The sequence below is a fragment of the Streptomyces sp. NPDC052910 genome, from assembly GCF_055585605.1.
Genome location: NZ_JBVJJR010000008.1, coordinates 57304 through 113901, shown reverse-complemented (window position 1 = coordinate 113901; position 56598 = coordinate 57304). Strand labels below are relative to the sequence as shown.

Sequence of the window (56598 nt, the reverse complement as noted above, 5' to 3'; positions counted from 1 at the left end):
TCGGCGGTTAGCTGGACCGTCCTCAACGCCTCCGACGAGGAGTCGGACCAGGACGGGGACGACGACTACGGCCCGGCCGGCCGGGCGCGGCGGCGGGTGCGGAACCTGTTCGGCGGGCGGTGACCGGGGTGTCCGCGGCGACTCCGGTGCTCGGTGGCAAATCCGCCGTCCGCCGTCCGCCGTCCGCCGTCCGCCGTCCGCCGTCCGGCTTCCGGAGGGAGGGTGGGGGTGTTGTGGGCCACCACGCCCGCCGGCCGGTGCCCGATGCCCGCCCGGCCCGCTCCTGAAAACCGTTCGACGCACCACGCGTTCCGTCAGCACACTGCCCCCATGCGCATCCGCCCTCCCCTCCCCACCGAACTGCCGCTGCTCCAGGACCTCGAACGGGCGGCGGGCCGCCGGTTCCGCGAGGTCGGCATGGCGGAGATCGCCGCCGACGAGCCGCCGCCGCTGGACGAGCTGGAGGGGTACCGCAGGACCGGACGGGCCTGGGTGGCGGCGAAGGCAGGGGAGGGGGACGGCGGAGGGGGCCCGGGCCGTCCCGTCGCGTACCTGCTCGCCGACCGGATCGACGGCAACCTCCACGTCGAGCAGGTCTCCGTCCACCCCGACGCCGCCCGCCGCGGCATCGGACGGGCCCTCCTGGACCACCTGGCGTCCACCGCACGCACGGCGGGGATCCCCGCTCTGACCCTCACCACCTTCGCCGACGTCCCCTGGAACGCGCCCTACTACGAACGCTGCGGCTTCCGCCGGCTGCCCGCGCACGAGATCACCCCGGAGCTCCGCGCGGTCAGGGCAAGGGAGGCCGCGCACGGGCTGGACCGGTGGCCGCGGGTGTGCATGCGCCGGGAGGTGTGAGGCGCGGTCCGGTGTACGGTCCCGGGCGGGTGCCCGGCCCCGGGCGGGTGAGCCGCCAGGCCGTAGCGAGCACCTGCGGTGTGGACGGGCCTGGGTCCGGTTCGCCCGGTGTGCGGTTCATCGCGGGTCCGCACGGCCGTCGCACCGGTCTTCACGGCCGTCGCTCGTGTTCTCACGGTCGTCGCTCCGGTCGTCGCTCGTGTTCTCCACAGTCGTCGCTCCGGTCGTCGTTCCGGCCGTCGCGCTGGTCGTCGCGTTTGCCGTCGGGCCTGCCGGAGCATGGGCCGTCCGAGGCTCGGGGAGCACGATGAACGCCGTGCCCCCGGCCAGGTCGACGCTGGAGCGGGGCGGGGCGCCGTCACTCTCGTCGTCCCGCTTCAGCAACTCCACCCGCCGCTGACGCAGTTCCACCGTCTTGTTGCCGTTCACGACCGCCGTGAATTCGTCGAAGGCTATGTTCGACAGCGATCGCCCCGCACGTCTGCGCAACCACGGGAACAGGCCCAGCCCCGTGATCCACCGCCATCCGCTCTCCAGCAAGGCGAACAGGACCAGCAGACACACAAACGCCTGGAACGACATCGCCCACATCGCCACTGTCGGCCCCCCATCGGCCCCCATTGGCTCCGTCACCCTTGACGCAGTCGTTGCGGGAAACGAGGGAAAGTCCGGCGACGTTCCCGGTCCCGGTCTCTCAAGCCGGGCCGGCCAAGGAGTGGCGCCACGCCGCTGGAGCGGGGACCGTTGCCCGGCGGACGCGACAACGGCGCCGTGTCGGGCGCGACGGGCTGGCCGGAGGGGCGGAGGGCCCGTCGCGATCGGGCCTCTTCGGACCGGCGCTCGCGAGGGTGGATCACATCTCGTCGGAGCCGAGTGCGGCGGTCAGCGCGCGCAGGGCGTCGTCGTACTGGCGGCGGTCGAAGCGGAACGGACCGAATGCCGTGTAGTCGCGTGTCGTGCGATGGGGTTGCCCGAAGGAATCCCAGATCACGACGTCGGGTGTCGTGGTGATGCGGGTCATGAGCGGCCAGCAGCCCCACTCGCCGCAGGCGCAGCCGAGAACGGGCGTGCCCGGCCCCATCGCATCGGTGGACCGTCCGAGGAAATGATCCCGCATCGGGCCGAAGCGAAAGAACTGCGGAATCAGACCGCCGTAGGCGTCACCCGCAGGCTGCATTCCCGCGGCGATCTCGAAACTGTCGACCAGCTCGGTGAGGGGTGTTCCGTCGACGCGGGGGACGACGACGAGCACGCTGCCATCGCCGTCACACGGCCGGCAGTCGAAGGCGATCTCATTTCTGGTCATTCGGTGATTATCTCAATAATTCACTTGATCTTGAGCGGTGTACCAGGGGTGGCCGGAGTCGGTCCCTGAGGCGGAAGAGGCCGCCGCGGGCCGCATCCGCGCGGGGGCACCCGTGCCACCCCGGTGGTGGCTCGTGCCTCCATCGGGTGAACGGGCGGGCGCACCGGGCCGGACGGGCCCGCAAGCCAGTAGGAAAGGCACATGCCGCCCAGAACGACACCCACCGAACGCCAGAAGAGGCTGGGGAGCGAGCTGCGCAAGATGCGCACCGCGGCCGGGGTTTCCACCGACTACGCCGCTCGCCTGCTCGGCGTCGACCGAACGAAGATCTCCCACATGGAGTCGGGGACGCGCGTCGTCTCGCCCGAGCGACTGCGCATCCTCGCCTGCAACTACGCGTGTTCCGACGAGCGGTACATCGAAGCCCTCACCGATATGGCCACCGACCGCAAACAAGGCTGGTGGGAGCGGTACCGTGCCGATCTGCCGCCGGGCATGCTCGACATCGCGGAGTTGGAGTGGCACGCGGAACGGGTGCTGACCTCCCAGGTCATGCACCTCCCCGGACTCCTCCAGACCGAGGACTACGCCCGCTCGATCTTCGCGGCGGTGCTGCCGCCGCCGAGCCGGCTCGAGGTGGAGATCCGGGTCGCCTTCCGGATGGAACGCGCCCGGGTACTGCGCGGGGACCGGCCGCTGGACTACGTCGGTTACATCCACGAGACCGCGCTGCGCACCCGTTTCGGCGGCCGGGACGTGGCCCGGCGGCAACTGGAGTACCTGGCCGAGGTGTCCGAGCGGGACCACGTCGTCGTACGGGTCGTGCCGGTCTCCAGCGGCGCCTTCCCCGGCGCCGGCCACTCGCTGCTGTACGCGGAGGGTCCGGTCCGTCAACTGGACACCGCCCAGCTCGACTCCGAGCTCGGCCCCCTCTTCTGGCACGCCGAGCTGCAACTCACCAAGTGCCGCGCCCAACTGGCCTGGATGGAGAACGCCTCCCTGGACCGCGTCCGTTCCCGCGACCTGATCCGGGCGGTGGCCCGCGAGGTGTGAGCCGGGCGGTGGCCCGCGAGGGGTGAAGGGGGGCCGCCCGCACCGCTCGGCATCCCACATCGCCCCCGCGCCCCACCTCGCCCCGTACCGCCCGGCGGCGTCCAACACCCCCGGTGGAGCCCATCGCCCCCTACCGCCCGGTGGTGCCCGTCGTCACGTGCCCAGCCTGAACGCGGGGTGCCGCAGCCAGGCCGCCAGGAACACCGTGTCGCCGACGTGCCCGTGCCGACATCCGCCGTCATCCGTCCTTTCGACGACCCGGTGCAGGGCCCCCGGGGGTGGCGGCGGACCGGCCGGGCGGCGACCGCCCCCGTCCAGGGGGCCGTCGAACTCCACCAGCGCGCCCAGGTGTCGCGCCAGCGACAACGCGAGGTGGCCGAGCAGCAGATGGTCCACGGCCGCCGAACAGTGTGCGCCGACCAGCAGGCCCCAGGCCGGGGCCGGCAACCCGGCGGGGAGGTCCAGGCCGGCGGCCGGGGCCTCGTCCTCCGCGAAGAAGAAGGGGCCCGCGCCGTCCGGAGGGGGCGTGGGGAGGGCGAGCGTGGGGGAGTTCCCGACCACCCGGAATCGGTCGGCCGATCCGGTGGCCGGTCCCGCGGCGGAACCGGTGGCCGGTCCGGCATCCGTTCCGGTGCGCGGGCCGTCGTCCGGCGTGACGGCCGTCACCGCCGGGCCCCACCACGCCAGAGCGTCCGCCACGGCCCGGTCGTACGGCAACCGCGTCCCGAGCCACAGACTCACCACCGGTCCCATGGCTTTTGTTCTCCCCTGGGCCGTGCCGGATAGTCGCGAGTCGTTGCCCGGCGTGGCGAGTCGTTCCCCGGCGTCGCTTGCCGTCCCCCGGCGTCGCGCGTCGTCCTCCCGACGTGGCGCGTCGTTCCGGTGGCGGGCGTCATTCGCCGATGTCGCGGCTCCGCAGGTCCTCCGGCGTCTCCCGCCGGACGAGGAGCCGTGCGCGGCCTTCCGAGACCGCCGCCACGGGCGGGCGGCCGACGTGGTTGTAGGCGGACGCCATGGAGAGGTGGTACGCGCCCGCGGCGGGCACCGCCAGGAGGTCGCCCGGGCGCAGGTCGGCGGGGAGGGGAACGTCCTCGGCGAGGACGTCGCCGGCCTCGCAGTGCCGGCCGACCACCGTCACGGCGCGGGGCGCCACCGAGGAGGAACGATTCGCCAAGTGGACGGTGTAGCGGGCGCCGTAGAGTGCGGGACGGGGGTTGTCGCTCATGCCGCCGTCGACGGCGGCGAAAGTGCGGCCACCCGCGGTCTTCACGGCGAGCACCCGGTACAGCGCCACCCCGGCGGGGCCCGCGACCCAGCGGCCCGGCTCGACCGTCAGCCGGGGGACGGGCAGGTCGGCGTGGGCGCAGCGCAGGGCGAGTTCCGTGGTGACGCGGTCGGCGTAGGCCACGGGGTCCACGGCCGGGTCGCCGGGACGGTACGCGATGCCGAAGCCGCCGCCCAGGTCCAGTTCGGGGAGGGTGACGCCGTGCCGGTCGCGTACGCGGGCGAGCAGGTCGACGAGCTTGCGGACCGCGGCCGCGTACGGGTCGGTGGTGACGATCTGCGAGCCGAGGTGGCAGTGCAGGCCCACCAGTTCGAGCCGGGGTTGTCCGAGTACGCGCGCCACCGCGTCCTCGGCCTCCCCGCCCGTGATCGGCAGCCCGAACTTCTGGCCCTCGACGCCCGTCCGCACGGCCGTGTGCGCGCCCGCCGCCACCCCCGGGACCACCCGGATCAGCACCCGCTGGCGGGTTCCGGCGGGCACGAGGGCGGCGAGCCGGGCGATCTCGCCGGTGCTGTCCAGGACGATCCGGCCGACCCCGAGGCGGAGCGCGGCCCGCAGTTCGGCGGGGCTCTTGGCGTTGCCGTGCAGTACGAGACGCTCGGCGGGGAAGCCGGCGTGGACCGCGAGGTCCAGCTCCCCGGCGGAGCAGACGTCGAGATCCAGCCCCTCCTCGTCCGCCCAGCGGACCATGGCACGGCAGAGGAACGCCTTGCCCGCGTAGGCGACCCGGGCGCCGGGGAGCGCGGCGCGCCAAGCGCGCGCCCGCGCGCGGACCTCGTCCTCGTCGAGGACGTACGCGGGGGTGCCGAAGCGGTCGGCGACTTCGGCCAGGGGCACGCCGCCGACGGCCACACCGCCGGAGGGCAGCGTACGGGCGGAGGCGGGCCACAGAGGCGCCGGGCCGACGGCCTCGGGGGCCTCCGGGGCGACGGCGGCGGACGAGGCGACGGGGAGGGGCGGGAGCGCGGTGGCGGGGAGAGGGAGGGGTATGGACACGGTGTTTCCTTCGAAGTCGAGGGACCTGGTGGGGCGGCGGGCGAGTGGGTGAGCGGGCGGGTGGGTGGGGTGCGCTCGGGGCGCGGCCACCGAGCGCTCGTGGATGCGGAGTGACGCGCGGAGGCGTCAACGTCACGGGTCGGGTGAGGCATCGCGCGTGGTGACGGAGATGGGCTTACGGGTGCCTGGGGGGCGTGAACGCGGCGCGCGGCGGACGTGGCGCAAGGGGCGAGGCTCGTGCCAAGTGCCAAGTGCCAAGCCGCAAGCGGAGTGTGGGGTTGGGGCGGCGACGACCGTGCCGCCCCGGCCGGGCTTCGGCGGCATGGCGCCGGAGGGCGCTGGGTCTGCGCCGGCCGGGCACTGACTCGCGCCGGACGGCCGGCGGACCCTTGCCGAACGGCGAGCACATGCGCATCGGGCGGAGACCGGATCCGAGCCGGGCGGGCACTGGACGCGCACCGACCCGCGTCGTAGGGGCACCGGACGTGGACCGCGGCCGGCACCGGCCCACGTCCGACGAACGCAGGACCCGCGCCGTATCGGCACCGGAGCCCTGCCAGGCGGGCGGCCGCCCCGCGCCGGACGCGTCCCCGCGTGCTCAGCCCGGAAGCGTGGGCTGCAAGGCTGCCGGAGACGGGCCGTCGGGGGAGCGGCGGACCGGTGGGGCCGTGAGTTGTGGGTCCACGGAGATCAGGGTGACGCCGAGGGGCGCGGCGAGCGCTCGTACGGCCGGCAGGGCGAGCCGGACGGCCGGCTGGTGGGCGCCGAGGCACGCGGCGAGTCGCGCGGGGGTGGTGAAGGCGACGGCCGTCCGGCCTCCGAGCGGGGTGCGGAAGACGCGGAGGGCGAAGCCGACGGGACAGGGGCGCACGGGCACGTACAGCGCCGCGTCCACGGAAGGGGACGGCGGGCTGACGGAGACGACCGGGCCGGTGGGCGTCGGGGCGGCGGCGGCCGTGGCAGCGGAAGCCGGGGCGGCGCCGGACACCGGGAAGCCGGAGGGGGTGGAGGCGGATGCCTCCGCGACCACAGGTGACGGAGGGGCGGCGGGGGACGACGGGTGGCGCTGGTCCGACGCGACCGACGCGACCGACGCGACCGACGTGGCCGACGCGGCCGACGTGACGAACGGGTCCGACGGAGCCGTCAGGGCACGCACAACAGCCGAGCCGTCAGGGGCGGACGGGGTGGCCGAGCCAGTCGAGGTGGATGGGGTGGTCGAGTCGTCAGGGGCGGACGGGGTGGCAGAGCCAGCCGGGGTGGGCGGGGTGGCGGAGCCGACCGGGGCGGCCGAGCCGGCCAGGGTGGATGAGGTGGCCGGGGTGGGTGGCGCGGCTGCGGGGGACGGGTTCGGTGCGTCCGCCGATGGTAGTGGGGCGTCGGACGCCGCCCCCCGTTCCGACCAGGGCCGCGCCGCCGCCCCGCCGGGATGGGAAGGCTCTTCGGAGGACTCCCCGCCGTCGGCCACCGGGCTGTGGGCGGCCGTCACGGCCGCTACGGCGGCGGCTTCGGCGGGAGTTCGGTTTACACGCATGACGGTCCTCGGGAAGGCTGAAGGATGAAGGATGAGGGACGGGGGAAAAGTGAGGTGAAGGGGACAGCGGGTACAGCAGCGTGCCCGAGCCGGCGGCCGGGGCGCCGCGCTGCCCACGGTATGCCCGGCCGGAGACCGGACGACCGTTTCCTTGACAGCCTGTTGACCCGCCACACGGGAGCCTTGACGGCCCATTGACGCAATCCCGGCGCGCTTCACCGGCCGGGGCGGCCGGAGACAGGGGAAGGCCCGGCGCGCGACCGACCGTCGTGACCCCGTGCGCCGGGTGTGCGCCCCTGCCGTGCGCCGGGTCCCACTACCACGCTGCCATGGGCGGGCAAAGAATCTGGAAGAACCTGAGCGGGGACGGCCGTCCCCCGGGAACCCCGGTGGGAATCCCCTGTTCGCGCGGCGCGGACAGCCCTGTCCGGGGCTGGCGGGTCTTCGATCACCGACGCACGATGCTCACCTGCGGATCGGGATCGACGGCTCGCGCGGCGACTGGAGGACACGTGACGGCACAGGACGCGGCAGAAGAGAGGGCCGGGGCACCGGCAGCGGCGCAAGCACCGGCACCGGCTGAAGCACCGGCACCGGCCGATGCCCAGGCACCGGCCCGAGCACACGGATCCGTGGGTTCCGCCGGTTCCGTCGGTTCGGCCGGTTCCGCCGGTTCCGGCGGAGCCGACGCCTTCCGCGCCGCGCGTGACTTCCTGCTCGCCCACCGGGAGGACTACCGGACCGCGTACGAGGGTTTCGTCTGGCCCCGGCCCGTCGAGTTCAACTGGGCGCTGGACTGGTTCGATCCCTTCGCCCGGGGCAACGACGCCACCGCCCTGTGGATCGTGGAGGAGGACGGTACCGAGACGAAGCTGTCCTTCGACGCCTTGCGCCGCCGCTCCGACCGCGTCGCCCGCCGACTGCGCGGGCGCGGCGTCCGCGCCGGTGACCGGATCGTCGTCATGCTCGGCAACCAGGCCGAGCTGTGGGAGACCATGCTCGCGGCGATGAAGCTGCGCGCGGTCGTCATCCCCGCCACCCCGCTGCTCGGCCCCGCCGACCTCGCCGACCGGATCGGACGCGGCCGGGCCCGGCACGTCGTCGTCCGGACCGCCGACGCCGGGAAGTTCGCCGAGGTGCCGGGCGACTACACCCGGATCGCCGTCGGCGGCCCGCCGCCACCTGGCTGGTTCCCCTACGAGGACGACCCGACGGCGGGGGACGCCCCGACGGCGGAGGAAGCTCCGACGGCGGAGCAGGCCCCGGCGGCGGAGCAGGCCCCGACAGCGGGAGGCCACGACGAGAGCTTCGTCCCCGACGGCCCGACCCGCGCCGACGACCCCCTGCTCCTGTATTTCACCTCCGGCACCACCGCCCGCCCCAAGCTCGTCGAGCACACCCACGTCTCGTATCCCATCGGTCACTTGACCACGATGTACTGGATCGGGTTGCGCCCGGGTGACGTGCACCTCAACATCTCCTCGCCCGGCTGGGCCAAACACGCCTGGTCCAACTTCTTCGCGCCCTGGAACGCCGGCGCGACGGTCTTCGTCGTCAACTACACCCGCTTCGACCCGGCCCGCCTGATGGCCGAGATGGACCGCTGCGGCGTGACGAGCTTCTGTGCGCCGCCCACCGTTTGGCGCATGCTCATCCAGGCCGACCTCCGGGCCCTGCGCACCCCGCCGCGCGAGGTGGTGGCGGCGGGCGAGCCGCTCAACCCGGAGGTCATCGAGGCCGTCCGGCGCGCCTGGGGCGTCACGATCCGGGACGGCTTCGGGCAGACGGAGACGTCCGTACAGGTCGCCAACACCCCCGGGCAGCCGCTGAAGACCGGCTCCATGGGCCGTCCCTGCCCGGGCTTCACCGTCGTCCTGCTCGACCCGGTCACCGGCGAGCCGGCCGACGAGGGGGAGATCTGCCTCGATCTCACGGGCGGCCCCGACACCCGGCCCGTCGGGCTGATGACCGGCTACGCCGGCGACCCCGAGCGCACCGCCGAGGCCATGGCCGGCGGTTACTACCGCACCGGTGACATCGGCGCCCGCGACGCGGACGGCTACCTCACCTACATCGGGCGCGCGGACGACGTGTTCAAGTCCAGCGACTACAAGATCTCCCCCTTCGAGCTCGAAAGCGCTCTCCTGGAGCACGAGGCCGTGGCCGAGGCCGCCGTCGTGCCCGCGCCCGACCCGCTGCGGCTCTCCGTGCCCAAGGCGTATGTCGTTCTCGCCGCGGGCTGGGAGCCGGGGCCGGACACCGCGAAGGCGCTGTTCGCCCACTCGCGCGCCGTCCTCGCGCCGTACAAACGCATCCGCCGGCTGGAGTTCGCCGAGCTGCCCAAGACCGTGTCCGGCAAGATCCGCCGCATCGACCTGCGCGAACGCACCGCGCGGGGCGGCGGTACCGAATTCAGAGAGGAAGACCACCGGTGAGCACACCCTCGTACGCGGGCGGCCCCGTCGACACCCCCCTGCTTCGAGAGACCATCGGCGCCAGTCTCACCCGTTCCGTCGCCCTCTTCGGTGAACGCGAGGCGCTCGTCGACGTCCAGGCCGGACGGCGCTGGACGTACGCGGAGTTCGGGCGCGCCGTCGAGGAGGTCGCGCTGGGGCTGCTCGCCAAGGGGGTGGCGCAGGGCGACCGGGTGGGCATCTGGTCCGTCAACTGCCCGGAGTGGATGATCGTCCAGTACGCCACCGCGCGCATCGGCGCGATCATGGTCAACGTCAATCCGGCCTACCGGCTGCACGAACTCTCCTACGTCCTGCGGCAGTCCGGCGTCTCCGTGCTGGTGTCGGCCGTCGCCTACAAGACAAGCGACTACCGGCGCATGGTCGAGCAGGTCCGCGGGGACTGCCCCGCCCTGCGCGACGTCGTCTACCTGGACGACCCGACGTGGACGGGCCTGGTCAGGCTCGGCGCCGGCACGCCCCGCGAGCGGCTGGCCGAACGCGAGGCCGGGCTGAGCCCCGAGGACCCCGTCAACATCCAGTACACCTCGGGCACCACCGGCTTCGCCAAGGGCGCCACCCTCTCCCACCGCAACATCCTCAACAACGGCTATTTCGTGGGGGAGACCCTCGGCTACACCGAGGAGGACCGGATCGCCCTGCCGGTCCCCTTCTACCACTGCTTCGGCATGGTCATGGGCAACCTCGCGGCCACCACCCACGGCGCCTGCGTCGTCATCCCCGCGCCCACCTTCGACCCCACCGCCACCCTGCACGCCGTCGAACGCGAGCGGTGCACCTCGCTCTACGGCGTCCCCACGATGTTCATCGCCGAACTCGACCTGCCGGACTTCGCCACCTACGACCTCTCCTCCCTGCGCACCGGCATCATGTCGGGTTCGCCCTGCCCCGCCGAGGTGATGAAGCGCGTCGTCGCCGAGATGCACATGGAGGAGGTCACCATCTGCTACGGCATGACCGAGACCTCGCCGGTCTCCACCCAGACCCGGCGCGACGACGACCTGGACCGCCGGACGGGCACGGTCGGCCGGGTGCTCCCGCACATCGAGGTGAAGATCGTCGACCCGGAGACCGGCGCGACCGTGCCGCGCGGCGAGCCGGGCGAGCTCTGCACCCGGGGCTACTCGGTGATGCTCGGCTACTGGGACGACCCCGAGCGGACGGCCGAGGCGATCGACGCCGACCGCTGGATGCACACGGGCGACCTCGCGGCGATGGACGAGGAGGGGTACGTCCGGATCGTCGGCCGCAGCAAGGACATGATCATCAGGGGCGGGGAGAACGTGTACCCGCGCGAGATCGAGGAGTTCCTGCACACGCACCCGAAGATCGCCGACGTCCAGGTCATCGGGGTCCCCGACGAGCGGATGGGCGAGGAGATCATGGCCTGTGTCATCCTCCGCGACGACGCGGGCGGCCTCAGCCGTGACGAGCTGGCCCGCTACTGCCGCGGCCGACTGGCCCACTACAAGGTCCCCCGCTACCTGCGGGTCATGGAGAGCTTCCCGATGACGGTGAGCGGCAAGGTGCGCAAGGTGGAGCTGCGCGAGGAGGCCGTCGCCCTGCTGACGGGCGCCGGGGCGCGGTAGGAGCACCGGCAGTCGGCACGGGCAGTCGGCACGAGCACTCGGCACGGGCACTCGGTACCGGCGTCGGCACCGGCCGTCGGTACCGCCGCCGGTACCGGCGGCGGAAACGCGCTCGACGGCCGCCCCGGCGTGGCCTTGGATGCGGTGCATGACGGAACTGCGCACCGAACGCCTCCTGCTCCGCCCCTGGCGGGACTCCGACCTCGCCCCCTGGGCCGCCCTCAACGCCGACCCCGAGGTGCGGGAGCACCTCGGGCCCGTCCTGACGGGGGAGCGAAGCGACGCCTCGGTGGCCGCGTTCCGGGCGGAGTTCGCCGCGCGCGGCTACGGCTGGTGGGCGGTGGAGGTGGTGGAGACCGGCGAGTTCATCGGGTTCGCCGGGCTGGACGACACGGACGACGGGATGCCGTTCACGGGCGTCGAGGCCGGCTGGCGGCTCGCGCGGACGGCCTGGGGGCACGGTTACGCCACCGAAGCCGCCCGGGCCGCCCTCGCGTTCGGCTTCGGCACGCTCGGCCTCCGCGAGATTCTCGCCGTGACGACCGCCGGCAACCTGCGTTCGCAGGCGGTGATGCGCCGCGTCGGCATGGTCCGCGATCCCGCCGACGACTTCGACGACCCGTGGGCCCCCGAAGGACCGTTGCGACGCAACGTGCTCTACCGCATCGGCGAGGGTGTACGGGCGTGAGCGGTGTACGGGCGTGAGCGGTGACCGGGAGTGAACGGGGAGAGGAGGGCGATCCGTCCCTGATCGGGCCGCGGTGTCCGGGAATTCGCTCCGTTGGGTGAAGTGCCGGGTGGATCGTTTCGGCCCGCCCGGCGGCCGGGGATGCTCGGTGCGAGGACGAGAGCCCGGGCGGGAGGGGGTGCCGGGCGGGCCGAAAGGGGCTCGGGGGTGGTGAGCTCCGGATCGTCCGGCTCCAGGCCCCGAACTCCTGCTCGGGGGAACGTTTCCGTGTCCTCCCGGCCGCCTCGTGGGGGTGATGTGCGGCATGGTGCCGCGGAGCCCAGGGCAGTCGTGAGGTGTCTCAGCCGATGAGCGGATTAGAGGTACTTCATGCGCAGCTTCGCCGTAATGACCCTCCGCGCCGCCGCGTTCCTGGGTGTGCTCTCCGCCCCCGCGCGGGGCGCCGCGCCGGCCGTCGCCGGCGGTTCCCCCGCCGCGGGGGCGGGGTTCTTCGACGACGTCGTGAGCTCGGGCAAGGACGCCTTGGAGGCGTGGAAGCAGGAGGCCGCCGAGACGGTCACCAACGTCATGGCGCTCCGGCAGCCGGCCGGGCAGCGGGGCTGAGCCCCCGGCCGGAGGAGGGGTCACCGCCGGCGGACCAGCTCCTCGGCACAGGCGTTGAGCGCGCGTGGCGCGCCCGTGAGGTCCATGACGAACAGCGGGAGCCGGCAGTCGTCCGCCCGTGACCGGGCCTCGGTCGTGTAGCCGGCGAGGGAGAAGCAGACCCCGGTCGCGTCCTCGGTCAGGGCGTGCAGCCACAGGCATTCGACGTCCCGGGTGGTCGTCGGGAGCGTCGTGGGGTCCACCCGGACGACGAGCCCGTCGGCCAGCAGGTCGACCACACCCGTCCCCGCCGGCCGGTCCGGCCGCCGGACCTGGGTGAAGCCGAGCCAGCGGAGGTAGCGCCGGGCGGCGGTGACCGCGTCGCGCTCGGTCCGGATGGCGACGGGCCGGAAGGCGGGACGGGCCGTGCGCCGGGCCGCGGTGCGCCCGTCCGCGGTGACCGCCCCACCGGCCGCGCCGGGCCCGCCGGTTCCGCCTGTCGCGCCGGTTCCGTCCGTCCCGGCGGCCGGCGCGGCGGGGTCCACGGGCGGTTGCACCACGGCACCGCAGGAGCAGTCGAACTCCGGTCTGGGCCACTGGCCCTGTCGCCCGCAGCCTCCGCAGCGGACGGCTACCCAGCCGTTGCGCCAGGTGCGGTGGGCGACCGGGCGGGGAACGGCCCCGGGGGAGACGGGCAGGGTGAGGGGGGCGCCGCAGGCGCAGGGATAGGTGGGCGGAGTGAACGGGTGCTCCCGGCCGCACGTCGGGCAGTGCACCGGAACGCTCTTGGCCATGGTCGGCTCCAGCGAACGGGTCCGTAGGACTGAGGCACTCCATAGTCCACGAAGCGGACGCCGGGAGGGGCGCGAATGGCCGAAGCGGGGACCCGGACGGCGGCGCCGCGGCGCGACCCGACGGATGGGGCGCCACCGTCCGGGGGTTTAGGGGGCGGGCAGCGGCTCGTACTCGCGGACGGCGTCGATGTCGGTGCCGTGCGGGGTGTTCGCCTCCCGCTCGATCATGATCTCGACCAGCACGGGACGCGAGGTGGCCACGGCTTTCTCGCGGGCCCACTCGATGGCCGGGCGGATGTCGCCGGGCCGGGTGACCCGCCGTCCTGAACAGCCGTACGCCTCCATGATCTTGACGTTGTCCGTACCGGCCTCGTCGTAATGGATGTCGACCTGGTAGTTCATGGCGTAGGGGAGGGACGCCTGACGAATGAGGCCCAGGTACTCGTTGTTGAGCATGATCAGTACGAAGGGGACGTCGTACTGAGCGGCCACCGCCAGTTCCTCGACCGTGTACTGGAACCCGTAGTCCCCCACGACCCCCACCACTTCCGTGCCGCCCCGGCCCATGCCCTCCAGCGCCTTCTTGACGCCGATCGCGGCCGGGATCTCCCAGCCGAGCGGTCCGGCCTGGCCGCACACCTGGTAGTGGCGGGGCCGGTGGGCTTTCTGGTGCTGGCCGCCCCAGATCTGGTAGAGGCCGATGGCGGTGACGAAGTACGTGTCCGCGCCGAAGACCTCGTTGATCTCCTTGTAGACCCGGGGCGCCTTGACGGGGACGGTGTCGAAGTCCTCCCGGCGGACCAGGGTCCGTTTCAGCTCGGCGCACCGGGCCCGCCAGGGGCCGATGGCCGGCCGGGCCGAACGGGCCCGGGCGGCGGCCACCAGGGCGGCGAGGAACTCCCGGGCGTCGGAGACGATCCCCAGCTCCGGCGCGACCACCCGGCCCAGTTGCGTGGGCTCGACGTCCACCTGCACGAACGTCCGGGACCCCCGGTAGACGGAGAGGTCCGCGCCGGTGTGGCGGTCGCCGAAGCGGGCGCCGACGGCGAGCACGAAGTCGGCCTCCAGGAACGAGGCATTGGCATACCGCTGGGACGTCTGGATGCCGGTGGTACCCATGTTGAGCTCGTGGTCGTCCTCGATGGCGCCCTTGCCCATCAACGTCACCTGGAACGGCAGCCGCAGCTCCTCGACCAAGGCCCGGAGTTCCGCCGCCGCCCCCGCGGTGACGACCCCGCCGCCGGCCAGCACCAGCGGCCGTTCCGCGGCGAGCAGCAGATCGAGGGCGGCCTCGACGGACGGCCCGTGCGGCGGGCAGGGGCGGACGGGCAGCGGGGCGTCGGTCCCGGGCGCGTACGCGATCTCGTGCCGGGCCACGTCCAGCGGGATGTCGATCAGCACCGGCCCCGGCCGGCCCTCGCGGGCCGTGCGGAACGCCTCCCGGAACACCCACGGCAACTGGGCGGCCTCCTTCACCTGCACCGCCCACTTGGTGACCGGCCGGGCCACCGCCACGATGTCCACCGCCTGGAACGCCTCCTGGTGCAGCTTGCCGGAGACCGCCTGGCCGGTGACGCAGACCATCGGCACCGAGTCCGCCTGCGCCGTGTAGAGGCCGGTGACCAGGTTGGTGGCGCCCGGCCCCGAGGTGGCCAGGGCCACGCCGACCCGCCCGTTGGTCCGGGCCCAGCCGTCCGCCATGTGCGCGGCCGCCTCCTCGTGGCGGACGATGAGGTGCTCGATGCGGCCGTCCGCCTCCAGGGCCTGGTAGAGGGGGAGGATGGCGGCGCCGGGGCAGCCGAAGACGGTGTCCACCCCCTCGTCCGCGAGGATGTGCGCCACCGCCCGCATGGCGGGGATCCTGGGGATGCCGACGCCGTCGCGGCCGGTGCCGCTCAGGCGGTCGGTGTGGCCGACGGGACCGGTGCCGCTCATGCGGCCGGCGTCCTCTCCGCCGCTCATGCGGCCGACATCCTCTCGACGCCGCGCAGCAGGGCCGAGTGGTCGAGCCCGCCGTCGCCCTGCGCCCGGACCGCCGCCACGAGTTGGGCGACCAGTCCGCACAGGGGGAGGGCCACGCCGGCCTCCCGGGCGGCGGCGGTGACGATGCCCATGTCCTTGTGGTGCAGGTCGATCCGGAAGCCCGGGGTGAAGTCCCGGGTGAGGAAGGCGTGCTTCTTCCGGTCGAGGACGGCCGACCCGGCCAGCCCACCGTTCAGCACGTCCAGCGCGACGGCCGGCTCCACCCCCGAGCGTTCCAGGAAGACGACCGCCTCGGCGCAGGCCTGGATCGTCGCCGCGACGATCAGTTGGTTCGCCGCCTTGACGGTCTGGCCGGCGCCGTGCGGGCCGCAGAGCGCGGCCGTCGAACCGAGGACGTCGAACAGCGGCCGGGCCGCCTCGAAGTCCGCCCGCTCCCCGCCCACCATGATCGACAGGGTGCCCTCGACGGCTCCCGCCTCGCCCCCCGACACCGGGGCGTCCAGGACGCGCAGGCCGCGGTCCGCGCCCGCGCGGGCGAGGGTGACGGCCGTGCGGGGCGTCACCGTCGACATGTCGATGAGCAGCGCGCCCCGGGGAGCGTGCTCGATGATCCCGTCCTTGCCGAGGGCGACCTCCGTGACCTCGGCGTCCGCCGGGAGCATCGTGATGATCACGTCCGCCTTGCGGACGGCTTCCGCCACGGAGGGGGCGGGGGTGCCGCCGTGGGCGGCGAGGGCGTCGAGTTTGTGTTGTTCGAGGGTGTGAGCGGTGAGGGGGTGGTGGGCCTTGAGCAGGTTGTGGGCCATGGGGGAGCCCATGATGCCGAGGCCTATCCAGGCGATGTGCATGGGTGTCCTTTCGGTCGGGTGGGGTGTGCCCCGGTCCCGCCCCTTCGCCGATTCCCGGGGCTGCGCCCCGGACCCCCTTTTCGCGGTTCCGCCGCTCGTCCTCAAACTCCCCCGGAGGGGGCGCCCCCAACGGGCTGATACAGCCGGTCCGGCGTTTGAGGACTGGGGGCACCCCCTCCGGGGGAGCGCGAAGCGTGCTTCGGGGGCGCGGGGGGCCCGCCCCGCAAGAAACGGGAAGGGGCGGGACTGGGGCAAACCCCCGCTACGGCCGATGCTCCAACGCGACCCAGCCGCCGTACCCGGCCTTGCGAAGCCGCGCGACCAGTGCCCCGAAATCCAGCCGCCCCGTCCCGGGCGCCCCCCGCCCCGGCCAGTCCGCGAACTGCACGTGCCCGGCAGCCCCCGCGTACCGATCGATGACGGCCTCCGGATCCGCACCGCCCATCGCCAGGTGGTACAGGTCCATCAGGAACTTCGCGTTCCCCAGCCCGGTCACCGCGTTCACCCGCTCCACGACGGCGACGGCCGCCTCCGCCGTGACGAGCGGATAGTCCGGCGACTCGGCCGAGTTGAGCGCCTCGACGAGCAGATCGGCGCCGACCCGGTGCGCCGCACGGGCGGCGAGGACGAGGTTGTCGAGGGCGAGCGCGTCTTGCAGCGCCGGGTCGACGTCCGGCAGCCGGTTGCCGTAGAGGGCGTTGAGGCCCGTACAGCCCAGCGAGCCGGCGAAGTCGACGGCGACGTCCACGTTGGCGCGGAACCGTTCCGACTCCCGTCCCGGCAGGGACAGCGCCCCCCGGTCGGGACCGGGCAGTCGGCCCGCGTAGAAGTTGAGCCCGACGAGCCGGGTGCCGGCGGACGTCAACGCGTCGCGGAGAGCGTCGAGCTGTGAGGGCGGCGGGCACGGCTCGTCCGGCCACGGCCACCACAGTTCGACGGCGGTGAAGCCGGCGGCGGCCGCCGCCGCGGGACGGTCGAGGAGGGGCAGGTCGGCGTGGAGGAGGGAGAGGTTCGCGGCGAGGCGTTCCTCGTCGGGGATCGGCACGGCATACCCACTTTCATATTTCGTATCGCGGAAAGAATAATCCGTTCAACGGAAACGAAGGTGCCGGGCTTGTGCCGACCTGTCAAGGGGAGCCGCGCCAAAGGACCCTGACGAACACTCCGGGGGCCGCCCTTGGCAGGACCCCCCCGGATACGCCGGCCGGCCCGTGCGCGACGGTGGTCGCACACGGGCCGGTGGTGGGCGTCCGGGTCCGTCCGGTGGGCGGGCCGCGGACGGGGGGCTACGCCGCGGCCTCCGCCGCCGTCCCTTCCGTGTTCTCGTCCCCGGTGACCAACTGCCCGGTGATGTAGGCCGCGAGGCCGCCCGCCGTCGGGTGGTTCCACAGCACCGTCACCGGCAGCCGGATGCCGAGCAGTTTCTCCAGTCGGCCGCAGACGACCATCGACATCACCGAGTCCAGGCCCAGGTCGGTCAGTGGCCGGTCGCGGTCCAGCTCCGCCGGCGGGATCTTCATCTCACGGGCCAGCCGCCCGCAGACCTCCTCGTCGATCCGGGCGGCCAGGATGTCCGCCGGCAGGGAGCGCCAGTCGACGGGGGCCGCTTCGGGCGAGCCGGCGCCGGCCTCCGGATCCGCCTCCGCCGCGCGCCCGGCCGGTGCCTCCGAGCGCAGGGCGCCGAACCGGGTGCCCGGCAGCCAGGCGCACAGCCGTCCGCTCTCGTCGCTGATGACGATGTCGACGGTGTCCGTCTCCGGGTCCACGAGCCGGATGTCCACCACACCGGTCTCGGGCGCCTCGCCGACCACGCGCACCTCGCGTATGTGGGCGGGCATGCGGACGGTGGGCGGGCCGCCGTAGATGACGGGGACGACGCCGAGGGCCGCGTCCAGCAGCGGTGCCCAGGTGACCTGGTCGCCGGGGACGGCGGGGGCGTGGATGACGGCCCGCAGCACGTTCTCGCCTTTGAGGAGCTCGCGCACCTCCCACGGCCAGGCGATGCCCTCGACGCCGATCGCGTCCAGCCGGCCGATCACCACCGACGGGTCGGCGGTCACCAGGTCCTCCGGGGCCCGTACGGTCAGGAACCCGTCCGGGAACGGTACGGCGCTGTCGGCCATGGTCGAACCGGACGTGTGCGTCAGCCAGTTGCCGGGCCCGCCCTTCGCGCCCACGGCCCGCGTGCTGAGCCGCAGGTTCAGCCCCTCCCGTACCACCTGCACCTCACGTGCCGAGGCGAGGGCGATGGGGAAGCGCAGCGACAGGTCGAACAGCGCCTTGCTGCCGCCGACGCCCGGCGCGGCCTCCAGGAAGGTGTGGATGATCGAGGACGCGGGGACGATCGAGGCGCCGTGCAGGGAGTGCCCGCCCGGGAAGGGGCGGCTGGCCTCGTCCAGAACGGTGTTCCAGACGCGCAGCGCGGTGCCGTCGGCCGTGGCGAGGTCCACGGGGGCGCCGAGCAGCGTGTGACCGCTGATGTCGTGCTGGTGGGAGACGACCGCGGCGGCCGGCAGCACGGCGTCGAGCCAGTGCCTGCGGTGCTGCCAGACGACCGGGGGCAGCTCCGCCGGGGGCGCGGCCGGGTGGTGGAGCGACCAGTCGACCTCGGCGCCATGGGCGTGCAGGTCGCCCAACCCCGCCAGCAGCGTGCGCAGTTCGGGCTTGTCGCGGCGGAGGCTGTGGCCGACGTGGGCGCCGGTCACGTCCAGGTGCGCCAACGTCTCGCCGATCGAGTGGGAGACCACCGGGTGTGGCGAGACCTCCAGGAAGCGGCGGTACCCGTCCTCGACGGCGGCGGTCACCGCCTGCGCGAGCCGGACGGGTTCGCGCAGGTTGGACACCCAGTACGCGGCGTCGTGCGGGGCGTCGGAGCGGGGGTCGGCGAGGGCCGTGGTGTAGAGCGGGACCTCGGGCGTGCGCGGGGCCAGCTCCCGAAGGGCGTTGCGCAGCCCGTCCGTGAGCTCCAGCATGTGCCGGCTGTGGAAGGCGACGTCGGAGTTGACGTTCCGGACCGGGAGCCCCTCCGCCTGCCAGTCGCGGACCAGCGCCGACACCGCCCCGGCGTCGCCGGAGACCACCGAGGACAGCGGCGAGGACGCGATGGCGGCGGAGATCCGCTCGTCGTCCGCCAGCCGCGCGGCCACCTCGTCGAACGGCAGCCCGACCATGGCCATCGCGCCCTTGCCCGCCACCCGGCGCAGCAGTGCGGACCGCCGGCCGCTCAGCCGGGCGCCGTCCTCCAAGGACAGTGCCCCGGCGGCCACGGCCGCGGCGATCTCGCCCACCGAGTGCCCGATGACGGCGGACGGCCGGTGGCCGAGCGCCCGCCAGACCTCGGCGAGGCCGGCCTGCACCGCGAAGATCATGGACTGGGCGCGGTCGACGGTGCCGAAGTCGCCGTCCAGGAGCGCCTGCCGGGGCGAGAAGCCCAGCTCCTCACGGAACACCGGCTCCAGCGCGTCGATCACGCCCGCGAACTCGGGGCGGAAGTCGAGCAGTTCCGCGCCCATCCCCGGCCAGTGCGAACCGTGTCCCGAGAACACCCACACCGTCCCGGCGTCCGCCCCGCTCCGGGGCGGTACGGCGCCGGTGATGACGCCGTCGGACTGCCGCTCCCCGGTCTCGTCGGCAGCCAACTCGCGCAACCGGGCGACCAGTTCGGCGCGACCGTCGGCGACCAAGGTCGCCCGGTGCTCAAGATGGCTGCGGCGGGTGGCCAGGGTGTGGCCGACGGCGGACAGGGGCGTGCCCGGGTGCTGCTCCAGCCAGTCGGCGAGGCGGTCCGCGTAGGCGGTGATCCCGGCGCGGGAGCGGTACGAGAGGGGGTACGCGCGCACGGCACCGTCCGGCTCCGCCGGCTCCTCCGGTTTCCCGGTGGCGGCGGGCGCCTCCTCCAGGACAACATGCCCGATGGTGCCGCCGTACCCGTACCCCGAGACGCCGGCCCGGCGCGGGGTGTCGCCCTTGGGCCACGGCTGATGCTCGGTGACCAGCCGCAACCCCCAGTCGTCCCACGGGATGTCGGGGCTGGGCTCGCTGGTGAGGACCGTCGCCGCCAGCTCCGCCTCGCGCAGCATCAGGGTGGCCTTGATGATCCCGGCGACACCCGAAGCGGGCTCGGCATGGCCGATGTTGGACTTCACCGAGCCGATCCAGCACGGTCTGCCGTCCGGCCGGCCGGCCCCGAACACCGCGTGCAGACCGGACGCCTCGACGGGGTCGCCGAGCCGGGTGCCGGTGCCGTGCGCCTCGATGTAGCCGGCGGTGGCCGGGTCCAGGCCGGCCCGCTGCCAGGCGAGGCGCAGCAGGTCGCGCTGGGCGTCGGGGTTGGGCGCCATGATGCCGTTGGTCGCGCCGTCCTGGGCGACGGCGGTGCCCTTGATGACGGCCAGGACCCGGTCGCCGTCGCGCTCGGCGTCCGCCAGCCGCTTGAGCACCAGGATGCCGCAGCCCTCGGCACGCCCGTAACCGTCGCCCTCCGCGTCGAACGGCTTGCTGCGGCCGTCGGGGGAGAGGGCGCCGGCCGCCTCCAGGGTGAGGGTGTACGCGGGCGAGAGGATGATGTTGACACCGCCGGCCAGGGCCAGGGACGTCTCGCCGGTCAGCAGCGACTGGCAGGCCAGGTGCACCGCCACCAGCGACGCCGAGCAGGCCGAGTCCAGGACGAAGCTGGGGCCGTGCAGGTCGAGGACGTGCGAGACACGGTTGGCGATGCCGGTGAGCTGGGCGCCGATGCCCGTCCACGGCTCGATCCGGGGCAGGTCCTCCAGCAGCCGCCGCCCGTAGTCGTCGGAGCAGGTGCCGATGTAGACGCCCGCGTCGGAACCGGCGACCGAGCGGGGCGCCATGCCGGCGTGCTCCAGCGCCTCCCACGCCACTTCGAGGACGAGCCGCTGCTGCGGGTCCATGAACTCCGCCTCGCGCGGCGTGATACCGAAGAATTCGGCGTCGAAACCGTCCACGTCACCAAGGAAGTTGCCCGGCCGCTCGGCCCGGCGCAGCGCCTCGGAGAACTCCGGGCTGATCTTCGTGTAAGGGCGCCACCGGTCTTCCGGGGTGGGCTCGGCGGACACCTTGCCGCCGGAGAGGAAATCCCAGAAGGATTCCGGGGAATCGATACCGCCGGGGAAGCGGCAGCCTATTCCGACGAGCGCGACGGATTCGGGGGCGGGTGTGGTGGCCGTGGGTGCGACCGAATCGTGCTGCTGCATGCGCGTCATTCCGTTCGTTTCGCAGGAAGAAGCGGGTGGGGTGGAACGGACGTGCGGTCCGGGTGGGGGAGCCGAGGAAGGAAGGCGGGGGTGAGGGAAGGAGGCGTGAGGCCGCCGCGCCGACGGAGACGGCACAGGTGTCTCCGCGGGGGTGGGCTCGGCGGGGCGCACCGGTGTGCGACGAGGCGTCTGCGGTCTGCGGGCGGGACGAGGCGTGGCTGGGGCCCCGGTGGGCCCTCCTGGCCGTGTACCGGCCGAAAAGATGTGCGCCGGTGCCGAGTTCCTGGGTCCGCCCTGCGTGTCAGCGGGCGGAGGCGGCCGGGAGGCGCCGGAGGGCGGCCGGTTCCGGTGGGGAGGCGTCGCCGGGCGAGAAGCCGGGGGAGCCGGAGGGGCCGGAGGAGCAAGGGGAGCCGGAGGAACCGTCGGAGCCGGGGGTGCCAGGGGAGCCGGAGGAATCGGGGGAGCCGGACGTTGCGGCGCGGGCCCGGATGCGCCGGCAGACGATGAGCGTCCAGTCCGGGCGCGCGCCCGCGGCGCGGTGCTCGGCGGCGGCGCAGAGGAGGTCCCAGAGGCCGGCGGCACTCCACTCGGTGAACCGGCGGTGCACGGTCTGCCAGGAGGCGCCGAACACCGGCGGCAGGCGGCGCCAACTGCAACCGGACCCCGCCACGAACACGATGGCGGCCAGGACCTCGCGGTCGTCGAGCCGGCGTTGCCCGCCGCCCTGCGGCCGTTTCGGCGTCGGTGGTATGGCCTCCTTCGCCAGATGCCAGAGATCGTCCGGGACGAGGCGTCCGGTGAGGACGGTCGGCGCGGGCGCGGGCAGGGAGAGGGCGAACGAGGCCGGGAAATGCGATGCCGGCGGACGGGTGGATAACGCGGGTGTGCTCACGTCGTTCTCCGTAATCACGTGTTCACGCGGTAGGGGAAACGGGGGGTGCGCGCCGTTCGTTGGCCGGGTGCCGCGGCAGTGGGAGCCGGGCGTGCGGGGCATTCGGGACGTGTGCTCCGAGATCCCGAAAGAGCGCCATTAAATCGTTGGCCAACACAATGATGGATGTACCATCACAGAAGCGGCAATGTGATCCACGTCACCACATGTTGTGCATGTCTCACTTGGTGACACGACCGCCGAGGCGGCGCGGAAAACACCAAGGAACTCTCACGGCCTCCCGAACGACGCCCCCGCCGCGGCACCCGGCCTGTGTCACCGAGCGTGGCGACGGCGGGCGGACCTCCCCGACGCAGAGTGAACTCTCTACGGAACGTACGAATTCACGTGACACCCAAGTGAGACGCCGAGCCGGTTACCGTGACGGCATGGTGCGACTGAGAGTGGAATTCACCACGGAGCCGTTCGACCTCGACCGGCCCCCACCGCACGCCGTCGTCGCCCGCGACGTGGTCCAGGGCGCGGGGCTCGACCACGTGGACGTCGGCCCGTTCGGCAACACGGCCGAGGGACGGGCCGACGCCGTCCTCACCGCCGTCGAGGAACTGCTGCGCCGGTCGATAGGCGCGGGCGCGACCCGGATCTCCCTCCAGGTGAACGTCCTGGAGGGGAACGGTGGTTGCTTCGAGGACGCCGGGTCTCCTGAGCCCGGTGGGTTCTCCGTATCCGGCGGGCCCTCCGTATCCGGCGGCCGGGCAGCGGGTGATGGGCCCTCCGCGCCCGGCGACCGGCCGGCGACCGGCGGGTTCCGCCCTCCCGCCGGCCTCGGCGCGCCGGACGGGCCGACCCCGGTTGACGGCATCCCGGTTGACGGCGCTCCGGCCGGCGGTGCTCCGGCCGGCGGCACCCCGGTTGACGGCGCTCCGGCCGGCGGCACCCCGGGAGCCGGCTCGTGAACGACACGGCCGCCGAGGCCGAGCGCTTCCGCGCCGCCGTGGCCCCCCTGGTGGAGGCCATGGGCGGCCTCCTCCTCGACCCCGCCGAGGCGCTGCCGGACGACGTCGTCCTGAGCTGGGAGGGCCGCGAGGTCCTCGCCGTCCGCCTCCCCCACCTCGCCGACTCCCTCGACCGCATCCTCACCGACCTCGAACGCCGCCACGGCACCCCCCTCGCCCAACTCGACCGCAGGACGAAGCAGTCCGTCGTCCGCTCCCTGGAGGCACGCGGCGCCTTCGCCCTCCGCCACGGCGTGGAGAAGGTCGCGGCGGCGCTCGGCGTCAGCCGGTTCACCATCTACAACTACCTGAACAGGGCGGAGTAGAGGAGCGACCGGCCGTACCCCCCGCCCCCCGGACGGCGGATGCCTCCCTCTCCGAGCGGCAATGAAGGACAATGAACGCGATGAACGGCAAATTGAACGGAGACAAGGTCGTACTGCGACCTGTGGCGGCAGGCGAGGAGGAGATCCTCGACAGGATGGTGAGAGAGCCGGAAGTCGCGGCGTGGTGGTCGCCCCCGGACGACTACGACGGCATGCTCGCCATCCTCTTCGAGGGGCAGGTCATCGGGGCGGCCCAGTTCGACGAAGAGAACGACCCGGAGTTCCGCCGCGCAGGCATCGACATCTTCCTGACGACACGGCACCACGGGAAGGGGCTGGGTACCGACGCGGTGCGCACGCTGGCCCGGTGGCTGGTGCGGGAACGCGGTCATCACCGGCTGACCATCGACCCCGCCGCGGCCAACACCGCGGCGATCCGCAGCTACGGCAAGGTCGGGTTCAAGCCCGTGGGGATCATGCGAGCGTACGCGCGCGACCACCGGACGGGCGCCTGGCAGGACGGACTGCTCATGGACCTGCTCGCCGAGGAACTGACCTGAGACGGTTATGACGTGACCTGACCTCCCGGCGTTGCCCTGCTGGCCGGGTCCGTTCGGTGAACGCCTCGGGAGTGACGTCATGAAAGGTCCGGCCCTCCTGCGCACCGGCCCCTGCCGGGCCCGGCTGACGGCCGCCCACCCCCCCTCCGGCCCTTCCCGCCGCCGTGCGGAAGCGGCGAGGTCTCACGTGACGCGTAGCGCGTGACCGTCGCGGTGGCGCCGCAGAGCTTCCAGCCGTTCGTCGTGCTCGTGCCGGAGGAGCGCGACGCGGTTGCCCTCTTCGCGGCGTTCCGCGGCTCGCAATTCCACGTCCAGAGCCCGAAGTTCGCCTTCTTGGACTTCGCACGGCGGGCACGGAGGCGTGGGGAAGGCGCGCGGGTCACTGCTTTGCGGAAGGTGAATCGAGAGTGAGGGGTGGGTCATCGGTTCCTCGGATGACAGGTGGGGCAGGAGCACGGTGGGAAACGGAGTGGGGAGTCGGGCGGGTGGTCCGTGCGGGGGAGGTGCGTGACCGTGGTCCCGTACGTCCGTCCGCCGTCCCGGGAGACGCGGAGGGTCAGACGGGGGCGTGGCTTCTTCGGGTCGGCGCTCATCGCCGCTCCCACAGGCCGGCGTCCTTGAGCTCCCGTACCGTGGCGATACGGTGATCGTCGAACGGGCAGTCCCATTCCTTCCCGCCGTCCGGTGAACGCAGCACGACGATCGTGAACCTCTGACGCACCACCTGGCCGACCCGCCCGTCACGGGTATCGGTGGCCCAATTGCCGTATCTGACCATCAGCCCCGGCCCCTCTCGGCCGGCGAAGCGCCCGGCGCCGGTTTCCTGAAGTGCACGAAGCCGTTGTGGGCCTCGATCGCGGTGACGAAGGCGCGGTACCGCTCCTCGGTGCGGGGCAACATGGCGGGGTGCACCGTGAGGAGAACTTTGGCCCCGCGTTCCGTGAAGCAGCCGATGGCCCGGTCGAGGTACTTGCGCTCTGTGGACCGGCCCTGCTCGCCGATCCAGGCGATCGTGCCCACGACGTGCCAGCCGAGCGCGTAGGCGCAGTCGCGGCACTCCTGCCGAGCAAGCGCCAGATCGGCGGCGGTTGTCGCATGGACGTAGATCACGCAAGGGAACGGCCGGACGGACGACTCGAATCCCGAGGCAGCATCCAGGAGACGGCGTCGGCGCGCACGGTCGTTCGCCGAGCGGGGTGGTTCAGGGTTTCCCGGCATGCCTGCATCTTGGTGCGGCGAGCGCGGGGAGAGAACCGACGAAGCGTACGACCACCCAAGACAACTCAGGGTGACTCGTATGCTTCGTATGAGTCACACGATCAAGGGCACGCCGATGAGTTCGCCGATCCTGCGGGCCCTCGCCGAGGAGACCTTCGCCAGGCGCCGCCCGATCACCCCGGGGAGAGCCTGGTGCCGCACCCATTCGGGAGCTTCGAGCCCCACCTCGACGAGGGTGTCGCCGGCCTTGTCGTAGAGCCCGGCGGCACATTGGGCGAGAGCCACGTCGAGCCTGTACCGGTTCCTCGCCACCTTGGACATGGTGCGGGGAAGGTTTTGCATCCCGGGTTCCGTGGCGAGCTTCAGCGCGCGCCCGAAGTTCTTCAATGCCACGTGGACGCCCACGGCTTCGGCCTTGGCCGCTGTCGGCCCGAAACTCGTACCGTAGAGGTCCACGTCCCGGCCGAGTCGGGCGGCTGCCGCCGTCGCTTGCGACAGGTAGTTCTGCGCCGAGTCCTCGTCCTCATGGCGGGAGGCGGCAACCGCAGCGGAGATCATCAGCCGTCCGTAGGCCACCAGTTCCGGCTCCGACGCGCGGCTGAACCTCGGCTCCACCGTCAGGGCGGCGCGCTCGGCGACCGCCATGGCCCGCGGAAGCTTGGCGCTGCGCAGGTACACCCACGACAACGTCGACTCGAGAAGGGCGAGCAGTACCGGGTCACCGGCACCGGCGGCCCACCGCTTGGCCGAGGCCAGCGCCCCGAGGGCGAGATCCCGCTGCCCGAACCCGTTGGCACAGGACGCCGCCACCCGGTATGTGCTCGCCAGGATCGCCCCGAGCCGCTCCCGTTCGGCGTCCGTCGCGGTCGCGTACCGGGCGTGCCCCTCCAGAAGGACCTGGGAAGCGAGTGTGCTGACCTGGACGTTGTCACCCGCCCAGTACGCGGCCCACGCCTCGTCCCGGGCGCGGGTGAGCTCCGCGACGCCGCTCGGATCCTCGATCGCGTCCCAGTCCCCCAACGCGCTGTCGTGGACGGCGTCCGAAAGCCGTCGCAGCGCCGTGCGGTCCTCACGGTTCATACCGTGCCGCGGCGCCTGCTGACCGAGCAGCACGGACACATCCGTGCGGAGCGCGGCGGCGAACTTCAGCAGGGACCCCACGGAGAGGTCTCCCTTGTCCTGCTCCGCCTTCTGCACCAGGGCCAGGGACACGCCGGCAGCCTCGGCCAGCCCCTGTTGCGTCATGTCGGAGCCGCGCAGAGCCTTGATGCGCTTGCCGGTCGTCAGATCCGCCCAACTGGCCATGGCCACCCCAAGAGATCGCAGAGCTTGGTGCCTTCCCTCCCGATGGTAGGCATGGCGGCGCGGCGCCCGTGCCGGTGCCGGACGGCTGAGGCGCCGGCATTGCGGCTCCTGAACGGCGGAGGAGCGGGGCTCGTATGCCCCGTACGAGTCCCGCGCCGCATGCGGCAGAAGTGGAGAGGGACCGCAGTATCGTGCGATCCGACTGCGCCCTGGCCCGGCGCGGGGCCTGCTGCCCCCGGGGCCCGGCAAGGACGCGACGCGGTACAACAGTTGACGGTCGGGGCGGATCGTCGGGAGTCAGGCCGGTGAGCGCCCGGGCCGGGCGGCGGCCGGACGGAGCTTCCGTCGTGGGGACGCGACCGGGCGTACGCAGATCAACGGACGGGGCGCCTCCTCACCGCGCCCCGCGCGGCAGAGCGCAGCGCGTGTGCCGTGTCGATGGTGGCGGTGCGTGCTTGGTGGGCCGCTTCCCGTAGGGGGCCGAGGGAGCGTTTGCCGGGGCCGTGGGTGAGGAGGTCCCGGTAGAGGGCGAGGTGCTGTTCGGCGATGTGGTCCGGGGCGAAGCGGGTGGAGTTCCGGTGGGCCGCCTCGCCCATGCGGTGGCGCAGGGCGTCGTCGCGGATCAGGGCGCGGAGTGCGGCGGCCAGCCCCTGGACGTCGCCGGGGCGGACCAGGCGGCCGTCGACTCCGTCGGTGATGATCTCGCGCGGCCCGCTGGGGCAGTCGGTGGCGACGACGGGGAGGCCGCAGCGCATGGCCTCGACGATGGTCATGCCGAACGACTCGCGGTCGGAGGAGGAGACGGCCAGGGACGCCTTCGCGAACTCGGCCTCCAGCGACCCGACGTGGTCGTTGAGGGTGACGTGGCCGTTCAGGCCCAGGGTGTCGATGAGGGCGGTCAGGGCGCGCCGCTCGTCGCCGGTGGTGTCGCCCCTGCCGAAGATCCGTAGCCGCCAGTCGGGGTGGGCGGTGACGACGTCGGCGAAGGCCCTGATGAGGAGGTCGTAGCGCTTCACCGGGATGAGCCGTCCGGCGGCGACGACGACCTTGGCGGTGCGGGCGGCCGGGTCCGCGGTCGCGGCGGGGACGCTGTTCGCGATCGCACGTACCCGGACGTCGGGCAGGCCGAGCCGCCGGTAGTCGTGGGCGTCGGCTTCGGTGACGGTGGTGAGCGCGTCCAGCAAGGGGTAGCGGTGACGTATCTCGTGGCGCATGCGCAGCCCGTGGCCCGAGAGGGTGAGGTGTTCCTGGCCGACCCGGATGGCGGCGGGGTGGGCCTGCCGGGCGATGTGCACGTTCAGCCCCGGTCTGGTGCCGACGATCACGTCCGTCTCCAAGCGGGACAGGAAGTGGCCGATGCGTTCGTCCGTGAGGCGGCTGTACTGCCGGTGGCGGCCGTCCGCGCGGGGGAAGATCCGGGCGGGCCGCGCGTGGCGGGGGTCGTCGCCGTCGTAGTGCGGGGAGTCGCGCCACAGGTCGACCAGGTGCGTCAGCCGTACGCCCGGCGGTGCGCCCATGGCCGGCGTCTCGCGGTAGCGGAGGGCCGAGATGATCTCCACTTCGTGGTGGACGGCCAGGGCGGCGGCGAGGTTGAACGTCGACCTGATCGTGCCGCCGATGGTGTAGGCGTTGTGGAGGAGGAAGGAGATACGCATGGGGGGCACGCCTCCGGACGGCTGAGGGTGGGGCGGTAGGGGGCGGGGCGCGGGCGCGGGCGCGGGGGTGGGGGTGGGGGTGGGCGGCGCCGGGAGGCGACGGACCGGCCGGGGGGCGGGGGAGGCGGTACCTGGCAACCGGGCCGAACCTGGCAACCGGGCCGTGCCTGGCAACCGGGCAGCACCCGGAAACCGGGCAGCACCCGGAAACCGGCCGCACCCGGAAACCGGGCCGCATCCGGGAGCCGGGAACGGCGAGCGCGTCGGCCCCGCCGGTGAGACCTCCCCGCCGCGACCGGGACACAGCATGCACGAAGCAGCCCAAAGACGATCTGAAAATCCCAAAGGTCATCTTCAGGAAAAAGAACCCATGGCGTGACAGGCTGTGCCCGTGCACGCCATCCTGGTCGTCGAGGACGACCCCCAGCTCGGGCCCGCACTCAAGCGCGGTCTGACAGCCGAGGGCTACCGCGTCGAACTCGCCCGCGACGGCGCCACCGGACTGGAGCGGGCCCTGGCCGGCGACCACGCGGCCATCGTGCTGGACATCATGCTCCCCGGTCCGAACGGCTACCGCATCTGCTCCGCCCTCCGCGCCGCGGGCCTCACCACGCCCGTGCTGATGCTCACGGCGAAAGACGGCGAGTACGACGAGGCGGAGGGGCTGGACACCGGCGCCGACGACTACCTGGTCAAGCCGTTCTCCTCGGTGGTCCTGCTCGCGCGGCTGCGGGCCCTGCTGCGCCGGGGCGCCACCGCCGCCGCCGACCGGTCCGTACTGCGCGCCGGCGACCTCTGGGTGGACGTGACCTCCCGCCGCGCGGGCCGGGGTGCCGTCGAACTCGCCCTGACGCCGAAGGAGTTCGCGATCCTCACCTGCCTTCTGCACGCGCCGGACCGCCCGGTGTCCAAGGAGGAGATCCTCGACGAGGTCTGGGACCCGTCCTACACCGGGGGCACCGCCATCGTGGAGGTCTACATCTCCGCGCTGCGCAAGAAGGTCGACGCGCCCTTCGCCACCCACAGCATCGAAACCGTCCGCGGACGCGGGTACCGCCTCACCCCCCGCGAACAGCCCTGATGGCGGCCCGGAAGCCCGTCGGCCCGCGAGCCCTGTTCCGCCGTCTGCCCGGGCAGGCGCGCATCGCGCTCGTGGCGGGGGTCACCGCCCTCGTGCTGTTCGGCGCCGGGGCGTGGTGGCTGTTCGGGCACGTCCGGGAGAACGCCTACACCACGACGAACAACCGGGCGTACGAGCTGTCCGTCCAACTCGCCGCTCAGGCGGCCGCCGGCAAGGAGGTCCTCGGCGACCCCCTGCGCGGCTGGCCGCTCATCCAGCTCGACCGGGCCGGCCGTACCGTCGCCGCGACCGGCGGCACCCAGTACCTCAGCGGCCTCAAAGATCTCCTCCCGTCAGCCCCCGCCCAGCCGCCCCACCGGGCGGCCGGCAGCCCGGAGCCGGGCACGGTCCACGTCGGCGCGGTCGACGAGCGCGAACGCGACCGCTTCCACCGCTCCGACGGAACGCTCAAGCCGCCGCCCGTCAGCGACACCTCCGCCGAGCAGAAGGCCCTCATCGCCCACCGGCAGGCCCACGTCCTCGCGCACCGCACCATGACCGTCTTCGCCACCGCCGTGCACGTGCCCGCGCGCCTGTGCCGCCTGCCCACCGAAGCCGACGGGTCGTGCCGCTCCACCCTCTACGTGCTGGTGCCCCCGAGCGACGCCGAGTCGGCCACCGTCCCGCTGCGCACCCCGCTCACGGCCGGTGTCCCGCTGGCCGCGCTGCTGGTCGCCGCCGTCGCCTGGGCCGCCGCGCGCCGCTCGCTGCGCCCGGTCGAGGCCATCCGGCGGGAGGTCGCCGAGATCACCGACACCAGTCTCGACCGCCGCGTCCCCGTCCCCGACGCCCGCGACCCCGTCCGCCGCCTGGCACTGACCACCAACACCACACTGGACCGGCTGGAGGCCGCCGTGGAACGCCAGCGCCGCTTCGTCGCGGACGCCTCGCACGAACTGCGCTCACCCGTCGCCGCGCTGCGCTACGAACTCGAATCCGCGCTCGCCCACCCCGACACCGCCGACGCGCACCGAACGCTCCGCGACGCCCTCGCCGCCACGCGACGCATCGACACCCTCACCGAGGACCTGCTCCTGCTGGCCCGCCCCGACCGCCCCGCCGCCCGGTCCCTCACCGACCTGGCCGGCCTCGCCGCGGAACTCGTCCACGAGTACCGGCACCTCGGCCACCCGGTCACCCTGCGCGCCGGCCCGGACCCGGTCCCCGTCCGCGGCGACGGCGTCCGGCTCCACCGCCTGCTGCGCAACCTCCTCGACAACGCCGTACGGCACGCGCGCACCGCCGTCGTCCTGGAGGTCACCACCGACGGCCGCGCCCACACGGTCACCGTCCACAACGACGGCACGCCCCTGGCCCCGGACGAGTACGAGCTCGTCTTCGAACGGTTCACCCGGCTCGACGAGGCCCGCGCCCGCGACACGGGCGGCAGCGGTCTCGGCCTCGCCATCGCCAGGGACATCGCCGAACGCCACCACGGCACCCTCACCGCCCACTCCGACCACCCCCGCCCCGGCACGACCTTCACCCTGACCCTCCCCGGACCACCGGAAACGGGCGCGTGAACGCGTTGACCGGGTGGCCGATCCGGAGGGACGGAGGAGTGGGCGGCGGCCGGGGCTTCCCGCGACAGCCGGCCGCCCCGGCCGCGGTCTCCGGCCGGCCGGGGCGGCGGCGTGGCTCCGGGTACCCGCCGGCCGTCGGGGGCGACGGCCAGCGGCGGTACGTCACGTACATCTTGTGGGAGTGGATGGACGCGGCGACCTCGTCCATGGGCTTGACGGGGCTGCTGATCGCGGCGCCGACCTGGTGGACGTGCCAGGGCGTGTCCGGGAAGTCGGCGGCGCGGCGGGCGCCGACCAGGATGCCGTCGGTGCCGCGCAGGAGCATCCACTGGGCGTTCCACCGGACGAAGGCCGGGCCGCAGGTGATCTGCCAGTGGGGCCTGTTGGTGATCGAGCCGCTCCTGTACGGCATGGTCTGGTTGTCCGCGTCGCGGTACCCCTGGTAAACGGAGGTGCCGGACTGGCTGTGGGCGACGGGACCGGACGTCGGTGAGACCCGTGAGCGGGGGAGGCCTCCGAGGCGGCGGGGTTCCTGAGCCGGTGGGGCCCCCGTCGGCTGCCGGGGTCACCAGGGTACGGTCCGCCCCTCGTGGTCGACGAAGTGCAGGCCGGGCCGGCCGCGGTGGCGTTCGATCGTCTCCGCCACGCCCGGGACGCTCTCCTCGACGGCCAGGTCGGCTGCCGGGCCGCCGAGTTCGGTGCGGACCCAGCCCGGGTCCAGCAGGAGCAGGGTGCGGGGGTCCGAGGTGTGGCGGGCGGCGTGGCAGCGCATCAGTTGGTTGAGGGCGGACTTGCTCGCCCGGTAGAGGTCCTGGCCGCCCTCGGTGTTCAGGGAGACGCTGCCCTGGTCGGAGGACATGACGCCGATGGCCCCGGTCGGGGCGACCAGGGGGCGGAGCCACTCCACGACGCGCATCGGGCTCAGCGCGTTGGTGACCATGACCTCGGTGAACATGTCGGTCGGGACCTCACCGACGGGGAGATCACCGCGCGTTATCGCGGCGTTGACGAAGAGCAGGTCGAGCGTGCGCGATGTCAGGCGGTCGCGCAGCGACGCGATCTGCTCGGGATCGGTCATCTCCAGGGACTCGACGGTCAGCCGGCCCTCGGACGTGTCGGCCAGGTCGTGCAGGCCTGTGCGCCGGGTGCCGCGCACCGTGCCGATGACGTCCCAGCCGCGACGGAGGAACTCGGCGGCGAGCCCGAGGCCCAGGGTCCGGGAGGCCCCGACGATCAGGGCGGTCCGGCGGGGCTCGGTCGCGGTATCGGTCGCGGCCTCGATCTCGGTCATGTGATTCCTGTTCTGGGTGGGAGCCGGGAGGGGCGGTGGTGTGGCCGGGGGGGGGTGACGAGCAGGGCTTCAGTCTCCGAGCGGGCCCCGGCGGGCGTCCAATACCCTTCCCGCCCCATTGATACCGTTCGGGCATGGATCTGGACCTGCGCAAGCTCCGCTACTTCGTCGCGGTGGCCGAGCACCGGCACTTCGGGCGGGCGGCCCGTGAGCTGTTCATCGCCCAGCCGGTGCTCAGCCGACAGATCCGGGCGTTCGAGGCGGAGTTGGGGTGCCGGCTGCTCACCCGCACCACGCGCAGCGTCGAACTCACCGCCGCCGGAGAGAAGTTGTACGAGGAGGCGCGCGGCATCGCCGCGGTCGTGGACGCCGCGCTGCGGCGGGTGCGGGAGGCCGACCGGGGCGAGCAGCGGCTCGTCGTCGCCTTCTCGCCCGGCCTGCACGTGTCGGACGCCATCCGGGCGTTCGCGGCGCGCCACCCGGAGGTGGCGGTCGACGTGTTCCCGCTGCGCTGGTGGGAACAGGACGCGCCGTTGCGCGACGGCCGCGCGCACGTCGGGTTCCTCCGGCGGCCCTTCGACGACGCGGGGTTGCGGACAGTCCCCATCGGCCGCGAACGCAAGGTCGTATGCCTGCCCGTGACGCATCCGCTGGCCGCCCGCCCGGCGCTCACGGTGGCCGATCTCGACGGGGAGCCGGTGCTCGACGTCAAGACGCGCCGCACGTCCTCGCTGGAGGAGAAGTTCGAGCTCATCGCCAGCGGGCAGGGCCTCGCGCTCGTCCCCCTCAGTGTCGCGGGCTCGTACACGCGCCCCGACCTCGTCTACCTCCCCGTCACCGACGCCCTGCCCGTCGAGACCTGCCTGGCGGTGCCGGAGAGCGGCCGCGCCGGGCCCGCGGCGGCCTTCCTGGACATCGCCACCGCGACCCTGCGCGGCCTGCCCGACGGATCGCGCGGCGTCGACGCCTCCGGTGGCTCCGGTGGATCCGGCGGCTCCCGTGGCTCCGGCGCCGGTCACGGGTCGGGTGGTGCCGGCGCTACCTCCGACGGTGGCTGGTTCGACGAGCTCCACGCCAGACGGGCGCCGGGCCGGTAGGGAGCGGCTGCAAGGGGTGTGCATGAGCCCCGTGTTGGCCGGGTATCCCGCCAGTCGTGGTTTTTCAACAAAGTGTTGACGCCGAGGTGTCCAGGGCGTTAGCTGTGCGCAGCGCGTCCGAGTGCGGCGAGAAGCGCCACGGAGGTTCCCGTGTCTTCGAGTTCGGTGCCGGGGCTCACCCGGTTCAACACGGCGGACGACAGCGCGGCCCGTGCCGCGCTGTCGGAGGTGTGCGCGAGCACGGCGTGGGTCGCCGAGGTCCTTGCCGGCCGGCCGTACCCCGACGTCCGGGCGCTGCTGGCCGCCTCCGACGCGGCGGTGGCGCGGCTGGACGAGACGGGGCTCGACGAGGCGCTCGCCGGGCACCCGCCGATCGGCCGGCCCACCCCCGGCGACCCCGTCTCCGCCGGTGAGCAGCGCGGCATGACCGGTGCGCCGCCCGGTCTCGCCGCCGAGATGCGCGAGCTGAACCTCGCCTATCAGGAGCGGTTCGGCCACGTCTTCCTGATCTGCGCCAGTGGCCTGACCGCCGAGGAACTGCGCGACGCCCTCCGGCGGCGGCTCGGCAACCCGCCCGAGCGCGAACGAGAGGTCTCCAGAGCGGAGTTGGGGCGAATCAACCGACTACGGCTGGCCCGGCTCGCGGGCGCCGAGGCGCGGAGCGGCCTTGAAACGGCGCCCGCGGGGACGGCGAGCGGACCCGCAACGGCGCCCGCAGGGACGGGGAGCGGGGTGAGGGACGGCCGGGAGGACGACTTCGCCGGAGGCGGGGGCGGGCCCGAAGTCGCCCTTGCCGGATCGGGGGACGAGCCGGCGGCCGCCCTCACCGGGACCGGGGGCGGGCCGGATGCCGCCTCCTCCTGGGCGGGGGGCGGGACGGAGGAAGCCCTCGGAGACGGGCCGGAAGCCGCCCTCACCGGGGCGGGGAGCGAGGCGTCGGCCGCCCTCGCCGGGCCGGCGACTGCCCGTGTCGGGTCTGAAGCGGCGCCCGCGGAGGCGGGGAGCTGGGCGGGGGACGGGCCGCAGGACGCCTTCGCCGAGGCCGGGAGCGGACCGGAAGCCGCGTCCGCCGGGGCGGGGAGCGAGGCGTCGGCCGCCCTCGCGGGGCCGACGGCAGCCGATAGCGGGTCGGCAACGGTGCCCGCAGGGGCGGCCCGTGGGGCGGGGGACGGGCCGGAGGATGCCCTCGCCGGGGCGGGGGGCGCGGCGTCGGCCGCTCTCGCCGGACCGGATGCCGCCCTCACCGGGCTTGAAGTCGCCCCTGCCGGGCTTGAAGTCGCCCCTGCCGGGCTTGAAGGCGACTCTCCCGGGCCGGAAGCCGCACCTGCTGCACTTGCAGGCGGCTCTCCCGGGCCGGAAGCCGCACCCGCTGCACTTGCAACCGGCTTTCCCGGGCCGGAAGCCGCGCCCGCTGCACTTGCAGCCGGCTCTCCCGGGCCTGAAACCGCCCCCACCGAGCCCGACGCCGGCCCTGAAGCCGGTCCCACCAAACCCGCCACCGTCTCCACTCACATCTTGGACACCGCCGCCGGCCGACCCGCCGCCGGGGTGTCCGTCACCCTCGCCGTCCGCGCCCGGAACGGCTGGGCGGCGGTCGGTGTCGCCGAGACCGACCGTGACGGCCGGTGCGGAAACCTTCCCGCGCTGCCCGGCGACGCCACCCACGCGCGGCTGTTGTTCGAGGTCGGGCCCCACCTGTCCCGTGAACGAGCCGGGGGCGCAGCGTTCTTTCCCGAGGTCACGACGGTCTTCGCCGTGGCCCCGGGGGAGCACTACCACGTACCGCTGCTGCTCAGCCCCTTCGGCTACTCCGTCTACCGAGGGAGCTAGCACGTTATGCCGGAAGCGCCTCTGCCCGAAGCCCCCCAGCCCGAAGTCGCCCAGTCCGAAGCCCTGACGCCCGGGGCCCCCGTCCCCCTGCCCGAAGCCTCCGGCCGTCCCGTCGGCCGACCCGTGCTGGGCCAGAACCAGTACGGCAAGGCCGAGTGCCACGTCGTCCGGGTCACTCGCGACGGCGCCACCCACCACCTCAAGGACCTCGTCGTCTCCGTCGCCCTCTCCGGTGCCATGGAGGACGTCCACCTCTCCGGTTCCAACGCCAACGTCCTCACCACCGACACCACCAAGAACACCGTCTTCGCCTTCGCCAAGGAGCGCGGCATCGCCTCGGCCGAGGAGTTCGGCATTCACCTCGCCCGGCACTTCGTCACGAGCCAGGACGCCATCCACCGGGCGCGCATCCGCGTCGAGGAGCACGCCTGGGACCGGATCGACGTACCCGGTGGCGGGGACGCCCGGCACTCCTTCGTCCGGGCCGGCCGCGAGACCCGTACCGCGCAGATCACCTATGACGGCGACGCGTGGCAGGTGATCTCTGGCCTCAAGGACCTCGTGGTCCTCAACAGCACCGGCTCCGAGTTCCGCGGTTTCGTCAAGGACCGTTACACCACCCTGCCGGAGACCGACGACCGCGTCCTCGCCACCGAGGTCAACTCCAAGTGGCGGTACGCGTGGACGGGCGACGCCGAGGACGCCCCCCGGTGGGACGAGTCCTGGGACGCCGTCCGCGGACACCTGCTGTACGCGTTCGCGGACACCTACTCGTACTCCCTCCAGCAGACGCTGCACGCGATGGGCAGCCGTGTCGTCGAACACCGGCCGGAGGTCGAGGAGATACGCCTCTCCCTCCCCAACAAGCACCACTTCCTCGTGGATCTGGCGCCCTTCGGGCTCAAGAACGACCACGAGGTCTACCACGCCGCCGACCGCCCCTACGGGCTCATCGAGGCCACCGTCCTGCGCGCGGGCGCGGAACCCGGCATCCCCGTGGACCTCACCTGTCTCTAGCCCCCACGTGCCTCCAGCCCCCCACGGCACCACGAGCACTTCCGGAGGAACAGTCACCGTGACAGCAGCACAGCCGACAGCACGGCCGACAGCACAACAGACAGCACAACGGACAGCACAGCCGCAGCGCACCGTCATCGAGAACTGCGCCCTGGCGACCGTGGACGCGCACGACACCGAACACGCCACCGGCCACCTCGTCGTCGCGGGCGAGCGCATCGAGTCCGTCGGCCCCGGGCCCGCCCCCGAGGGGCTCACCGGTGTCGTCCGCCGGGTGGACGCCACCGGCCACCTGGCCACCCCCGGGCTGGTCAACACCCACCACCACTTCTACCAGTGGCTCACCCGCGGCCTCGCCCAGGACGCCGTCCTCTTCGACTGGCTCAAGGCGCTCTACCCGATATGGGCGCGCATCGACGAGCCGATGGTGTACGAGGCGGCCCGCGCCTCCCTCGCGATGATGGTCCGCGGCGGCGTGACGACCGCCGCCGACCACCACTACATCTTCCCGCGCGGCAGCGGCGACCTGCTCGGCGCCGAGATCCGCGCCGCCCGCGAACTGGGCGTGCGGTTCCACCCGACCCGGGGCTCGATGGACCTCGGCGAGTCGGACGGCGGGCTGCCGCCGGACTTCGCCGTCGAGACCCTCGACGCCGCGCTCGCCGCCACCGAGGAGGCGATCGACACCCACCACGACCCGTCCCCCGGTTCGATGCTGCGCGTCGGCGTCGCCCCCTGCTCGCCCTTCTCCGTCACCACCGACCTGCTGCGCGAGGCCGCCGCGCTGGCCCGCCGCAAGGGCGTCCGGCTGCACACCCACGGTTCGGAGACGGTGGAGGAGGAGCGGTTCTGCAAGGAGCGGTTCGGGATGGGCCCGACCGACTACCTGGACTCCACCGGCTGGCTCGGCGACGACGTGTGGATGGCCCACTGCGTGCACATGGACGACGCCGACATCGCCGCCTTCGCCCGCACCGGCACCGGCGTCGCCCACTGCCCGTCCTCCAACGCGCGGCTGGCCGCCGGCACCGCCCCCGTCCCCGCCCTCCTCGCGGCGGGCGTCCCGGTCGGGCTCGGCGTGGACGGCACCGCCTCCAACGAGTCCGGCGAACTCCACACCGAGCTGCGCAACTCCCTCCTCGTGCACCGGCTGGCGGGCGGGGCCGACGCGTTGACGGTGCGTCAGGTGCTGCGGATGGCGACGTACGGCGGCGCCCGGGTGCTCGGCCGGGCGGACGAACTGGGCTCGCTCGAACCCGGCAAGCTCGCCGACCTCGTCCTCTGGCGCCTCGACGGCCTCGGTCACTCGACCGTCGCCGACCCCGTCGCCGCCCTCGTCCTCGGCCCGCCCGCGCCCGTCACCCTCTCCCTCGTACACGGCCGGACGGTCGTCGAGGACGGCCGGCTCACCACCGCCGACGAGGACGGCATCGCCCGCGCCGCCCGCGCGCAGGCCCGCCGCCTGGAACGGATCGCGGCGGGGGATTAGGCACCCCCTGGCCCCCACGACCCCCCGGCCCCTGGCCCCCACGCCCCCCGGCCCCCTGGCTCCCACGACCCTCCGGTCCCCAGGGCCGCGGGGACTTGCAGGACCCCCGGGGGCCCCGGAGCCACCCCGTGACCCCGGCATCCCGATGCCCCCCCGCAACGCCTCCGGAAACCGTGCTGCTTCGCCGGCGGTACGCACAACGACAGGAGGAACGCCCCCGTGACCGTGCCCAGGCCACCCGCCGAACCGCCCGAAACAGGGCCGCCGCCCGAAGCAGGGCCGCCACCCGAAACGGGGCCGCCGCCCTCCAGAGGACCGCGGGCCGTCGCGCCGCCGGGCGGTATCACCGGCGCGACGCCTCCGGGGCCGGGGAGAGCGGAACCGGAGGGAACCGCCTTACCCTCGCCGCCGGGCGAGCCCATACCGCCCCCGCACCCCCCACCCGTCCAGCCCTCCCACCCCTCCCATCCCGCCCATCGCGCCCACCCCGTCCATCCCGTCGATGAACTCCCGCGCCCCGGGCGGTTGCTGGCGACCGGATCGCAGCACGTCGCCGCCAGTTACGCGGGCGTGGTGGCCCCGCCGCTGGTGATCGGGGCCGCCGTGGGACTGTCCACGCGGGAGATCACCTTCCTCGTCGGAGCCGCCCTCTTCACGGCCGGGCTCGCCACGCTGCTCCAGACCATCGGCTTCCTCGGGGTCGGGGCGCGGATGCCGTTCGTCAACGGCGTCTCCTTCGCGGGCGTCGCGCCGGTCCTGGCCCTCGCCGACGGGCAGACGGACCGGCGGGACGCGCTGCCCGTCGTCTACGGAGCGGTCATGGTCGCCGGGGCGCTCGGCTTCCTGCTGGCCCCCTACTTCTGCCGGCTCGTCCGCTTCTTCCCGCCCGTCGTCAGCGGGACGGTCATCACCCTCATCGGCCTCACCCTGCTGCCGGTCGCGTTCGGCTGGATCCAGGACGGCCACCCCGAGCGGCCCGCGTCCGGTACCGGCCTCGGCCTGGCCGGGGCCACGCTGCTGATCGTCCTGGTACTGCGCCGGCTGCTCCGGGGCTTCCTGCGGCAGATCGCCGTCCTGCTCGGTCTGGTCGCCGGCACCCTGCTGGCCGTGCCGCTGGGCGCGGTGGACGCCTCCGCCACCCGGCACGCGGCGCTCGTCGGCTTCCCCGAGCCGTTCCACTTCGGGCACCCGCAGTTCCAGGTGCCGGCCGTGGTGAGCATGTTCATCCTGATGCTGGTGTGTATGACCGAGAGCACCGCGGACATGCTCGCGCTCGGCGAGATAGTGGGACGGCCGGCGGACGAGAAGACGATCGCGGCCGGGCTGCGGGCGGACACCCTGGGCAGCGCCGTCGCGCCGGTGTTCAACGGCTTCACCAACAGCGCGTTCGCGCAGAACATCGGGCTCGTCGCCATCACCGGCGTGCGCAGCCGCTTCACGGTCGCCGTGTGCGGGCTGGTGTTCGTCGTCCTCGGGCTCAGCCCGGCGTTCGCCTCGCTGGTCGCGCTGGTGCCGCCGCCGGTGCTGGGCGGGGCGGGACTGGTGCTGTTCGGGACGGTCGCGGCCGGCGGGATCGGGATGCTGGTGAAGGCCGGCCTCGACCGGGGCGACAACGTGCTCGTCGCCGCCGTGTCGCTTGGCATGGGCATGATCCCCGTGGTCTCCAAGACCTTCTACGCGGGGGACGCCGTCCCCGAGGCGCTGCGGACGATCCTCGACTCGGGTGTCAGCGCCGGCTGTCTGACGGCCGTACTGCTCAACCTCGCGTTCCGGGGGGTGGGGCGCGTCCGGCGCAATGCCGAGCCGCCCCGCGTGGCGGAAGGGGAAAAACCGATGATCTAGTGACAATCGGGGCACACCGACTGCACCCGTCGTGCGGAGAGGGGCCCCATGGACGACCGGCCAGTGGAGGATGGCGCCGACAGCGAGCACAGCGAGCACAGCAGGCCCGGCAAGCCCAGCGGCCGGCGGTTCGTCTTCCCCAGCGCGCTCACCGTGCTCGTCGCCGTCACCATCGTCGTCTGGGCCCTCGCCTTCGTCGTCCCCTCCGGCACCTACCGGCGGACGCCGGACGGCAACCCCGTCCAGGGCACCTACCACCGCGAGGCGGCGCCGGGCGACTTCGTCCACCGGCTGGGCGAGCTGTTCCTCGCCCCCGTCAACGGCCTCTACGGCATCCGGGACCCGCGCACCGGTCAGGTCGCCACCGACGTCGCCGGCACCCTCTACGGCAGCGCGGGCGTCTTCCTGTTCGTCCTCGCCATCGGCGCGTTCATCACCGTCGTCTTCGCCACCGGCGCCCTCGACCGCGGCATCGAACGCCTCGCCCACCGGCTGCGCGCCCGCGGCGCCCTGCTGATCGCCGGCGTCATGACCGTCTTCTCGCTGCTGGGCACGGTGGAGGGCTTCGCCGAGGAGACGCTCGGCTTCTACGGCCTGATCGTGCCGCTGATGCTCGCCCTGGGGTACGACCGGATGGTCGCCACCGGCACGATCATCCTGGGCGCCGGCGTCGGCGTGCTCGCCTCCACCGTCAACCCCTTCGCCACGGGCGTGGCCTCGTCCGCCGCCGACGTCTCGCTCGGCGACGGGATCGCCCTGCGGTTCGCGATGTGGTTCGTCCTCACCGGTGTCACCATCGCCTACGTCCTCTGGTACGCGCACCGGGTGCGCACCCGTCCCGAGCGCTCCCTCGTCGGCTTCCTGCCCGGCGACCGGGAACTGGCCGCCGCGGCCGAGGAACCGCCCGCCCTCACCGGCCTGCACCGGACCGTGCTCGCCCTGGTCGCCGCCGTCTTCGTCTTCATGATCTTCTCGGTGATCCCGTGGGCGAGCGCCCTCACCGGACGTGCGGACGCCCGGCCCTACACCTGGGAACTCAACTGGTCCTTCGCCCAGTTGGCCGCCCTCTTCCTGACCGCCGCGGTGCTGGTCGGCATCGTCGCGCGGCTCGGCGAGCGGCGGCTGAGCGCGGTGGTCGTGCAGGGCGCGGCCGACTTCCTGGCCCCCGCCCTGACGATCGTTCTCGCCCGTGGCGTCACGGTCATCATGAACAACGCTCGCATCACGGACACCGTGCTGCACTCGATCGAGAGCGCCGTCACCGGCACCGCAGCCGCCCTCTTCGGCGTCATGGTCTTTATCGTCAACCTCCCCCTCGCCTTCCTCATCCCCTCCACCTCCGGCCACGCCACCCTCGCCATGCCGATCCTCGCCCCGCTCGCCGACTTCGCGGGCGTCTCCCGGGCGGTGGTGGTGACGGCCTGGCAGGCGGCCAGCGGCTGGATGAACCTGTGGGTGCCGACGACGGCCGTGGTGGTGGGCGGGGTCTCGCTGGCGAAGGTGGGGTACGACCGGTACCTGCGCTTCGTCTGGCCGCTGCTGGCCATCCTGGCGGTGCTGATCTGCGGGTTCGTGGCGTTCGGGGCGATCACCGGCTAGCCGGGGGCGCCGCCCGTCACGGTGCCGCGACCTCCGACGTCCGCTCGCTCTCCGTCCCTGCGGCTTCCGGCGCCCGCTCGCGCTCCGTCCCCGCGCCCTCCGTCGTCCCCGCGCTCTCCGTCCCCGCGCCCTCCGGCGTCCGCTCGCCCTCCGTCTTCGCGAACTGCGTGCGGTGCAGCTCGGCGTAGCGCCCGCCGAGCGCGAGGAGCTCGTCGTGCGTGCCGCGTTCGACGACGCGCCCGCCCTCCACGACGAGGATCCGGTCGGCGGCCCGGACGGTGGACAGCCGGTGGGCGATCACCACCGCCGTACGGCCCTCCAGCGCCTCCGCCAGGGCCTCCTGTACGGCGGCCTCGGAGGTGTTGTCGAGGTGGGCGGTGGCCTCGTCCAGGATGACGACGCGCTGCCGCGCCAACAGCAGCCGGGCGATGGTCATCCGCTGCCGCTCGCCGCCGGAGAGCCGGTAGCCGCGCTCGCCGACGACCGTGTCGAGACCGTCCGGCAGCGCGCGCACCAGTTCGTCGAGGCGGGCCCGCCGCAGCGCGTCCCACAGTTCGTCGTCCGTGGCGCCGGGCCGGGCGAGAAGCAGGTTGGCGCGGACGGTGTCGTGGAAGAGGTGGCCGTCCTGGGTGACCATGCCGATCGTGGCCCGCAGGGACGCGGCCGTCAGGTCCCGGACGTCCACGCCGCCGACGCGCACGGCGCCCGCGTCCACGTCGTACAGCCGGGGCAGCAGTTGCGCGATGGTGGACTTGCCGGCGCCCGACGAGCCGACCAGGGCGATCGTCTGCCCCGGCTCGGCGCGGAACGAGACGCCGTGCAGCACCTCGGTGCCGCCGCGCGTGTCGAGGGCGGCGACCTCCTCCAGGGAGGCGAGGGAGACCTTGTCGGCCGACGGGTAGCCGAAGCGGACGTCCTCGAACTCCACCGACACTGGCCCGTCGGGCACCGGCCGGGCGTCCGGCCGCTCCTCGATCAGCGGCTTGAGGTCCAGCACCTCGAAAACGCGCTCGAAGGAGACGAGGGCGCTCATGATCTCGACGCGGGCGCCGGCGAGCGCGGTCAGCGGCGCGTACAGCCGGGTGAGCAGCAGGGCGAGGGAGACGACGGCACCCGCCTCCAGCGAGCCGCGCAGCGCGAACCAGCCGCCCAGGCCGTACACCAGGGCCAGGGCGAGGGCCGAGACGAGCGTGAGCGCGGTGATGAACGCCGACTGGGCCATCGCCGTCCGCACCCCGATGTCCCGCACCCGGCGCGCCCGGGCCGCGAACTCCGCCGACTCGTCGTCCGGCCGCCCGAACAGCTTCACCAGCGTGGCACCGGGGGCCGAGAACCGCTCGGTCATCCGCGTCCCCATCGCGGCGTTGAGGTCCGCGGCCTCCCGCTGGAGCCGCGCCATCCGGGCACCCACCCGGCGCGCGGGTACCACGAACACCGGCAGCAGCACCAGCGCGAGCAGCGTGATCCGCCACGAGAGGGTCAGCATCACGGCGAGGGTGAGCAACAGCGTCACCAGGTTGCCGACGACGCCCGACAGCGAGTTGCTGAACGCCCGCTGGGCGCCGATCACGTCGTTGTTGAGCCGGCTGACCAGCGCGCCGGTGCGGGTGCGGGTGAAGAACGCCACCGGCATCCGCTGGACGTGGTCGAAGACCGCCGTCCGCAGATCCAGGATCAGTCCCTCGCCGAGGGTCGCGGACAGCAGGCGGTTCAGCAGGCCGAGCGCGGCCTCCCCGAGCGCGATCGCGGCGATCAGCAGCGCGAGCCGGACCACCGTCCCCGGGTCGTCGCCGCGCACGATCGCGTCCACCACCCGCCCGGCGAGCACCGGCGTGGCCACGGCGAGCAGCGCGCCCGCGACGCTGAGCAGCACGAACCGGATGATGCGGCGACGGTGCGGGCGCGCGAAGGCGCCGATGCGGCGCAGGGTGGCCCGGGTGAAGGGACGCCGGTTGTGCTGCGCGTTCATCAGGCCGTGCAACTGCGTCCAGGCGGTGGTCTCCATACTCATGAGAGGAACCGTAGAACCTCGACCATGGTGGAGGTAAAGCGGCGACCTGCTTTCCTCAGGCCGCCGCTCAGGCCGCCGCGTCGCCCCGGCCGCCCGCTCCTGCTTCCCTCAGGCAGGCCGCGTCGCCCCGGCCGGCGCTCAGTCGAGGAGGTCGTACGCGGGCAGCGTCAGGAACTCCGGGTAGTCGTCGTCCAGGGCGACCGTGAGCAGCAGGTCGTGCGCCTCCTGCCAGCGGCCGGACGCGAACGCCGCGTCGCCCAGCTCCTTCCGGAGGGCCGCGAGCTCCCCGGCCGCCACCTCGCGGACGAGGCCGGGCGTCGCCTTCTCGCCCCCCTCCAGGTGAACGCCGGCGTGCACCCACTGCCAGATCTGGGACCTGGAAATCTCCGCCGTGGCCGCGTCCTCCATGAGGTTGAAGATGGCCACCGCGCCCTGCCCCCGCAGCCAGGACTCGATGTAGCGGATGCCGACCTGGACGGCGTTGCGCAGCCCCTCGACCGTGGGCTTGGCCTCCGTCGTGTCGAGCGCGAGCAACTGCTCCGCGGTGACGCGGACGTCCTCCCGCAGCCGGTGCTTCTGGTGCGGGCGGTCGCCCAGGACGGCGTCGAACGCGGCCCGCGCGACCGGGACGAGGTCCGGGTGGGCCACCCACGAGCCGTCGAAACCGTCGTTCGCCTCCCGCTCCTTGTCGGCCCTGACCTTCTCCAGCGCCGCCTCGTTGACCTCCGGGTCACGGCGGGACGGGATGAACGCCGCCATGCCGCCGATCGCGTGCGCGCCGCGCTTGTGGCAGGTGCGGACGAGGAGTTCGGTGTAGGCGCGCATGAACGGGACGGTCATCGTCACGGCGTTGCGGTCGGGCAGGACGAACCTCTCGCCGGCGTCACGGAAGTTCTTGATGAGGGAGAAGAGGTAGTCCCAGCGGCCGGCGTTGAGCCCCGACGCGTGGTCGCGCAGCTCGTAGAGGATCTCCTCCATCTCGAACGCCGCGGTGATCGTCTCGATCAGCACGGTGGCCCGGACCGTGCCGTGCGGCAGTCCGACGTACTCCTGGGCGAAGACGAACACGTCGTTCCACAGCCGCGCCTCGAGGTGCGACTCCAGCTTCGGCAGGTAGAAGAACGGTCCCTTGCCGCGCTCCGCGAGCCGGCGCGCGTTGTGGAAGAAGAACAGCCCGAAGTCGACCAGCGCGCCCGGGACGGGCCGGCCCGCGACGGTGAGATGCCGCTCGTCGAGGTGCCAGCCGCGCGGCCGGACGACGACCGTCGCGAGCTCCTCGTCCGGCCGCAGGGCGTACGTCTTCCCCTCCGGGCTGGTGAAGTCGATGCGCCGCTCGAACGCGTCGGTCAGGTTCACCTGCCCCTGGACCACGTTCCGCCAGGTGGGAGCGGAGGCGTCCTCGAAGTCCGCGAGCCACACGCGGGCCCCGGAGTTGAGGGCGTTGACCGTCATCTTGCGGTCCGTCGGACCGGTGATCTCGACCCGCCGGTCCTCGAGCGCGGCCGGGGCCGGGGCCACCCGCCACGTCGGGTCCTCACGCACGCGCGCCGTCTCCGGCGGGAACTCCAGGGTGCCCGTACGGGCGATCGCCGCCCGCCGCTCCACGCGGCGCGCCAGCAGGTCGTCCCGGCGCGGGGTGAACCGCTCGTGCAGTGCGGCCACGAACTCCAGGGCCGGGCCGGTCAGCACCTCCTCCTGACGCGTCACGGGCGCGGTCCCCGCGACGACGGTCGGAACGGGCGGCGTCGGCGCTGCTGCGGACATGGCGGTCACTCCTCGCTCGGCTGCTCGAACGGTGCGGCACCCGGCGGACGGCACGGAGTGCCGCGCGCCGGTGATCTAGTGGAGACTAGATTTCGCATCTCGGAACCGCAATGGGCGGGCGGTGGTTTCCGGCCGCTCGGTGGTTCCGTCGAGGGCAGGCCTGACGGTGGCGGCGGCGGTGGTGAGTCGTGCCGCGTGCGGAAGGGCGGCGACGACCAGGCAGGCACGGCGAGTGAACCGTCAGGTGAGGACACCGACCCGGGCGGCGAGCCCGCGCAGCTCGGTCGTCGTGCGTCCGGAGACCAGCAGCCCCGAGACCAGGGTTTTCACCGCAGGTCGGGCGTGGGTTTCTTCCGGGGCGTGGTGTTCGGCGGCCAGGAGGGCGCGGATGCAGTCGTCCCTTCGGTTCCATCGGGCACAGGCGGTGGCGACGTCGGTGTAGTAGCGGGCCCGGCGCTCGGTGCTCGGCAGGCTCCCGGGCGTCACCGCCCTGGCCGCCGCGAGCGCGGCGGAGGGGTCGCCGGCGGAGTTCTCGGCGGAGACCAAGTGGAGCCGGACGGTGGTGGGGCTGAAACCGCCGCCGTGGTCCCGCAGCACGGCACCCGGGCCGAGCTCCCGGGCGATGGCTGCGGCCTCGGCGGTCAGCTCCCGCATGCCGGCCGCGTCGCCGGCGCGGGCGGCGGTGTACGCGGCGGACTGGATCAGCAGACCCCGCTGGGCCATCATGGCCGGCGCTCCGCCGCGGAGGGCGGGGTGGTCGGCGGCCGTCAGGGCGATGGACAGTGCCTGCTCGCGCCAGCCGGCCTTGCGTGCGAGAACCGCGAGTTGACGTGCGGCCTCGGCGCTCAGTAGGGGCTCACCGACGGCTTCCGCGGCCTGACGGGCGCGGTCGGCGGCCATCCAGCCGAGCTGTGGCTCGTCCAGCTTGATCAGCATGCGCGTGGCCAGAAGATAGCTGTGCGCCAGAAGCCCGTCGTTCCCGGCGTCCGCACCGCCGGCCCGGGCGTGGGCCGCGCAGATCAACCGGGGCAACCGCACGGCCAGACTGCCGTACGCGCAGGTGTGGAAGTCGGCGAAGGCGCGGGCCAGGTCGGCTCGGAGGACCGCCGTCGGCGGCACGGTGACACCTCTGTGCAGGCCGAGCATGGCGTCCCGCACCCGCGCGACCAGGGTCTCGCCGACGGTGGCCCCCTCGCCGGTTGTCCTGCCGGCGGGCAGGACGGGGGCGCCGACTGCCGCGGCGGCCGTGACCGCGAGGTTCGCGAGCAACTTCCTGCGCCGCACCGGGCCCTCCCCGTCGTCTCGACGAGCCGTCCCCGCCACCCTAGGCCCCGGAAGGCGGGGGTAGGCGGTGGTCGCGCCGATCGCCGGTCCGCGCCGGACCTCCGGCCGAGAGGCCAGACCGAGGGTCCGGGACGGAATACCCAGCGTGTCGGCGAAGCGCCGTAGCACGGTGACGTCGGTCAGTGGCGAGACGCCGCGCTCATAGCGGGAGATCTGGGAGGCGGAGTAGCCGGTCAGCTCGCCGAGCCGGGCCAGGGTCAGGCCCTGTTTCTTGCGCGCCTGCCGGACCAGTTCCCCGGGGCTGCCATCCACCACCGGCACCGGCGGTGATCCGACCGCGTCCATTCTCTTCCCCCGCTCGCCGGGAGTGCGCCGCCGCACACCGTACTCGCACGTGCCGGGCCTGTGCAGGGGCTTTGCACGGGATGCAAACCGCTTTGCGGCCTGCGGCATCGCCCCTGCCGCCGACGGCACGGCCGCGGTGTCCTCGGAGGGCAGGCGGCTCGGACGGCGGGTCGCTGCGCAGCCGAAGGGGATGTGAGTGATGAGCGTACGCAAAAGGGCGGCGCTGGTGGGGCTCGGCGGCCAGGCCGCCGACGACCACCTGCCCGGCCTCGCCAGGTGCCGCCTCGCCGAGCTCGCCGGAGTTTGCGACGTCGACGCCGACCGGGCCGCCGCCGTGGCCGCCGAACACCAGGTGCCCGGCTTCACCACCGTCGAACGTCTCCTGCGGGAGCTCCGACCGGACTTCGTCATCGCCGCGGTACCACACCACGCCGGCCGGGAGGTCGTGGTCGCGTGCGCCGAGGTCGGGGTGCACGTGCTCAAGGAGAAGCCGTTCGCCACCGACCCTCACGAGGCGGCCGAGCCGGCGGAGCTGTGCGACAAGGACGGGATCGAGCTGATGGTCGCGGTGCAGCGCCGCTTCCACCCCGTCTACGCCGCCGTTCTCCAGTTGCTGGAGCGGATCGGCACCCCGTACCTGGTCGAAGGCCGGTACACCTTCCACTGCCCGGACCCGGCCGCCGGGTGGCGTGGCCGTACGGAGCTCGCGGGAGGCGGATGCCTGGCGGACATGGGCTACCACCTCATCGACTTGCTCCTGTGGTACCTCGGGCTGCCCGATCGTGTCCTCGCGGACACATCGACCGCCGCGGTGCCGGGGACCGCGTACGACGCGGAGGACACCGCCCTGGTCCACCTCGCCTACGACCACGGGCCGTACGGCTCGCTGCTGGTCTCCCGCTCAGCCGGCCCGAAGACCGAGCGCCTGGCCATCACCGGACCATACGGCACGCTCATCGTCGAGCGCGGCACCGTACGCCTCCTCGACCCGGGCGGGCAGGTGACCGAGGCGCTGCTGCGCGAGCCGGCCTGGCCCTGCTCGCCGGCCGTGCAGATCGACCGCTTCTGCCGCGTCCTGGACGGCGCAGCGCCGAACCCTTCCGGCCCGGCCGCTCACTTGCCGCACACCGCGTTCCTGGCCGCCGCCTATGCCTCCGCCACCACCAACCGCCCGGCCGATCCCAAGGAGTTCCTGGCATGAATGGCTCCCCGCTCGCACTCCTCGGCGGCCGGTCCGTCGTGACGGCCCGCGGCCCGCACTTCGTGTGGCCGCCGATCGAAGACGCGGACCGACGCGCGGTCTCGGCCCAACTGGAGACGGCCGTCTCGATCCCCGACCGCTCCGGCGTCGTCGCGGACCTGGAGGACGCGCTCGCCGCCTACCTCGGAATCCGGCACGCCGTGACGACCTGTACGGGAACGGCAGCGCTGCACTCGATGTACGCGGCCGCCGGGATCGGACCCGGCGACGAGGTCATCGTCCCGGCCCTGACCTTTCACGCCACCGCCACCCCGCTCTTCCACCTCGGAGCGCACCCGGTTCTCGCCGACGTCGACGACCGCGGCCGACTCGACCTCGACGATGCCGCCCGGCGCGTCACCGCCCGGACGAAGGCCGTCGTCGCGGTGCATCTGTGGGGCCTGCCGGAGGACATGGACGCGCTGGTGTCCTTCACAGAGGCGCATGGACTGATGCTGCTGGAGGACGGCTCCCACGCCCACGGCGCCACCTGGAAACAGCAGCGGATCGGCACGTTCGGCACCGCGTCCGCGTTCAGCCTCAACGGCCCCAAGCCGCTCTCGGCCGGCGAGGGCGGCTTCGTCGCCACCGACGACACCGAGCTGTACTACCGGGTGCTGCTCCACGGCCAGTACAACAAGCGGTGCCGCCGCGAGATCCCCGCCGACCACCCGCTCGCCCGTTTCGCGGTCACCGGCATGGGCCTCAAACTGCGCATCCACCCCCTGGCCGCCGCGCTCGCCCGCACCCAACTCACGCGCCTCGACGGTCACCTCGCCGTGCGCCGGGAGATCGCGGCCCGGATGGGCGCCGCCCTGGAGGGCCTGCCGGGCATCCGGGTGCCGCACGTACCGGTCCACGCCCGGCCGTCCTGGTACGCGCTGCCGCTGCGGTACGAGCCGGGTGAACTCGGCGGGCTGTCGCTCCGGCGCTTCCTCGACGCCGTCCACGCGGAAGGCGCCACCGTCGCCGACCGGCCGGGCTCGACCCGACCCCTGGGCACTCATCCGCTGTTCCAGGCCCCCGGGGCCCTGCTGCCTGGCTACGCTGGCCGCCAGAGCCCTGCCGCCGGTAACTTCCCGACGGCCGAGCACGTGTACGCCACCACCTTCAAGCTGCCGGTCTGGCACCGCGAGGAGGACGTTCCCCTCGCCGACGCCTACACCGCGGCCGTCGCCAAAGTCGCCTCTCATGCGGAGGACCTGCTGTGAGCCCGTCTCCCCCCGACTCCGGTCTGCTCGACGACCTTGTCCGCGCCGCCGAACGCGACGGCATCGCCAAGACCGTCGTCGGCGCCGTCATCGCCGACGCCGACGGCAAGGTCCTGCTGCTGCACCGACCGACGGGCGACTACCTCGGCGGCCTGTGGGAGCTGCCCTCCGGCGGCGTCGACGACGGCGAAACCCTCGTCGAGGCCCTGCGGCGGGAAGTCGCCGAGGAGACCGGACTGACGATCACGGCCGTCGGCGGCTACCTCGGCCACTTCGACTACCGCTCCGGCAGTGGGCGCGCCACCCGTCAGTTCAACTTCACCGCCACCGTCTCGGGGGAGACGGTCATTCTCACCGAACACGACGCGCACTTGTGGGCCGACCGCGCTCGGCAGAGTCAGGTCTCCGGTGCCGTCCGGACTGTTCTCCGCGCCTGGCGCGAACAGGCGGTCTGACCGGCTTCCACGCCCGACGGGCCCCGACCGCCCTCTCTCGGAGGGGCGGTCGGGGCCCGCGGCTGCGGGGGGTGTCCGCTGAGAGGTGGCTCCGCGACGTGACGTGGACCGGGCGCTGGTGTCGGGCAAGGGGCGCCGCTACGCTGGGAGTTGCTTGACCGGCGGGTGAGTGGGGCACTGGCGACGTGTCCGATGGGGGACAGTGCTCCGGCCGTGGCCGGAAATGAGTACACGTGAGTCTCTGATCGTCGCGGAGTCTCGGCGGACCATCGTGAGGGGTGGTCGGGCCGAGGCTTGCCTGCCGACGGGTCGACCGCCTTCCGGAGAAGGGGATCGACCGTGAGACCGACTTTTCCCGTTCAGGTGCTTCTCGTGCTGCTGGCGTTCGCCACCTCGTTGCTGGTCGCCGTGGTGGCCGGTGGGCTGTCGTACGTGACGGGGGTGCGGGCCGCCGGGGCCGTGCTGTGCGGTGGGGGTGCGTTCCTGGGGTGGATGACGCTGTGCGTCACCGTGTTGAGCGCGCTCGGTCTGCTCGGGGGTGAGAGGACGGGCCGGGGCGACTGAGGCCGGGCCGGGGTCCCTGTGGTGGTCAGTCGAGGAGCCGGGCGAGGTCCGCCGGGGTGTCGATGTCGTGGGGGGCGGCGACGTCCTCGCAGGGGACGGTGGTGACGGCGGACGCGTGCGCGCGCAGGTACGCGCGTGCGCCGCGGTCGCCCGTGGCCGACGCGGCGATCCCCGCCCAGTGGGCGCGGGCGAACAGGACCGGGTGGCCGCGCCGGCCCGCGTACGACGCGGTCACCAGGCCGGCCCCCGCGCGGTGGGCCGCCAGCACCCGGGCCACCGCCGCCGCGCCGATCCCCGGCTGGTCCACCAGCAGCACCAGGGCCGCCGAGGCGCCGGTGCCGGCCAGCGACGCCAGTCCGGCGCGGAGGGAGGAGCCCATGCCCGTCGCCCAGTCCGGGTTCCCGACCACCGTGCACGCCGTGCCCGCGAGCCGTCGCCGGACCTCGGCCGCCGCGGCGCCCGCCACCACGTGGACCGGTCCGCAGCCGCCCGCCGCGAGCTCCGCGACCGCGCGTTCGGCCAGGGTGCGGCCCTGGTGTTCGAGAAGCGCCTTGGGCCGGCCGCCCAGTCGCCGCCCGCCGCCCGCCGCCAGCAGCAGTCCGGCGACGGGTGCGGCGGCCTCTTCTCTCTCATCCCTCTCATCCCTCGTCAGCGTCATGCCCCTTGCATAGCGCAAGGGCGGCCACCCGCGCCCCCGTACGGGAGTTCGCCACTCGCTCGGGAAGACGCGGCCTGAATTTCGCTTTCCGTGTGGCGCGGCCCGTGGGAAGTGGCGTTAACTGATCGCGCGTGGGCGTGGGCAGGGGGAGACTCGTGGCGGAAGGCGCCGTGGTGGTGGAACAGGGGCCGACGGGCCGTCCCGGCGAGCGGGATCCGCAGCGGGACCCGAAGGTGGACGAGCTGAGCGCCGCGGTCTCCCGGCTCCGCCGGGCACTGGCCGCGCACCCCGCCCGGTTACCCGACCGGGACGCCGCCGAGGACGAGCTCGCGGCCCTCGACGCGATGGCCCGCGCGGGCGACCCGGAGGTCTCCCGGCTGCGCAGCTCGCTGCTGCTCGTCGCGGGCGCGGTCGGCTCGGTGAGCGCGCTGGCGCCCGCCCTGGGCGAGGTCCGCGCGGCGGTCGACCGCTTCGCGGGGTAGGAAGCCCTGGTCCCGGTCTCAGATCCCGGTCCCGGCCCCGGAGCCCTGGTCCCGGCCTCGGAGCACGTCCCGGCGCCAGGGGACGCACCCTCGCTTCGCCGATTCCCGAGGGCAGGCCCCCAGGCCCGTTCGACCGCGGCTCCGCCGCTCGTCCTCCCCGCCGGACCGGCTACGGGGGCGCTCCCCCCGAGGGAGGGATCCGGGCGCCGCCCGCCGCGGGCGCCCCGCCCGTCAGGCCGGTGTCGTGTTGGCGAGCGTCGCGGCCAGCTCCGCTGCGACCTGCTTCAGCAGCGGGACGATGCGCTCCGTCGCCTCTTCCGTGACGCGGCCCGCCGGGCCCGAGATGGAGATGGCCGCCGCCGTGGGGGAGTCGGGCACCGGGACCGCCAGGCAGCGGACGCCGATCTCCTGTTCGTTGTCGTCGACCGCGTAGCCGGAGTCGCGGACGCGGGCCAGCGCGTCGACGAAGACGTCCGGCGAGGTGATGGTCTTCTCGGTGGCGGCGGGCATGCCCGTCCGGCCGAGGATCGCGCGGACCTCGTCGTCCGGTGCCTGGGCGAGCAGGGCCTTGCCGACGCCGGTGGTGTGCGGCAGGACGCGCCGGCCGACCTCGGTGAACATCCGGACCGAGTGGCGGGAGGGCACCTGGGCGACGTAGACGACCTCGTCGCCGTCGAGCAGGGCCATGTTCGCGGTCTCGCCGGTCTCGTCCACCAGACGCGTCAGGTGCGGCCGGGCCCAGGTGCCCAGCAGGCGGGCGGAGGACTCGCCGAGGCGGATCAGGCGCGGGCCGAGCGCGTAGCGCCGGTTGGGCTGCTGGCGGACGTAGCCGGTGGCGACGAGGGTGCGCATCAGGCGGTGGATGGTGGGCAGCGGCAGGCCGCTGGCCGTGGCCAGTTCGCTCAGCCCGACCTCGCCGCCTGCGTCGGCCATGCGCTCCAGGAGGACGAAGGCGCGCTCGAGGGACTGCACGCCCCCGGTGGCTGACGGGGTTCTGGGCTCGGACGAGGGCACTGGTCGCGGTCCTTCCGGGGTGGGGTGGGAGCAGCCTACCGGGCCGTGGCCGGTGGCTCACCCACGGTTCTGGCGCGTGGAAGCGATCTCCCGCTTCGCGGAAAGCTCCATGTGGGGAGGGTGGCGATGCGGGAGGGGTTGACGGGGTCCCGACAGAAATGGAGACTGCGGGCCAGTGCGGTTCAACAGAACGTTGAAATCCGCCTGTTGACCCTCGGGGGGCGTCGTGTCCGACCGGCAGCTCGTCCTGCGTTCCCGGCGGGTGGTGACGCCCGAGGGCACCCGCCCCGCCTCCGTCGTCGTCGAGGGCGGCCGCATCACCGCCGTCACCGGCCACACCGCCCCGCCCGGGCCCGGCGCCCGGGTCGAGGACCTGGGCGACGACGTCCTCCTCCCCGGGCTCGTCGACACCCACGTGCACGTCAACGATCCCGGCCGCACCGAGTGGGAGGGCTTCGCCACCGCCACCCGCGCCGCGGCGGCCGGCGGCGTCACCACCCTCGTCGACATGCCGCTCAACAGCGTCCCGCCCACCACCACCGTCGCGCACCTGCGCGTCAAACGGGACACCGCCCGCCCTGCCGTCCACGTCGACGTCGGCTTCTGGGGCGGGGCGGTGCCGGACAACCGGGCCGACCTGCGCCCCCTGCACGACGCCGGCGTCCTCGGCTTCAAGGCGTTCCTCTCGCCCTCCGGCGTGGACGAGTTCCCGCCGCTGGACGCCGCCGCCCTGGAGGCGGCCGCCGCCGAGCTCGCCGCCTTCGACGGGCTGCTGATCGTGCACGCCGAGGACCCGGAGCGACTGGACGGCGCGCCCGCCCCCGACGGCCCGCGCTACGCCGGCTTCCTCGCCTCCCGGCCGCGCGACGCCGAGAACGCGGCGGTCGAACAGCTCGTCGGCGTCGCCCGGCGGCACGGCACCCGGGTGCACGTCCTCCACCTGTCCTCCGCCGACGCGCTCGGCACGCTCGCCGCCGCCCGGGCGGCGGGCGTCCGGATCAGCGCCGAGAGCTGCCCGCACTTCCTCACCCTCACCGCCGAGGAAGTCCCGGACGGCGCGACCGAGTTCAAGTGCTGTCCGCCCATCCGGGAGGCCGCCAACCGGGACGCGCTGTGGGCCGGGCTGGCCGCCGGGACGATCCAGTGCGTGGTCTCCGACCACTCGCCGTGCACCGCCGACCTGAAGGTCCCCGACTTCGGCCGCGCCTGGGGCGGCATCGCCTCCCTCCAGCTCGGCCTGCCCGCCGTCTGGACCGAGGCCCGCCGGCGCGGCCACACCCTGGACGACGTGGCCCGCTGGATGGCCACCGCGCCCGCCGCCCTCGCCGGGCTCGCCGCCAAGGGCGCCATCGAGCCCGGCCGCGACGCGGACTTCGCGGTGCTCGCCCCCGACGAGACGTTCACCGTCGACCCGGCCGCCCTGCAGCACCGCAACCCGGTGACCGCCTACGCGGGCCGCACGCTGACCGGCGTCGTCCGGTCCACCTGGCTGCGCGGGCGGCGGATCCACCACCTCGGTGCCCTCACCGCACCCACCGGCCGACTCCTGGAGCGCGCATGAGCATCACCAGCGGCATACCCGCCGCCCTCACCGCCCCCGGCACCGCTCTCACCTCGTTCACCGGTCCCGCGCGGCCCTACCGGGGCGGCGACCCCTACGCCGACCACCGCGCCGCCGCCGACCTCCCGTTCGACCACCTCCCCGACCTCGCCGACCGGCGGCTCGGCGGCGCCGTGATCGCCGCCGGGGACGAGTTCTTCGCCCAGCGCGAGAACCTCCTCGTCCCCGGCCCGGCCCGCTTCGACCCCGAGCACTTCGGACACAAGGGCAAGGTCATGGACGGCTGGGAGACCCGCCGCCGGCGCGGCCCGTCCGCCGACCACCCGTACCCCGGCGACGACGAGCACGACTGGGCGCTCGTCCGGCTCGGTGTGCCCGGCGTCGTCCGCGGCCTCGTCGTCGACACCGCCCACTTCCGCGGCAACCACCCGCAGGCCGTGAGCGTCGAGGCGACCGCCCTGCCCGGGACGCCGTCCCCGGAGGAGCTGACGGCGGACGACGTGCGGTGGACCGTCCTCGTCCCCCGCACCCCGGTCGGCGGCCACGCGGCCAACGCCTTCGCCGTCGACCACCCGCGCCGCTGGACCCACCTGCGCCTCCGGCAGTACCCGGACGGCGGCATCGCCCGGTTCCGCGTCCACGGCGAACCCGTGCCGGACCCGGCCTGGCTCACCGTGCTGGGGACCGTGGACGTGGCCGCGCTGGAGAACGGCGGCCTGGCCGAGGACGCCTCCGACCGCTTCTTCTCCTCGCCGTCCGGCCCCATCATGCCGGGCCGCTCCCGGCGCATGGACGACGGCTGGGAGACCCGCCGCCGGCGCGACCGGGGCCACGACTGGGTGCGCTACCGGCTGGCCGGACAGTCGCTGCTGCGCGCCGTCGAGATCGACACCGGCTGTTACCAGGGCAACGCGGCGGGCTGGGCGGCGCTCTCCGCGCGCGACGCGGCGGGGGACGGCGACTGGACCGAGATCCTGCCCCTCACCCGCCTCCGGCCCGACTCCGTCCACCGCTTCCCGCTGCCGGACCGCCCGGTCGCCACCCACCTGCGGCTCGACATCCATCCGGACGGGGGGATCGCCCGGCTGCGGGTGCACGGCGTGCTGACGGAGGAGGGGGTGCGGGGGCTGGAGAAGCGTTGGGGCGGCTGAGGCGCCGCGGCGGGTGCGCGGCCCTCGGACGGGGCGGGTGACGCCGGCGGTGGCGTGACGCGGGGGACTGGGTGGCGCGGCGGACTGGGTGGCGCGGGGGAGCGGGTGCGCGGGGGAGTGGGTGGCGCGGCGGACTGGGTGGCGCGGGGGAGCGGGTGCGCGGGGGAGTGGGTGGCGCGGCACAGTGGGTGACGAGGCGTCACATCTCCACGAGCGCGTTCCAGAACATCGTCTCGTAGCTCTGCAGGAGCCGTCCGTAGCGGTGCGCCAGCCGTTCCGTGAGGAGCCCGTCGGCCAGCCCGGCCGCCACCGCCGCCAGGGCCCGCTCGGCCGCCTCCGGCGCCGGCCGGGCGAAGTGGTCGAAGAAGCCGCAGGCCGCGTCGTCGAACCCGTAGTGCGCGCGCAGCGCCCGCCCCAGCGTGGCGCAGTAGCCGCCCCACGTCGCGAAGTTGACGGTCAGGGCCACCACCACGTCCACCGGCTCCGCCTGGAGGGCCAGCCAGGACGTGTACGCGGGGTACGCCTGGCAACCCGGCGTCGGCTCGTACTCCCGTACCGTCCGCTCGTCCAGCCCGCAGGCCGCGGCCAGGGGCGTCAGCAGCTCCAGCGCGGTGGTCTCGTCACGCGCCAGCGGCGCGAAGAACGCCGCCACGGCGGGGCGGCCCGCCGACCGTTCCGCCAGGTGCCGGAAGGCGGCCCGGTCGGCGGCGATGACGTGGTGCTGCTCCAGCGCGAACGCGGCGATCACCGAGCGCGGTGCCGAACCGTCGGCGATCCGGGGGACGAGCCGGTTGGCGCCCGTGTGCGGGGCCGGCTCGCGCACCGCGTCCGCCAGGACGTCCTGAGCCGTGCGCGCCATCGGCGTTCCGCCTTCCTGGGGTGGGTCCAAGTGCGGGGACGGGCCGTCAGGATAGCGGCCGGCCCGCGTTCGGGGCCGTCACCCGCCCGGGGGAAGCGGTCACGTGCCGCGGGGCGCCGGCGGGGTCCGGGCGGTCACTCGCCCAGGGGTGGAAGCGGTCACTTGCCCAGGTAGAAGAGGAGGAAGAAGAAGGCGGAGATGAAGTGGACGGCGACCAGGTAGATGAAGACCCGTACCGCCATGCCCATGGGCGCGCGGTCCTCCACCTGGGCCTCCTCCCGCGCGGGGGCAGGGGTCGTGGCGGCGGCGGGGGCGGTGTCCTCCGGGCGCGGGGCGGCGCCGTCCGGGACGGTGGCCGGGGTGCCGCCCGGGGCGGTGGCCGTCCCGGCGTCGTCCGCGGCAGGCCGCACCGTCCGACGGTGCGCGGTGTCACTCATGGTGTCCCCTCCGGTTGGGTCCGGCGTCGCCGAGGCACAGCCCGGCCACGCCGCTCTGCATCAGCGTGTGCATGAACAGCAGGTCCACCCCGCCGGGCGTGGCGGACGCGATGCGGTGCGGGGTGAGCGAGTCGAAGTGGGCGGCGTCGCCCGGGCCGAGCAGGTGCGTCGTCCCGCCGAGCGACAGCCGGAGCCGGCCCGCGGTGACGTAGAGCCACTCCTCGCCCGGGTGCACGCGTACCAGGTCCTCCTGGCCGGCCGCGTCGTGCCCGTGCGGCACGTGCAGCCGCAAGGCCTGCATGGCCCGGCCGGAACCGCCGGCGCGCCAGTACGTCCAGCCGCCGGCCCGCTGGGCCTCCATCCGGTCCGCCCGCACGATCGGGTCCGCCGACTGGGGCACTTCGCCCAGGAGGTCGGATACCGTCGTCCCGTAGGTGCGCGCGAGCGCCAGCAGCATGGGGAGGGACGGCGTCCGGCGGCCGGTCTCCAGGCGGGACAGGTGGGCGGGCGACAGTCCGGCCCGCGCCGCGGCCGCCTCCAGCGTCAGCGCGCTGCGAGTGCGCAGTGCGCGCAACTGCGGGGCGACGGCGGGCAGAT

50 protein-coding genes and 2 pseudogenes (2 of these 52 cut by a window edge) are annotated in these 56598 nt (G+C 73.8%); 27 read left to right on the top strand and 25 right to left on the bottom strand.

What is annotated here, in order from left to right; genetic code table 11:
• Both ACZ6X9_RS26230 and ACZ6X9_RS26225 read left to right on the top strand, forming a co-directional pair.
• Nucleotides 1–123, top strand: partial view of an MgtC/SapB family protein gene (locus ACZ6X9_RS26230; protein ID WP_469780462.1) — the final stretch only. 681 nt of this gene lie to the left of the window's left edge; the window shows 123 of its 804 coding nt (coding positions 682–804); the start codon falls outside the window, past its left edge; the stop codon is at nt 121–123.
• Nucleotides 124–330: 207 nt separating this feature from the next.
• Nucleotides 331–861 carry a GNAT family N-acetyltransferase gene (locus ACZ6X9_RS26225; protein ID WP_469780461.1) on the top strand — a complete coding sequence of 177 codons (531 nt, stop codon included), beginning with the start codon at nt 331–333 and terminating at the stop codon, nt 859–861.
• Between the two features lie 117 nt (nt 862–978).
• Here ACZ6X9_RS26225 and ACZ6X9_RS26220 read toward each other — a convergent pair whose 3' ends face one another.
• Both ACZ6X9_RS26220 and ACZ6X9_RS26215 read right to left on the bottom strand, forming a co-directional pair.
• A complete protein-coding gene (locus tag ACZ6X9_RS26220) occupies nt 979–1452 on the bottom strand; it encodes a DUF6191 domain-containing protein (RefSeq protein ID WP_469780648.1) in 474 nt (157 codons plus the stop codon).
• Between the two features lie 262 nt (nt 1453–1714).
• Nucleotides 1715–2167 (bottom strand): hypothetical protein, encoded by a 453-nt coding sequence (locus tag ACZ6X9_RS26215; RefSeq protein ID WP_469780460.1) that lies wholly within the window; start codon nt 2165–2167, stop codon nt 1715–1717.
• A gap of 201 nt (nt 2168–2368) precedes the next feature.
• Between ACZ6X9_RS26215 and ACZ6X9_RS26210 the strand changes: the two genes are divergently transcribed.
• The gene (locus tag ACZ6X9_RS26210; protein ID WP_469780459.1) at nt 2369–3220 is read left to right on the top strand and encodes a helix-turn-helix domain-containing protein; all 852 of its coding nucleotides are present in this window, start codon (nt 2369–2371) and stop codon (nt 3218–3220) included.
• 153 nt (nt 3221–3373) lie between these two features.
• On the opposite strand, the gene ACZ6X9_RS26205 is transcribed toward ACZ6X9_RS26210, so the two are convergent.
• From ACZ6X9_RS26205 to ACZ6X9_RS26195, 3 genes are all read right to left on the bottom strand, one after another.
• On the bottom strand, nt 3374–3973 hold the full coding sequence (locus tag ACZ6X9_RS26205) for a DUF6368 family protein (protein WP_469780458.1): 600 nt from the start codon (nt 3971–3973) through the stop codon (nt 3374–3376).
• Between the two features lie 139 nt (nt 3974–4112).
• Nucleotides 4113–5501, bottom strand: coding sequence for a diaminopimelate decarboxylase (lysA, locus tag ACZ6X9_RS26200; protein ID WP_469780457.1), 1389 nt, complete (start codon nt 5499–5501; stop codon nt 4113–4115).
• Between the two features lie 598 nt (nt 5502–6099).
• Entirely contained in the window at nt 6100–6660 is a 561-nt protein-coding gene (locus ACZ6X9_RS26195) for an SAV_915 family protein (RefSeq protein ID WP_469780456.1), read from the bottom strand.
• A gap of 1007 nt (nt 6661–7667) precedes the next feature.
• Here ACZ6X9_RS26195 and ACZ6X9_RS26190 point away from each other — a divergent pair.
• The 4 genes from ACZ6X9_RS26190 (at nt 7668) to ACZ6X9_RS26175 (ending at nt 12389) form a co-directional block, all read left to right on the top strand.
• Entirely contained in the window at nt 7668–9470 is a 1803-nt protein-coding gene (locus tag ACZ6X9_RS26190; RefSeq protein WP_469780455.1) for an AMP-binding protein, read from the top strand.
• Nucleotides 9467–11098, top strand: coding sequence for an AMP-binding protein (locus ACZ6X9_RS26185; RefSeq protein WP_469780454.1), 1632 nt, complete (start codon nt 9467–9469; stop codon nt 11096–11098). The genes ACZ6X9_RS26190 and ACZ6X9_RS26185 overlap by 4 nt, the downstream gene beginning before the upstream one ends.
• Before the next feature lie 148 nt (nt 11099–11246).
• Complete coding sequence (locus tag ACZ6X9_RS26180) at nt 11247–11786, top strand: GNAT family N-acetyltransferase (protein WP_469780453.1); 540 nt, start codon at nt 11247–11249, stop codon at nt 11784–11786.
• A 369-nt stretch (nt 11787–12155) separates the two neighbouring features.
• The gene (locus ACZ6X9_RS26175) at nt 12156–12389 is read left to right on the top strand and encodes a hypothetical protein (RefSeq protein ID WP_469780452.1); all 234 of its coding nucleotides are present in this window, start codon (nt 12156–12158) and stop codon (nt 12387–12389) included.
• 20 nt (nt 12390–12409) lie between these two features.
• Here ACZ6X9_RS26175 and ACZ6X9_RS26170 read toward each other — a convergent pair whose 3' ends face one another.
• From ACZ6X9_RS26170 to ACZ6X9_RS26145, 6 genes are all read right to left on the bottom strand, one after another.
• Nucleotides 12410–13162 carry a hypothetical protein gene (locus tag ACZ6X9_RS26170; RefSeq protein WP_469780451.1) on the bottom strand — a complete coding sequence of 251 codons (753 nt, stop codon included), beginning with the start codon at nt 13160–13162 and terminating at the stop codon, nt 12410–12412.
• 147 nt (nt 13163–13309) lie between these two features.
• Complete coding sequence (gcl, locus tag ACZ6X9_RS26165) at nt 13310–15124, bottom strand: glyoxylate carboligase (protein ID WP_469780450.1); 1815 nt, start codon at nt 15122–15124, stop codon at nt 13310–13312.
• Entirely contained in the window at nt 15121–15993 is an 873-nt protein-coding gene (locus tag ACZ6X9_RS26160; protein ID WP_469780449.1) for a 2-hydroxy-3-oxopropionate reductase, read from the bottom strand. The genes gcl and ACZ6X9_RS26160 overlap by 4 nt, the downstream gene beginning before the upstream one ends.
• Before the next feature lie 262 nt (nt 15994–16255).
• Nucleotides 16256–17032, bottom strand: a complete 777-nt coding sequence (locus ACZ6X9_RS26155; protein ID WP_469780647.1) for a TIM barrel protein — start codon at nt 17030–17032, stop codon at nt 16256–16258.
• A gap of 247 nt (nt 17033–17279) precedes the next feature.
• On the bottom strand, nt 17280–21206 hold the full coding sequence (locus tag ACZ6X9_RS26150; RefSeq protein WP_469780448.1) for a type I polyketide synthase: 3927 nt from the start codon (nt 21204–21206) through the stop codon (nt 17280–17282).
• Nucleotides 21207–21507: 301 nt separating this feature from the next.
• The gene (locus ACZ6X9_RS26145) at nt 21508–22098 is read right to left on the bottom strand and encodes a transposase (protein WP_469780447.1); all 591 of its coding nucleotides are present in this window, start codon (nt 22096–22098) and stop codon (nt 21508–21510) included.
• Between the two features lie 431 nt (nt 22099–22529).
• Between ACZ6X9_RS26145 and ACZ6X9_RS26140 the strand changes: the two are divergent.
• The 4 genes and pseudogenes from ACZ6X9_RS26140 to ACZ6X9_RS26125 all read left to right on the top strand — a co-directional run.
• Nucleotides 22530–22772: pseudogene (locus tag ACZ6X9_RS26140) on the top strand (YkoF family thiamine-binding protein); the annotation flags it as partial.
• 341 nt (nt 22773–23113) lie between these two features.
• Nucleotides 23114–23419 carry a helix-turn-helix domain-containing protein gene (locus tag ACZ6X9_RS26135; protein WP_469780646.1) on the top strand — a complete coding sequence of 102 codons (306 nt, stop codon included), beginning with the start codon at nt 23114–23116 and terminating at the stop codon, nt 23417–23419.
• An 80-nt stretch (nt 23420–23499) separates the two neighbouring features.
• Nucleotides 23500–23979 (top strand): aminoglycoside 6'-N-acetyltransferase, encoded by a 480-nt coding sequence (aac(6'), locus tag ACZ6X9_RS26130; RefSeq protein WP_469780446.1) that lies wholly within the window; start codon nt 23500–23502, stop codon nt 23977–23979.
• 201 nt (nt 23980–24180) lie between these two features.
• Nucleotides 24181–24390: a hypothetical protein gene (locus ACZ6X9_RS26125; RefSeq protein WP_469780445.1), complete on the top strand. Its 210-nt coding sequence runs from the start codon at nt 24181–24183 to the stop codon at nt 24388–24390.
• Between the two features lie 178 nt (nt 24391–24568).
• Here ACZ6X9_RS26125 and ACZ6X9_RS26120 read toward each other — a convergent pair whose 3' ends face one another.
• The 4 genes from ACZ6X9_RS26120 to ACZ6X9_RS26105 form a co-directional block, all read right to left on the bottom strand.
• Entirely contained in the window at nt 24569–24700 is a 132-nt protein-coding gene (locus ACZ6X9_RS26120; RefSeq protein ID WP_469780444.1) for a hypothetical protein, read from the bottom strand.
• Between the two features lie 56 nt (nt 24701–24756).
• Complete coding sequence (locus ACZ6X9_RS26115; RefSeq protein ID WP_469780443.1) at nt 24757–25089, bottom strand: hypothetical protein; 333 nt, start codon at nt 25087–25089, stop codon at nt 24757–24759.
• A gap of 201 nt (nt 25090–25290) precedes the next feature.
• Nucleotides 25291–26502, bottom strand: a complete 1212-nt coding sequence (locus tag ACZ6X9_RS26110) for a helix-turn-helix domain-containing protein (RefSeq protein WP_469780645.1) — start codon at nt 26500–26502, stop codon at nt 25291–25293.
• Between the two features lie 374 nt (nt 26503–26876).
• Nucleotides 26877–28157: a glycosyltransferase family 4 protein gene (locus tag ACZ6X9_RS26105; protein ID WP_469780442.1), complete on the bottom strand. Its 1281-nt coding sequence runs from the start codon at nt 28155–28157 to the stop codon at nt 26877–26879.
• A gap of 391 nt (nt 28158–28548) precedes the next feature.
• Here ACZ6X9_RS26105 and ACZ6X9_RS26100 point away from each other — a divergent pair, with 391 nt between their 5' ends.
• Both ACZ6X9_RS26100 and ACZ6X9_RS26095 read left to right on the top strand, forming a co-directional pair.
• Nucleotides 28549–29238, top strand: a complete 690-nt coding sequence (locus tag ACZ6X9_RS26100) for a response regulator transcription factor (protein WP_469780441.1) — start codon at nt 28549–28551, stop codon at nt 29236–29238.
• A complete protein-coding gene (locus tag ACZ6X9_RS26095) occupies nt 29238–30800 on the top strand; it encodes a sensor histidine kinase (protein WP_469780440.1) in 1563 nt (520 codons plus the stop codon). Before ACZ6X9_RS26100 ends, ACZ6X9_RS26095 begins: the two co-directional genes overlap by 1 nt.
• On the opposite strand, the gene ACZ6X9_RS26090 is transcribed toward ACZ6X9_RS26095, so the two are convergent.
• A complete protein-coding gene (locus ACZ6X9_RS26090; protein ID WP_469780439.1) occupies nt 30760–31212 on the bottom strand; it encodes a hypothetical protein in 453 nt (150 codons plus the stop codon). The two genes, ACZ6X9_RS26095 and ACZ6X9_RS26090, sit on opposite strands and share 41 nt — an antisense overlap.
• Nucleotides 31213–31365: 153 nt before the next feature.
• A complete protein-coding gene (locus tag ACZ6X9_RS26085; protein WP_469780438.1) occupies nt 31366–32091 on the bottom strand; it encodes an SDR family oxidoreductase in 726 nt (241 codons plus the stop codon).
• Between the two features lie 134 nt (nt 32092–32225).
• Here ACZ6X9_RS26085 and ACZ6X9_RS26080 point away from each other — a divergent pair, with 134 nt between their 5' ends.
• The 7 genes and pseudogenes from ACZ6X9_RS26080 to ACZ6X9_RS26050 all read left to right on the top strand — a co-directional run bounded on the left by ACZ6X9_RS26080 (nt 32226) and on the right by ACZ6X9_RS26050 (nt 40965).
• The gene (locus ACZ6X9_RS26080) at nt 32226–33188 is read left to right on the top strand and encodes a LysR family transcriptional regulator (RefSeq protein ID WP_469780437.1); all 963 of its coding nucleotides are present in this window, start codon (nt 32226–32228) and stop codon (nt 33186–33188) included.
• Between the two features lie 150 nt (nt 33189–33338).
• Nucleotides 33339–33842, top strand: a pseudogene (gene uraD / locus ACZ6X9_RS26075) (2-oxo-4-hydroxy-4-carboxy-5-ureidoimidazoline decarboxylase); the annotation flags it as partial.
• Between the two features lie 78 nt (nt 33843–33920).
• Nucleotides 33921–35018, top strand: coding sequence for a hydroxyisourate hydrolase (gene uraH / locus ACZ6X9_RS26070; RefSeq protein WP_469780644.1), 1098 nt, complete (start codon nt 33921–33923; stop codon nt 35016–35018).
• Nucleotides 35019–35024: 6 nt separating this feature from the next.
• Nucleotides 35025–36035 (top strand): factor-independent urate hydroxylase, encoded by a 1011-nt coding sequence (gene pucL, locus ACZ6X9_RS26065; protein ID WP_469780436.1) that lies wholly within the window; start codon nt 35025–35027, stop codon nt 36033–36035.
• Between the two features lie 136 nt (nt 36036–36171).
• The gene (locus tag ACZ6X9_RS26060; protein WP_469780643.1) at nt 36172–37524 is read left to right on the top strand and encodes an 8-oxoguanine deaminase; all 1353 of its coding nucleotides are present in this window, start codon (nt 36172–36174) and stop codon (nt 37522–37524) included.
• Nucleotides 37525–37944: 420 nt separating this feature from the next.
• A complete protein-coding gene (locus tag ACZ6X9_RS26055; protein WP_469780642.1) occupies nt 37945–39366 on the top strand; it encodes a nucleobase:cation symporter-2 family protein in 1422 nt (473 codons plus the stop codon).
• Nucleotides 39367–39414: 48 nt separating this feature from the next.
• Nucleotides 39415–40965: a YfcC family protein gene (locus tag ACZ6X9_RS26050; RefSeq protein ID WP_469780435.1), complete on the top strand. Its 1551-nt coding sequence runs from the start codon at nt 39415–39417 to the stop codon at nt 40963–40965.
• 16 nt (nt 40966–40981) lie between these two features.
• On the opposite strand, the gene ACZ6X9_RS26045 is transcribed toward ACZ6X9_RS26050, so the two are convergent.
• The 3 genes from ACZ6X9_RS26045 to ACZ6X9_RS26035 form a co-directional block, all read right to left on the bottom strand.
• Nucleotides 40982–42976 carry an ABC transporter ATP-binding protein gene (locus tag ACZ6X9_RS26045; RefSeq protein ID WP_469780434.1) on the bottom strand — a complete coding sequence of 665 codons (1995 nt, stop codon included), beginning with the start codon at nt 42974–42976 and terminating at the stop codon, nt 40982–40984.
• A 138-nt stretch (nt 42977–43114) separates the two neighbouring features.
• On the bottom strand, nt 43115–44740 hold the full coding sequence (aceB, locus tag ACZ6X9_RS26040; protein ID WP_469780433.1) for a malate synthase A: 1626 nt from the start codon (nt 44738–44740) through the stop codon (nt 43115–43117).
• 240 nt (nt 44741–44980) lie between these two features.
• Complete coding sequence (locus ACZ6X9_RS26035) at nt 44981–46369, bottom strand: helix-turn-helix domain-containing protein (protein WP_469780432.1); 1389 nt, start codon at nt 46367–46369, stop codon at nt 44981–44983.
• Between the two features lie 199 nt (nt 46370–46568).
• Between ACZ6X9_RS26035 and ACZ6X9_RS26030 the strand changes: the two genes are divergently transcribed.
• From ACZ6X9_RS26030 to ACZ6X9_RS26015, 4 genes are all read left to right on the top strand, one after another.
• A complete protein-coding gene (locus ACZ6X9_RS26030) occupies nt 46569–47570 on the top strand; it encodes a Gfo/Idh/MocA family protein (protein ID WP_469780431.1) in 1002 nt (333 codons plus the stop codon).
• A complete protein-coding gene (locus ACZ6X9_RS26025; protein ID WP_469780430.1) occupies nt 47567–48820 on the top strand; it encodes a DegT/DnrJ/EryC1/StrS family aminotransferase in 1254 nt (417 codons plus the stop codon). The genes ACZ6X9_RS26030 and ACZ6X9_RS26025 overlap by 4 nt, the downstream gene beginning before the upstream one ends.
• Nucleotides 48817–49275 carry an NUDIX hydrolase gene (locus ACZ6X9_RS26020; protein WP_469780429.1) on the top strand — a complete coding sequence of 153 codons (459 nt, stop codon included), beginning with the start codon at nt 48817–48819 and terminating at the stop codon, nt 49273–49275. The genes ACZ6X9_RS26025 and ACZ6X9_RS26020 overlap by 4 nt, the downstream gene beginning before the upstream one ends.
• Before the next feature lie 339 nt (nt 49276–49614).
• Nucleotides 49615–49839: a hypothetical protein gene (locus tag ACZ6X9_RS26015; protein ID WP_469780428.1), complete on the top strand. Its 225-nt coding sequence runs from the start codon at nt 49615–49617 to the stop codon at nt 49837–49839.
• Between the two features lie 25 nt (nt 49840–49864).
• On the opposite strand, the gene ACZ6X9_RS26010 is transcribed toward ACZ6X9_RS26015, so the two are convergent.
• Nucleotides 49865–50497, bottom strand: coding sequence for a nucleotidyltransferase family protein (locus tag ACZ6X9_RS26010; RefSeq protein ID WP_469780427.1), 633 nt, complete (start codon nt 50495–50497; stop codon nt 49865–49867).
• Between the two features lie 155 nt (nt 50498–50652).
• Here ACZ6X9_RS26010 and ACZ6X9_RS26005 point away from each other — a divergent pair, with 155 nt between their 5' ends.
• Nucleotides 50653–50979 (top strand): DUF5955 family protein, encoded by a 327-nt coding sequence (locus ACZ6X9_RS26005; protein WP_469780426.1) that lies wholly within the window; start codon nt 50653–50655, stop codon nt 50977–50979.
• A 231-nt stretch (nt 50980–51210) separates the two neighbouring features.
• Here ACZ6X9_RS26005 and ACZ6X9_RS26000 read toward each other — a convergent pair whose 3' ends face one another.
• On the bottom strand, nt 51211–51993 hold the full coding sequence (locus ACZ6X9_RS26000) for an IclR family transcriptional regulator (RefSeq protein ID WP_469780425.1): 783 nt from the start codon (nt 51991–51993) through the stop codon (nt 51211–51213).
• A 226-nt stretch (nt 51994–52219) separates the two neighbouring features.
• On the opposite strand from ACZ6X9_RS26000, the gene allB reads away from it, so the two are divergent.
• Together allB and alc are read left to right on the top strand one after the other, a co-directional pair.
• On the top strand, nt 52220–53554 hold the full coding sequence (allB, locus tag ACZ6X9_RS25995; protein ID WP_469780424.1) for an allantoinase AllB: 1335 nt from the start codon (nt 52220–52222) through the stop codon (nt 53552–53554).
• Nucleotides 53551–54705, top strand: coding sequence for an allantoicase (alc, locus tag ACZ6X9_RS25990; RefSeq protein WP_469780423.1), 1155 nt, complete (start codon nt 53551–53553; stop codon nt 54703–54705). Before allB ends, alc begins: the two co-directional genes overlap by 4 nt.
• Nucleotides 54706–54904: 199 nt before the next feature.
• Here alc and ACZ6X9_RS25985 read toward each other — a convergent pair whose 3' ends face one another.
• From ACZ6X9_RS25985 to ACZ6X9_RS25975, 3 genes are all read right to left on the bottom strand, one after another.
• Nucleotides 54905–55564 (bottom strand): thiaminase II/PqqC family protein, encoded by a 660-nt coding sequence (locus tag ACZ6X9_RS25985; RefSeq protein ID WP_469780422.1) that lies wholly within the window; start codon nt 55562–55564, stop codon nt 54905–54907.
• A gap of 158 nt (nt 55565–55722) precedes the next feature.
• A complete protein-coding gene (locus ACZ6X9_RS25980) occupies nt 55723–56001 on the bottom strand; it encodes a DUF6126 family protein (protein WP_469780421.1) in 279 nt (92 codons plus the stop codon).
• A protein-coding gene (locus ACZ6X9_RS25975; protein ID WP_469780420.1) for a helix-turn-helix domain-containing protein crosses the window boundary here: on the bottom strand, nt 55994–56598 show its 3' portion. It continues 40 nt past the right edge of the window; the window shows 605 of its 645 coding nt (coding positions 41–645); its start codon lies off the right edge, out of view; it ends in the stop codon at nt 55994–55996. Before ACZ6X9_RS25975 ends, ACZ6X9_RS25980 begins: the two co-directional genes overlap by 8 nt.

Excerpts from the sequence above, each read along its gene's own strand:
- ACZ6X9_RS26225 (WP_469780461.1), top strand. The coding sequence starts at position 331 with ATGCGCATCCGCCCTCCCCTCCCCACCGAACTGCCGCTGCTCCAGGAC.
- ACZ6X9_RS26220 (WP_469780648.1), bottom strand. The coding sequence starts at position 1,452 with ATGTGGGCGATGTCGTTCCAGGCGTTTGTGTGTCTGCTGGTCCTGTTC.
- ACZ6X9_RS26215 (WP_469780460.1), bottom strand. The coding sequence starts at position 2,167 with ATGACCAGAAATGAGATCGCCTTCGACTGCCGGCCGTGTGACGGCGAT.
- ACZ6X9_RS26210 (WP_469780459.1), top strand. The coding sequence starts at position 2,369 with ATGCCGCCCAGAACGACACCCACCGAACGCCAGAAGAGGCTGGGGAGC.
- ACZ6X9_RS26205 (WP_469780458.1), bottom strand. The coding sequence starts at position 3,973 with ATGGGACCGGTGGTGAGTCTGTGGCTCGGGACGCGGTTGCCGTACGAC.
- ACZ6X9_RS26180 (WP_469780453.1), top strand. The coding sequence starts at position 11,247 with ATGACGGAACTGCGCACCGAACGCCTCCTGCTCCGCCCCTGGCGGGAC.
- ACZ6X9_RS26175 (WP_469780452.1), top strand. The coding sequence starts at position 12,156 with ATGCGCAGCTTCGCCGTAATGACCCTCCGCGCCGCCGCGTTCCTGGGT.
- ACZ6X9_RS26170 (WP_469780451.1), bottom strand. The coding sequence starts at position 13,162 with ATGGCCAAGAGCGTTCCGGTGCACTGCCCGACGTGCGGCCGGGAGCAC.
- gcl (WP_469780450.1), bottom strand. The coding sequence starts at position 15,124 with ATGAGCGGCGGAGAGGACGCCGGCCGCATGAGCGGCACCGGTCCCGTC.
- ACZ6X9_RS26160 (WP_469780449.1), bottom strand. The coding sequence starts at position 15,993 with ATGCACATCGCCTGGATAGGCCTCGGCATCATGGGCTCCCCCATGGCC.
- ACZ6X9_RS26150 (WP_469780448.1), bottom strand. The coding sequence starts at position 21,206 with ATGCAGCAGCACGATTCGGTCGCACCCACGGCCACCACACCCGCCCCC.
- ACZ6X9_RS26135 (WP_469780646.1), top strand. The coding sequence starts at position 23,114 with ATGGGCGGCCTCCTCCTCGACCCCGCCGAGGCGCTGCCGGACGACGTC.
- ACZ6X9_RS26110 (WP_469780645.1), bottom strand. The coding sequence starts at position 26,502 with ATGGCCAGTTGGGCGGATCTGACGACCGGCAAGCGCATCAAGGCTCTG.
- ACZ6X9_RS26105 (WP_469780442.1), bottom strand. The coding sequence starts at position 28,157 with ATGCGTATCTCCTTCCTCCTCCACAACGCCTACACCATCGGCGGCACG.
- ACZ6X9_RS26095 (WP_469780440.1), top strand. The coding sequence starts at position 29,238 with ATGGCGGCCCGGAAGCCCGTCGGCCCGCGAGCCCTGTTCCGCCGTCTG.
- ACZ6X9_RS26090 (WP_469780439.1), bottom strand. The coding sequence starts at position 31,212 with ATGCCGTACAGGAGCGGCTCGATCACCAACAGGCCCCACTGGCAGATC.
- ACZ6X9_RS26085 (WP_469780438.1), bottom strand. The coding sequence starts at position 32,091 with ATGACCGAGATCGAGGCCGCGACCGATACCGCGACCGAGCCCCGCCGG.
- ACZ6X9_RS26080 (WP_469780437.1), top strand. The coding sequence starts at position 32,226 with ATGGATCTGGACCTGCGCAAGCTCCGCTACTTCGTCGCGGTGGCCGAG.
- pucL (WP_469780436.1), top strand. The coding sequence starts at position 35,025 with ATGCCGGAAGCGCCTCTGCCCGAAGCCCCCCAGCCCGAAGTCGCCCAG.
- ACZ6X9_RS26050 (WP_469780435.1), top strand. The coding sequence starts at position 39,415 with ATGGACGACCGGCCAGTGGAGGATGGCGCCGACAGCGAGCACAGCGAG.
- ACZ6X9_RS26045 (WP_469780434.1), bottom strand. The coding sequence starts at position 42,976 with ATGAGTATGGAGACCACCGCCTGGACGCAGTTGCACGGCCTGATGAAC.
- aceB (WP_469780433.1), bottom strand. The coding sequence starts at position 44,740 with ATGTCCGCAGCAGCGCCGACGCCGCCCGTTCCGACCGTCGTCGCGGGG.
- ACZ6X9_RS26035 (WP_469780432.1), bottom strand. The coding sequence starts at position 46,369 with ATGGACGCGGTCGGATCACCGCCGGTGCCGGTGGTGGATGGCAGCCCC.
- ACZ6X9_RS26030 (WP_469780431.1), top strand. The coding sequence starts at position 46,569 with ATGAGCGTACGCAAAAGGGCGGCGCTGGTGGGGCTCGGCGGCCAGGCC.
- ACZ6X9_RS26025 (WP_469780430.1), top strand. The coding sequence starts at position 47,567 with ATGAATGGCTCCCCGCTCGCACTCCTCGGCGGCCGGTCCGTCGTGACG.
- ACZ6X9_RS26010 (WP_469780427.1), bottom strand. The coding sequence starts at position 50,497 with ATGACGCTGACGAGGGATGAGAGGGATGAGAGAGAAGAGGCCGCCGCA.
- alc (WP_469780423.1), top strand. The coding sequence starts at position 53,551 with ATGAGCATCACCAGCGGCATACCCGCCGCCCTCACCGCCCCCGGCACC.
- ACZ6X9_RS25985 (WP_469780422.1), bottom strand. The coding sequence starts at position 55,564 with ATGGCGCGCACGGCTCAGGACGTCCTGGCGGACGCGGTGCGCGAGCCG.
- ACZ6X9_RS25980 (WP_469780421.1), bottom strand. The coding sequence starts at position 56,001 with ATGAGTGACACCGCGCACCGTCGGACGGTGCGGCCTGCCGCGGACGAC.